Source organism: Undibacterium sp. WLX3042 (genome assembly GCF_049544825.1).
In the GTDB taxonomy this organism is placed as follows: Bacteria; Pseudomonadota; Gammaproteobacteria; order Burkholderiales; family Burkholderiaceae_D; genus Undibacterium.
The window spans coordinates 1844414-1902084 of the sequence record NZ_CP186698.1; the positions used below are offsets into that span (position 1 = coordinate 1844414).

Below are 57671 nucleotides of genomic sequence, written 5' to 3' on the forward strand. Positions count from 1 at the left end.
GTAACGGTGCGCAGCCATAGCAGATGCCAGAGCGGCGCGGTGATATCCAGCGTCATCCGCAGCAACAACATTCGACTTGTAATCCAGCACCCAGTATTTGCCTTGATGCTCAAACACCAGATCGGCGAAGCCCATCAGCAGACCATGCAAATCGCGTTCAGCCAGAGCATCGCGTGGCGTACCGTCGAGAAAAAATTCCTGGCATAAGCGATCTATCTGTTGCGCGTTTACGCGTTCACACGGAAACCAGAATTCCATTTCAGGCAGAAATGTTGACAGTTCCTGCAGACGTACATTCGCTGGCAACAAAGGCGTTGCAACGATGCGCTTCAGCCAGAGCAGAATATCGTCGAAATGATTATCCCAACCCGCGCGCTGACAACGCGCTGCCAGTCTGGCATCGAAAGTATCGGCCCCGGCGGACTCGAAGCCCTCACCTGCCATCCATTCGAGCTGTTCATGTAAAAACTGACCCGGCATCGCGCCGCGCGGAAAACGATGCCAAGCACTGTGACCAGCTACTGTCACCGGCGCACTGCCGTCGTCCTCCAGCAGCTTACTGTCCTGCACGCGGGTCATATTGCCGGTGGTTGCGATACTTCGCGTCAGCGAAGTGAAGCTGCCGACAGTCCAGTCGCGCTCAAACTCGTGTTTGTACTCGGGCATTTCCACCAGGCTTTGTTTTGTTTCTTGCTGCTCGTAGATATTAACGTCCGGCAACTCAGCAACGTCAATGATGGCAATATCGTTGCAATCATTGCTCATTTTTTGCAAAGCATCGTACAGGGCGTCAGCCTCCAGTGTCGTTTCGCCAGCCAGCAAATAACCGAACGCAGACTCGTGTATTTTGTTCTGATTCGAGGAAACACCCAGCCATAAGGCATGGACGGCGCGTGTGACCGCCACATAAAACAAACGAATATCTTCTTCTTTTCTGACGCGATCCACCGCATCCAACGCTTCCTGCGACAATGTAAAATCAATTTTCCGTACACCGGATTCATCGACATAATCAAAGAAACTGCGGTTCATCCGCGTTGTCACCCGGTTTGACACGGCGAACGGCAGATACACCAATGGATATTGCAGCCCCTTGGACTTATGTATCGTTATCACCTTGACCAGTTTCGCATCGCTTTCAAGTCGTAAGATATGTTCGTCGCTGAGCTGACTATCATCCGCCATTTGTTCCGCCAGCCAGCGTACCAGCGATTGCTCGCCATCGAGTTGCATGCTCGCCGTTTCCAATAATTCCGCCAGATGCAGGATATTCGTCAGGCTGCGCTCGCCGCCAACCGCGCTGAGTAATTTTGCCGGTAATTCCAGCATATGTATAAACCGCCGGATAGCAGCAAGAACACCCTGCCTTTGCCAGATCAGGTGCAACTCTTTTAATTGCGCGGTACAGTTTTCCCATGCTTCATCATCCGATGCCAGCGTGATCAGTTGCGGGATGCTGAGTTTCGCTGTTTTAGTAGCGAACGCGGCGCGACCAGCAGTATCATCCAGCGGATTCGCAAATGCATGCAGCCAGCGTAAGACATCGCTGGCCTCGTCGCTGTTGAGCACTGAATCTTTATCGGACAAATAGACACTGGCGACATGTCGCTTTTGCAGCGCGCTGCGGATCGCTTCGGCTTCAAATTTATCCCTGACCAGAATCGCGATATCCGCTGCCTGCAATCGCTGAAATCGCTGCACGTCTCCGGTGTACTGAAAACCAGTCTGCGCGCTATTCAGTTGCGTGACGATATGCTCAGCACAGTTTTCTGCAAAAAACGAAAGATACTCGTCTTTTTTCATGTCAGGATTTGCCGATGCCCACATATTCAGCGCACTGACTTCGCCTTCGGCATTAACAAATTTTTCTGCGCGACCATATGCCGTGACGGCTTCAAACGGCACAGGATCAGTTGCAGCACGCCGGAACCGGAAAGCACCGGCAGCAAATGCCGCATCTTCATTTTTTTCCGCGTGCAGAAACAAATGATTCACTGCACCAACCAGTGCATGCGTCGAGCGGAAGTTAGTGCCAAGCATATAGTGCCGGCCTGTGGTCGCTTCACGGGCGGCCAGGTAACTTTGTATATCAGCACCGCGAAAACCATAAATCGATTGCTTAGGGTCACCGATCAGAAACAAGCCCTGCGTCTGCGCATTCTCTTCAATACGATAAATTGCGTCAAAAATCGCATACTGATCCGGCGAAGTATCCTGAAACTCATCCACCATCGCCACCGGATATTGTTGACGGATACGCAGATTCAGCGCAGCCGCATTCGGCCCGCTAACGGCGGCACGCAGCCTTTGCAACATATCGTTGAAACCAAACTGGCGGCTGTTGCGTTTGAGTGCATCAGCGCGGGCAACGATCACAGAAACGGCATGGCGGTACAGCACGTGTTTGATCGGTTCTATCTCGCCCAGTTTTTCCGCGAGTGGCGCAATATCGTCGAAGACCTCAGGAATCTCCGGCTCGTATCCTTTATTGCATGCGCTCCGTAAGCCATCCGGTGTCAGCTTTTCCGCGGCCTTTTCAAAACCGTCCGGCCAGACCAGCGAAGGCGTCTGCGCCCAGACTTTGAGTGCAGTCAGCCATTTTTCCAGATTCGCAGGTTTTAATTTCGTTGCGCTGAATTGTTTGGGCGCGGCCTCTTTTTTTTTCGCGAACCATTGCGCCATCTGTTCAGCTTTATCCGCCCAGCCCGCTTTCAGCGCGATCAGAATTTTCTCCTGATCAGCCAATGTCTGTTCAATCAATGCAGACAAAGGCCGGGTCATACGTGGACCGAGCAAACCGGCAAATGGCACCAGTTTCAGCACCGCGGCTGATAGTGCATGCGCATCACTCCAGAATGAAGTGAGCAGCGAGAAACTATTACTATCGAGCGGATACACCTGCTGCCGCCAGTAATCGAGCGCCGCATTTTCCAGCAAAGAAGATTCGCTGGCGATCAGTTCTTCATCAAACAGACAACCGCTGTCAAATGCATGCTCTTTGAGCATGCGCTGACACCAGGCATCAATCGTGAAAATCGCCGCCTCATCCATCGCTTGCGCCGCCATACTGAGGCGATACGCCGCCTGCTGTTGTAACTCATGGGTAGGATAAGCCGACATCAGTTCGCGGATGAAATGATCATGTGCGGGAACATCGCCAGAACGGAAATAGTCCGCAGCTTCCGTCAATCGCTGACGTATGCGATCGGATAATTCTCTGGTTGCAGCACGTGTGAATGTCATCACCAGAATTTCTGATGGATGCAAAGCGCGCTGAAATGCATTTTCATCGCCGTGCCCGAGCACCAGTCGTAAGTACAGAGCAGCAATAGTCCAGGTTTTTCCCGTCCCGGCGCTCGCTTCAATCAGACGACTGCCATGCAGCGGAAAACTTATCGGATTGAGCAAGTGACTCATTGCGCATCCTCCGTTTCGGCGGCGGCATTCAGAGACGTAACCTGAATCTGACGCGCCCAAAGGAATAATGGCTCATAGAGCGTTCTGGCAACGTTCTCCCAATCGGGCTCTGCACGCAAGGCAGAAAAATCAGGCCACATTCTGGCCAGATAAGGGCTCTCTACTTCGCCGCTCATGTTATAGCCACCGTCATAAATTTGTTGTGGATTATCACCGGCAATCAGCGCCAGCGCGGTCTTGCAGGCGACTGGCAAAATACCATCCTGCCCCTCCCGCCATAACCCTAGCAAGGTTTCAAGCGTCGCCGTTGCCGCAACCTGTTCCAGAAGTGGCATGCACAGGCTGGCATCGCGCGCGACCAGGTAAAAAGTCACTGAGTAATTCTGACTCGCTGCAACTAATTGCCGTATCCAGATATCGATGACTTTATCCGCCCGCACTTCGTCTTTGGCATTACATACTTTACTGGCGCTCTGCATGATGGAAACGGTTTGCTCACCATCGGTACGCAGGTTTTCCAGCCAGTCTGAGAGCGTGATATTCTGAAACTGAAATTGCAGCGGCAGCTTCGCCGCAGGCTCGGGGAACTGGCCGCATAATGTCAGCCATGCCGTTTGCACCGGTATCATTTCCGCGACCAGCAAACGCTGCCATTTCTGTCCCATGAAACCGACTGGCAGCAACCCTTCGCGTGACAGCTGCGCCGCTTTTGCACTCAGTGTTGCTTCAAGGTCAGCGATACTACCCGGCATATCTCCGCTATTGATCAGCCTGTCATTCAGAAAATATTCTTGCAAAGCATCGAGACTGAACGGCTCTTCAGTACCGGTCATTTGTTCGTCATCAGCAAATTGCACTCCCAGGCGCTGCTGAAAAAAACTGGCGACAGGTTGTCTGACGAAACGACTCAGTTGATTCAGCTTCAGTGTCAGATTCACGCCGGCATCATCGTCCGCAAACGACGTTCTGTGTTCATCCGCAGCATGCTGTTCTTGCGCCTGTGTCTGCAGGTAGGCTGCGCCCCATTCCCTCGCATAAGTCAGCGGCCTTTGCGGCCCCTCAAAAAAATAGGCACGGCTGAATGCCTGCATCGGATACTCATGTGTGTGCTCCCGCAAATCAATATCCCAGCCTGCCTGCAGATAATCACGCAATTGCGAAACCAGCACCGACGGGGGTTGCGCGGAATTATCACGGATATTTTTTCCTGTCCAGCTGATGTACAGCCTGGATCGTGCCGCCAGAATCGCTTCCAGCATCAGATACCTGTCATCATCGCGCCGCGAACGGTCACCGGGGCGCGCCATTCCCGGCACCGCCAGCAAATCAAAATCGACCTGACTCGTCCTGCGCGGAAAATCGCCCTCGTTCATCCCGAGCAGACAAACCAGTTGAAATGGCATTGAGCGCATTGGCATGAAGGTACAGAAAGTCACACCGCCGGAAATAAAACGATGATTCAGCGTTGCCTCGTCTATCGATGCGAGCCAGGGCTCGCGAAAAACTGCCAGCGGAATCGCTTCGTCAAAACCTGCCTGTTCGCAGGCATTCAGATAATGATCGAGTGACTCATGCAGCCGTGCCAGCAACACTCTGTCATTCTCACCGGATGCAGCAAAGAATGTCGTCAACAGTTGCCGCGCCTGTTCTGCCCAGACCAGCGGCGTCTGCGGTAAGATCAGTCTGCACTGCCATTCGATCAGCGCCTCAACAAACTCTGCCAGACTTCCTGCCAGCGACGATGAGAGTCCACCAACTTCCGCATACGGCTCTATACCCTGATAGTGTTGCTGGGCGCCATTTGCATAGCCAAGTAACATGCGCCGGATGCCGAAAATCCAGGAATTCTGTTCACCAGTAGCCCCCAGCCCCAGACCATCTCTGTGCTGCTGATTCAGGCCCCAGCGGATTCCGGCACCATTGATCCAGGTTTTCAGCACAGGTAAATCGCCCTCATCCAGACCAAAGCGTGCCGCAATCGCGGGAACCTCCAGCAAATCCACCACCTCATTCTGCTGACAGCGCTGCTGCGGCAAGCGTAATAACCAGTCGAGCGCTACCATCACCGGATTCGTTTTACGATCTGATACATCGCCGATCTCATAGGGAATATAACGTTGATCCGTGCGCTTATATTGTCCGAATACCGCTCTGATTGAGGGCGTGAACTGGACGATATCCGGTACCATCACCACCACATCACGCGGACGAATTGTGTTGTCTGTCTTTGCAAAAATCCCTAACAAACGATCATGCAGAATCTCGACTTCCCTCTGAACACTGTGAGCCAGATGAAACTCTATGGACGTATCTGTCGCCGTCACCGGCAGACGGGGATGTTCGGCCAGCGGCAGCAAATCCCGTATCGCCGCCTGCACCTGCGCCAGCAAGGTATCGCCCGCATCGTCAGAAAATAAATCTATCTTCAAACCGCTAAAACCGGATCGCACCAGTTCAGCCTGATCAAATTCATCCAGCATACGGACGAAGTCGCGCCCCAGACGCCCCCACGCAGCCAGCAAAGGATGTGCGTGAGCATGCAGCGCCTCAATCGGAACCACGGATAAATCAGTTTGATTACGCAGTTGTTGGCGCTTGAACTGCGCTTTGAACAATTCACGCCCTTCGATGATATCGCCCCAGAAATACTGGCAGGGATTGGGTACGGCGAGTATGACTTGCGAGTGATGCGCCAGCGCAGATAAGGCTTCCAGTGTTTGCCGCGGCAACGCAGACACACCGAATAACACCACCCGGCGCGGTAATGGTGATGCTGGTACGGCACCGCCATTGGCCGCCTCAACAAAGCGCCGGTGCACATTCACGCGCCCCAGCAAACGCTCAGCCTCCGGCAAATCGGCAAGTATCGCTCGCCACAATTTAGCCTGCCAGCGTTGATCTGCGGGTAATGACATCAGTTCCCCGTTTGCCCGACGTAACTGATCATGTCCCTGACTCCAGTCCTGCAACCAATCCGTCCGGTACACCTGATATAAATCGATCAGATCTGCGAGCCGGGACACCAGTTGGTAACGCCGTTCGGCATCGCCATCGGCCAGAAATTGTTTTAGCGGAGAAAAATCACTATCCTGCAACAACGCGGGGATCAGGCGCATCAGCCGCCAGGTCAGCGGCATTTTATCGAGAGATGATGTCGATGGTATCTCGGCCTTTCCGAGCATGGAACGATAGATCGTCCACGAAAAACGCCCCGGCAATTCAATCCGGTTCGCAGCACTGATATCGAAATTTTCTGCCAGCGATATTTTCAGCCACTCAGCGACACCGTTTGACTGCACCAGAAAAATCTCTTTCTCCAGCGGAGACAAGGGATTGCGCCTTATCCATTCGAATACGGCCGAACTCAACTGCTCCAACTGATTACTGTGCAAAATAATCAGCCCTGGCTTGATCACTGAAGACATAAAAATAGACGAAAACTGTTAGGGAATAGCAGAAACAGGAATGTCCGGCTCAATTTTCTGCGGCATTAAAAACAGCAGATGTGAATCAACCGGACTAGCCTGCGCTGTCTGTTATTTTCACATAAGTTACTCAGAGAGATATTAAAAATTTAATGCGGGCACGCATGTCCAGCAGCGGATCAACGATCAGCAATATCAAGCTAAATAGCGCGCGGAACAAAGGCCTTAATGGAACAGTATGAATGCGAAATTACGAATACCCTGACGGCTCATCCGCATATCATTTGACACGCTGCTTACTGAGCTTACGTGCCAATGTGCGTCTGTGCATTCCCAGACGTCGTGCGGCTTCGGAGATATTGAACTCGGACTCCACCAACACTTCGTGTATGCGTTCCCATTCCAGTGTTTTAATCGAGGTCGGACGATTCGTCAGTTCCAGATCCGTGACACCGGCAACATGGCCGAAGGCTGCTTCGATATCATCGGTATTCGATGGCTTTGCCAGATACTGACAAGCGCCCAGTTTCACGGCTTCGACCGCAGTCGCAATGCTGGCAAAGCCGGTCAGCACCACAATCTGCATGGTCGGCACCCGCTGATGCAACATTTGCACACAGGCCAGCCCGGAAGCATTGCCATTTAATTTCAGATCCACCACTGCAAACTGCGGCGCATGGGACCTGAGTATTTCTTCTGCCGCTTCCAGACTCTCGGCATGCAACACGGTATAAGCGCGTCGCTCAAACGAACGACACAGAGTACGCGCGAATGCAGTATCGTCCTCGACAATCAGCAACAGACGACTTTCTGACATATTCAAACCTTTTTATAGCATTAACGCTGACAGTGGCAGCTCTATTTTGACAACGGCGCCACCCTCCTGCCGGTTACGGGCAATCACAGAGCCGCCTAATTTACGAACAACATTCACCACAAAGTAAATACCCAGACCGCTGCCCGGGCGCCCTTTGGTCGATTGATACGCCTGCCCCAGATTTTCCAGTATCGAGGGCAAAAATCCCGGACCGGTATCGGTCACGACGATGACCAGTATGTCCGCGTCTCTCGACACCGTCAGAGCAAGCCAGGCGGGTGACGCTTCAAGTGCATTATCTAACACATTGCATATCATCTGCTTGAGCGCAGAATCAAACACGACGGGAACGTCCTGTTGTATCTGATTTTCAAAGATGAATGTCTGTACCGGACGCGTCGCCCGGAAGTCTTCAACCAGTTGTTTAAGAAAGGTATTGATGGTTGTTTTGACCGAAGATTCGCCGCGCGCTTCTCCGGCGGATAATAAAATACTGCTGAGTGTCGTTTTGCAGCGTTGCAATTGTCTTTCCATTTCACTCAGGTCTTCGAGTAAATCAGGATTTTTACTGAATTCAGGCATCCTGCGCCAGTCACCGAGAATGACGGACATCGTTGCTAAAGGTGTCCCCAGTTCATGCGCCGCGCCGGAGGCAAGTAAGCCCATTTTCACTATGTGCTCTTCTTCTGTGGATCTCTGGCGGGCATCTGCCAGTTGTGCATCACGCACTTTTAAATTGCCACTGATGCGCGTCAGAAAAAATACCAGCAAACCCGCGTTCAGTAAGAAGCAAATGATCATGCCATCGATATACAGCTCAGGCATACCGCCGCTGTTATCTGCGGGTAAAAGCAAGGGATGAGAAAATTTCGACAAACCAAGCAGGCAACAGCCACTGATCACGACGATCGACCAGGTTGACCATACTTCCAGCAAAACAGCGCTGAGGATGACCTGCAACAGATATAAAAAAATAAAGGGATTGGCAGTGCCGCCGCTCAGATACAGTTGCGCCGTCAGGATAGCGACATCGACCAGCAGCGCGAAAAACAATGCCCGGTTGGACACCTTCGTTTCTTCGTGCCAGCGCAAATGGCTGGCAATATTAAACGCAATCAGTATCGCCAGCACAAACGCCATCGACAATACCGGCAAGCGTATGCCGAATCCGCCGACAACCAGCGCGATCGTTGCAATCTGACCAAAAACGGCAAGCCACCGCAGATGAATCAGTTGCAGCATATTTTTGTGGCCGGCCGAACTCTCGTATTCTTCGGCGATGCCGGCTACGATATCACGCTGATTTTCAGTCTTGCCGAACATCCTGATGTCTCCCATTTTCACTATGATGCTGCGTCCTACTCAGACGCCTGCGGTCTTCGCGGACAAGCAGATAGTATCCGCCCGCGACCATCAAAGCGAGAGCATACCAAGTAAGTGCATAAACCAAGTGATTGTTATGAAATGAGATAACGGTTAAACCGCCGACTGGCGCCTGCGCTTCATTTGACAGCAGGGATTTGTAGCCAGCATCCGGCTGGCTGTCGGCGGCATCGGCATCGATAAAATATGGAGCAACCGGCGACAGGCTGTGTTTTTTTGCGATAGCGGCAACATCACGTGAATACCAGCGGTCAGCGGCAGCATCGTTCTTACGTAAGAAGCCGCCACCGGGTTCAGGCATACGTAATAATCCGGTCACGCTCACCTCCTGCTTTGTTTGCAGTTGTGGTTGGGCTGCGGACGTTGTTTTATTTTGTGCAGGAACAAATCCTCTGTTGATCAACACAATACTGCCGTCGGATTGACGCAATGGTGTCAGCATCCAGTAACCGCTGCCCAGCACGGTCGATGCCTGCACATAACTGGTCTGCTCAGACAATAATTGCCCGCTGACCTGCACGTGCCGGTATTCATCATTCGCGACATTCACACCCGGCCAGAAACGTTGATCAGGCGCGGCGTTTGCCGGTGCATGCACACGTTGCTCGACGCGGGCGATCAGATCGATTTTCCATTGCAAGCGATAGATCTGCCATGTACCGAGAAAAGCAAAGCACAAAAAAACCACCCCCGCGCATATCGCCAGAACACGTCTTGCGAATAATGAACGGGGGGAGTCTGTTGCGACAACCGGGGGCTGCGCCCCGGTGTTCAGATCACTCATGGCATATTGCGCATGTTGTGCATTTCATTGGGATTCTCGGTATGTTTCAGTGATTCAGGCGTTGTTTCATGCTGCATGCCTGGCATCATATTGTTATTCAGATGATACATAACCCACAACGAGCCACTCATCAGAATCACTACCACCACACCGGTAAACACCAATGCCAGCATATTCCAGCCACCTTCCGAGCGGGCATTCATGTGCAGGAAATACACCATGTGTACCACAACCTGAACTGCGGCCAACGCCAACAGCACAAACCCCGTTGTCGCAGAATTGCTGAATACTTTACCCATCACCAGCCAGAACGGAATGACAGTCAGAATAACTGCCAGCACAAAACCGATGACATAAGTTTTCAGGCTGCCATGATCTGCGTGATCGTCATGAGCGTGATGTCCATGATGACCGTGCCCCGCATCATGCGTTGTATGTTCGTGATGTGCACTCATGGCAAAACTCCCATCAGGTAAACAAAGGTAAATACGCCGATCCAGATCACATCCAGGAAATGCCAGAACATGGACAGGCACATCAGGCGACGGTTATTTTCAGTCGTCAGACCATGACGTTTTAATTGGAACAGCAAAGTGACCAGCCAGACGATACCGAAAGTCACGTGCAGACCGTGCGTTGCGACCAGTGCAAAGAACGAAGTCAGAAAGCCACTGCGTTGAGGACCGGCACCCTCATGAATCAGGTGGATGAACTCATACAATTCAAGGCCGATAAAACAAGCGCCCAGCAAGCCAGTGACCACCAGCCAGATCAGCGTGTTGTTCAGACGTTTCTTCTGCGCTTCCAGCATCGCAAAACCATAGGTAATCGATGACAGCAACAGTAAAGACGTGTTGATCGCGACCAAGGGCAGATCAAACAATTCAGCACCCGTCGGACCGCCTGCGTAATTACGTCCAAGTACCGCGTAAGCGGCAAACAGACAAGCAAAAATCAGGCAATCGCTCATCAGATACAACCAGAAACCGAGCAGCGTGCCGTTTTCCGGATGATGTTCGAGAACGAAGTAGCGCGAACCAGAAGCCTGGCTCATCGCATCATGAGTAGAAATAGATTTATCAGACATGGCTAGCTAACAAACGTGTGCGTTCATTTTCGGTACGGACAACTTCGTCCGCAGGAATGTAGTAATCGCGGTTGTAATTAAAAGTATGGATGATGATGGCGGCCATCATGACGATAAAGCCCAGCCCTGCCAACAACCACATTTGCCAGATCAGCGCAAAGCCACATACCGCGCTGAGACCAGCGATGATGATGCCAGCGGCCGTATTTTTCGGCATGTGAATCGGCAGGAATCCGGAAGTCGGGCGAACATAGTTGTTCGCTTTCATATCAACCCAGGCATCACTGTCATGCACACGTGGCGTGAACGCGAAGTTATAAGCTGGCGGAGGCGATGATGTTGCCCATTCCAGAGTACGGCCACCCCATGGATCACCTGTGACATCGCGCAACTGCTCACGACGCAGATAGCTGACAACCATCTGGATAATGAAGCAGGCAATACCGATCGCAATCAGAACCGCGCCGAGGGCGGCAACCTGGAACCAGATCTGCAATGACGGATCTTCAAAATGACTCAGGCGACGTGTCACTCCCATCAGACCCAGTACGTACAGCGGCATAAACGCAAAGTAGAAACCGATAGTCCAGAACCAGAATGAGCATTTACCCCAGAAGCTGTCGAGTTTGTAGCCAAATGCTTTCGGGAACCAGTAGTTAATGCCCGCAAATGCACCGAATACAACACCACCGATAATCACATTATGGAAGTGAGCAATCAGGAACAGACTGTTGTGCAGAACAAAGTCAGCAGGTGGAACTGCGAGCAACACACCCGTCATACCACCAATCACAAATGTCACCATGAAGCCCATGGTCCACAACATCGGCACTTCAAAACGGATACGGCCACGGTACATCGTGAACAGCCAGTTAAACATCTTCGCACCGGTTGGAATCGAAATAATCATCGTGGTGATACCGAAGAACGAGTTAACACTCGCACCGGAACCCATCGTGAAGAAGTGATGTAACCAGACCAGGTAAGACAGGATCGTGATCACAACTGTCGCATAGACCATCGATGTATAACCGAACAGACGCTTGGAACAGAAAGTCGAAACAATCTCCGAGTAGATACCGAAGCAAGGCAGAATCAGGATATAGACTTCAGGATGACCCCAGATCCAGATCAGATTCACGTACATCATGGAATTGCCACCCATGTCGTTCGTGAAGAAGTTAGTGCCGAACACGCGATCCAGCGACAACATTGCCAGCACCGCAGTCAGCACTGGGAAAGCAGCAACGATCAGCACGTTGGTGCACAACGCAGTCCACGTAAACACTGGCATTTTCATCATCGTCATACCAGGAGCACGCATCTTGACGATAGTCACAATCAGGTTAACACCTGAAAGCAAGGTACCGACACCGGCAATCTGTAGCGACCAGATGTAGTAATCCACCCCGACATCCGGGCTGCCTAAAATACCCGACAGCGGCGGATATGCAAGCCAGCCGGTACGCGCAAACTCGCCGACGAATAAGGAAGCCATCACAAGTACCGCACCGAACGCCGTCATCCAGAAACTGAAGTTATTCAGGAACGGGAAAGCAACGTCACGTGCACCGATTTGCAGAGGCACGACATAATTCATCAGACCGGTAACGAAAGGCATTGCCACAAAGAAAATCATGATCACACCATGCGCAGTGAACACCTGGTCATAGTGATGCGGTGGCAGGAACCCGGCGGAATCACCGAACGCCATTGCCTGCTGCGCACGCATCATCAGCGCGTCAGCAAAACCACGCAACAGCATGATCAAACCGAGAACCATGTACATGATACCGATACGCTTGTGGTCGATACTTGTCAGCCAATCGCGCCACAAGGTTCCCCATACGCGGAAGTAAGTGAGTGCGGCCAGCAATGCCAGGCCTCCGACAGCAACCCCGGCAAACGTAGCAATAAGAATCGGCTCGTGCAGAGGAATCGCTTCCCAGCTGAGACGGCCGAATATCAGCTTAGTCAAATCAATTTGGTCTAACATCTTTATTTTCCAATAGTAACTGGTGGTGTTGTACACACTTCAGCATCCGTCCCGCGTGTAGCCTGCTGATTCTGAGCAAGCATAGAAACGACTTTTTCGTTCGCTTTTAATGCTGGTTTCACGTTGAGATCTGTCGACATCAGCTTATCCATGCAAACCTGATCAGCACTCACACAACGATTGACAATGGCATGGAACAAGTCGGCTTCAACAGTGCCAAAGCGGCGCACCGGATCTTTGATACTTGGCTTTTCAATCTCGAGATAAGCAGCACGATTGAGGTTCAGCTTTTCCGCTTTGGTAGTCTGCACCCACTGATTGAAATTTTCCTGCGTCATCCCATGGAATTTGAAACGCATGTCAGAAAAGCCGGCTCCGCTGTAGTTAGCAGAAAAGCCATCATATATACCGGCCTTGTTGATCACGGCGTTCAATTGCGTCTCCATACCAGGCATCGCATAGATCTGACCTGCCAGCGCTGGAACATAAAACGAATTCATGACGGTGGATGCGGTGATTTTGAAATGAACAGGCACATCGACTGGCGCAATCAATTCATTGACCGTTGCCACACCCTGCTCTGGATAAATAAACAACCATTTCCAGTCTAAAGCAACGACTTCCACAACCAGCGGTTTGACGTTGGCAGGAATCGGACGATTTTCATCTAATCGTGACAACTTTCGATATGGATCAAGAGTATGTGTAGAAATCCATGTCAACATTCCCAAAACGATGATAATTAACAGAGGAGCTCCCCAGATAATTAATTCGAGTTTGGTTGAATGATCCCACTCAGGATCGTACTTTGCACTGGTATTACTCTGTCTGTAGCGCCATGCAAAAAACAAGGTCAGGAAAATGACAGGAATAATGATGATTAACATCAGGAGAGTAGAAATGACAATCAGCTTGCTCTGCTGAGCGGCGATATCGCCTGAAGGATTTAACACAATAGTGTCACATCCAGCCAACAGTGCAACGCATAGGAGTATTAGTCCGCGCCGAGCTAGTAGGGAAATCATGCAGGAAAGTCCAGGTTAAAAGGATAAATCGTGGTAATGTACACGGACTGACTAGCATTAGCGATTGGACGTTTTGTCCCACCCTGCCATAGCTACATCGGGCAGGGCTTCAGGCGTCCGTCGATAAAAACACTACTAAGAGAGACGACTATGCCAAGTATCAGCCACAATGGTGAGCAACTCACCAGTATTTCTGTACGTTCTGACCTCCTCACAGCCCCCAGAAACAGTCACGCTGACCACACCTCGATTTCGCCGGGAGAAATCGCCATCGGTGTTGTTATCGGTCGGGCTTCTGAATATTTTGATTTTTTTGTCTACGCCATTGCATCTGTATTAGTATTTCCCTCGGTTTTCTTTCCATTTGAACAAAGACTGGAAGCAACGCTGTATTCATTTGTTATTTTTTCTTTTGCCTTCATCGCACGACCTATCGGTACGGTCGCTTTTATGGCAATTCAGCGCCATCTTGGGCGCGAAGCAAAACTCACAATTGCTTTAGTCTTGCTTGGCATCTCCACTGCCGGTATCGCCTTCCTACCTACGTTTTCGCATCTGGGCTACGCGTCGATCGTTATTCTTGCGTCGTTACGCATAGGCCAGGGGCTGGCGATGGGCGGCTCGTGGGATGGACTCCCCTCTCTACTGGCATTAAATGCCCCTCAACATAAGCGCGGCTGGTATGCGATGCTGGGGCAGCTCGGCGCCCCTGTCGGCTTCATGATTGCTGGCAGCCTCTTTGCTTATTTACTCTCCAGCTTGTCACCGGAAGATTTTCTCGACTGGGGCTGGCGCTATCCTTTCTATGTTGCCTTCGCGATTAATGTCGTCGCCCTGTTTGCCCGTCTGCGCCTGGTCTCTACCAACGAATATGCGCGCCTGCTGGATGAGCGCGAGCTTGAACCAACTAAAATCGCCGAAATGAGTGGCTCCCAGGGAAGAAACGTGCTGATAGGCGCCTTAGCCGCACTGGCCAGCTACGCTTTATTCCATCTGGTGACGGTATTCCCGCTTTCATGGCTGACGCTATACTCCACACGCTCACTGACGGACGTACTGTACATACAAGTAACTGGCGCAGGATTAATGAGCTTAGGCGTGATTGCCTCTGGCCTGATCGCTGATCGCTACGGTCGCCGCAATACACTGGGCACCTTCGCGCTATTCATTGCGATTCTGAGTGTATTTGTACCAAGTTTACTTGGCGGTGGGGAATCTGCCCAGAATACATTTATTCTGGTGGGATTTGCCTTGCTGGGTCTGTCTTACGGCCAGGCGGCAGGGGCTGTGACTGCCAATTTTTCAGCGAAATACCGTTATACCGGCGCAGCCTTGACGTCCGATCTTTCATGGCTGGTCGGTGCCGGTTTCGCGCCACTGGTTGCACTCGGATTGTCTGCACATTTCGGCCTCGCCTATGTCAGCCTCTATCTTCTCTCGGGTGCTGCATGTTCAATCGCAGCATTAAGCCTGAACCGGGCGCTGGAAATCAGGGATTGATTCCGCACCTCTTCTAAAAAAGCTCTGCATCAAGACAAACATCATTTGTTGCAGAGCTTTTTCATTTACGCATTCTGAAAGCACAACAAGTATCACGACACAACCCGAAATCACTCAGGTATTAATATCAATACTACCGTGAGGCGGTGCACTCGCCGTCGCATCTGTCACCATATCTGCATTCTTTGCCTGCCCGGATTTTTTGCTTTGTCGGGTTTCACTGGTACTTTGCTGACCGGCATCTTGCTTTAAATCCATCGCCACCGGCGGAATTTCATTACCGAAAACGACTTCATCTCTATCCTCCCGCCCCTGATCAGGCTTCTGGTGTTCGATGGCATCACTGACCTTATATGCCGCGACGGCCGCTGAGATTACAGGATTCACGCCAGCGGTCCAATTCACCCCAGATACAGCAACATCGTTTGCAACATTTGCAGCAGTTACAGCATCAGCAGTCGTTGTAGCGACAGCAGTTACTGGGACAGTTGCATCTGATAACGCCATGTCCGGACTAAGAGTATTCACAATGGCGGGATCATTCAGGCGATAAGCTGATGCGGCCGTCACAACAGACGCTTGCATCGTTAAAGGGTGAACAAGCGCCGCGCCGCTGGGCGCAGCAGGTGTCTGAGGCGCAACAACATCTGTCAGTTCTTGAGAAGATTTCACCGAATTCAGTAGCGTAGCCATTGACACCGATGACAAAGAATTCGCTGTTGTACCGGCAACTTCACTCCCGACAATAACCTTGTGCCCGGTCTGAATTACGTCGGCACCACTTTTTAGTAAGTCACTCTGAAAATCGGCTGATACTAGCGTATGTACTTGTGCCGCCGACGTTGCGGACTGATCAAAAGCAGTTATCGACGCCCCAGTACGCGGTTCAACAGCCGTCTTGTCGGGTACAGATTTTTGCTGTGTGACCGTTGTATTTGCAGATTTCAATGCAGCGGCATCATATACAGTTGATGAAGTAAGCGACGTATTCACAGTCTCAGAAGATGCGGATACCTGCTGAGCTGTCGCCATCGGGGGAGCATTGCTTTGCTCAGCCGCGCTCACTATCCCTGGCGCAGTATCCGTCTCACCGACAGCTACTGTTTTCTGAGTTTTCAGAATGGAGGGCGTCACAGATGTAATGCCAGAGGATAGCGCTGTCGTTGCCGTTGCGAAGATATCGGAGGATGAGACATTTCCAGCTGAATTACCCACGCCGCCGCTGACCTCCGCCGTCGTCAGATTCTGGTTCTGCGCAATAAGCGAAGTCTCTATCTGCGCCAGTGCCTGTAACGCTTGTGTCAGCAAGCTGGCAGTTGCAACAGGCGCATTCGTAAATGCTGTTTGCAACAGTGATGAATCCAGCGTGAACTGAATATTGTCAGTACCGGTAGATGTATCAAGTGTAATACCGATTTTTGCCAGACTTTGCAGTAAATTATTGCCGCTGTCCGCCAGCACGCCGCCCATGGCATCCAGCAGGCTGCTGTCGAGAAAACTTGTCAACGGATCCTGAAGACTGCTGATGTTACCGCTTTGAAAAGTATTGAATGCATTGACAAACGTCGTCGCCAGCGATGCGGTAGTCGCAAAACTCGTTGCCGCATCACCAATGGCGCTGCCACTACCGCTGGCCGCAATCGCTTTCATTTCCTGCTCAAGTAAAGCAAGGGTCATGGCTAATGTCTGACTCAGAGAAGATACATCAACCACGCTTGCTGTTGTATTGACTGAGCCTGCTATTACCGCAGCAGAAACCGTACTGACCGGCGATAAGGCAGAGAGTCTGAGCGGGGTTACTGCAGCAATTGCATCAGTAGAAATCACCATGATCAAGTCACTTTCTGAGAAGTTCCACCATCTCTTTAGTGTAGGACGAATGGAAAATACCGGTAGTTTTTTTCAAAAATGGATAAAGTACCGGATTCAAACAGATGCACTGGCAGACCTCAGCGATCTTGCCGCGCCTCTTCGTAACGCATAGGTCGTATCACTACAAAAACGACGATAGCAAGCAAGGAAAGTGCGGCCGCGAGTCCGAACACCAAGCCTGGGGCAATCATCCACAAAGCACCGGCAACCAGCGAAGCTGGCAGGTATAGCACACCGGTTACGAAGTTATACAAACCAACGGCGGTTGCCCTGCGCTCGGTCTCAATATCGGCAATGAAAGCCTTACTCTGCGATTCGTCTATCGCATAAAAAAATCCATAGACCGCGAATATCGCCACCATCTCCCATTGGCTGGCAGCAAAAATCAGCCAGACATTAATCAAGGCATAGGCCACATAACCAAGCACGATAATGCGTACCCGCCCGATCTGATCGCCAAGAAGACCAATCAACGGCGCCGCAAATACGCACACTGCGTTAAACAAGGCGTATAGCAATACGGTATGAGCAACGCTGAAGCCCAGCAAGTGCGCCTTCAACAAAATAAAGCCGAGACTGAAATACGCCAGGGCAAACACACCTGCAGGAATCAGGAATCGCTTGAATCCCGGACTAAGCTGTTTCCAGTTTTGCTTTATATTTTCCCGTTCATGCGCAACACCATGCTGCTCCGGAATACGGGTCAGTACCAGAACACTGATTACCGCCGGTATAAACGCAAGCAGGAACAAGGTTGCATATGCGCTACGCGACTCCCCAAGCCAGGAGAGCAATCCATACGCGGCCAGAGGCCCGAGTACTGCACCTGCCTTATCCAGCGCCTTGTGTACACCAAACGCATAACCGCGTGACTCGCTGATTGCAATCGAAGACAACCAGGCATCTCTCGGTGGTCCGCGAAACCCCTTACCAAGGCGCTCAATCACACGAAAAATGCTTAACCCGGTAACGGAGGTTGAAATCAGTAATATGAGTTTTGCGAGTGTGGAAAATCCATAACCAGCAGTTGCAAGCCACTTACGCCGCCCGCTGCGATCCGATAACCAGCCGGACAGATAATTCAGTGAAGATGCAGAGAAGTCGGCCATCCCCTCAATTAAACCCAGCAGTGCACTCGAAGCACCCGCCACGGTGGTGAAAAAAATCGCAAATACGGAAAAAATCATTTCCGAACTGAGATCGGTAAGGAAACTCACAAAACCAAGCTTGAGTATATCGGGGTGAAGTCGCCGTTTGTTTTCTGTGTCAGGTTGTGTCATCAAATTATTCTTCAGTTAAAAATATGCATCAATGTACGGCGTAAGTTCCGCATTTAAAAATGCTTTCAGGCACGACAAACAAACTCAACATTAATTACGGGCAACAAATCCATCTGGTGCTGAAACAAAACACTTAATCCAGAACTGGCGATAACACAGATTTTATTCCAGCGCACAAAACGACTGTCGTCGATACTACAAAAACAGGAATAAGTACCCTACACTTTGATGCAACACAAACCCCGCTGGGGTTCCGGGATTTCTTGACAGCCGTCAAGGAATTCAGATGGGTGGTGGCGTAACCTCTGTTACAATAATCCGGCTCAGATTCTTCATCAGTATTCCTCACTTAATAAAGGAAATAAAATGAAATCATCCCATCGCAACACTCTGGCACGACCAGCCCTCGCGCTGTTGGCCATCCTTCCTTTGAGTATCTCCCTCGCCTTCGCGCAGGATGACAAAACCCATAGTGCAGCAGATTTGAAGTATCAGGCCGGAGGCTCTCCTCTCGCCAGTGAGCCCATGCATCAGAACATCAATCCCAAAGCCCCGCCAATGACAAAAGCCGAATTCGAAGCGGGCAAGCAAATTTATTTCCAGCGCTGTGCCGGTTGCCACGGCGTATTACGTAAAGGCGCGACAGGTAAAGCACTAACGCCGGATATTACTCTGGATAAGGGCACAGATTATTTAAAAGTCTTCATCAATTATGGCTCACCAGCCGGTATGCCTAACTGGGGTACGTCTGGTGATCTGTCAGATAAAGAAGTCGATCTGATGGCGCGCTATATTCAGCAGGAGCCACCGGTTCCTCCTGAGTTCAGTCTGAAGGACATGGAAGCGACCTGGAAAGAAGTGATTCCGGTTGCCAAACGTCCGACGAAAAAAATGAATAACTACAATATCGCCAATATCTTCTCCACTACATTGCGCGATTCCGGTGAAGTAGCACTGATCGATGGCGACACCAAGAAAATCATTAACATCGTGAAAACCGGCTATGCCGTGCACATCTCACGCACGTCTGCATCGGGTCGTTATCTGTTCGTGATCGGACGTGATGCACGCATTAATCTGATCGACTTGTGGATGGAAAAACCAGATACCGTTGCTGAAATGAAGGTAGGCCTGGAAGCCCGCTCGGTAGAAACATCTAAATTTAAAGGTTACGAAGATAAATACGCAATCGCTGGCGACTACTGGCCACCTCAGTTCGTGATCATGGAAGGTGACACACTGAAACCGCTGAAAATTGTCTCTACACGCGGTATGACGGTTGACAATGAATACCATCCGGAACCGCGCGTTGCGTCGATTGTCGCTTCCCACTATCGCCCTGAATTCGTTGTCAGCGCCAAAGAAACCGGCAAAATCATGCTGGTGGACTACAAAGACATCAACAACCTGAAAACCACCACGCTGGACGCGGCTAAATTCCTGCATGACGGCGGACTGGATTCCACGGGTCGTTATTTCCTCGTTGCTGCCAACGCATCGAATAAGATTGCCGTGGTCGATACCAAAGAAGACAAAATGGCCGCGATCGTCAACGTTGGAAAAACACCGCATCCAGGTCGTGGCGCAAACTTCATACATCCTAAATTCGGCCCTGTATGGGCAACCAGCCATCTTGGTGATGAAACGATTTCCATGATCGGTACCGACCCGGTCAAACATAAAGCACAAGCATGGAAAGTGGTCGATAGCATCAAAGGTCAGGGCGGCGGTTCGCTGTTTATCAAAACCCATCCAAAATCCAGAAACCTGTGGGTGGACACGCCACTGAACCCTGACACCAAACTGAGCCAGTCTGTCGCAGTGTTCGATATTGATCACTTCGAAAAAGGCTACGTCACTTTACCGATTGCAGAATGGGCCGGTCTGGGTGAAGGCGCGAAACGTATCGTACAGCCTGAATATAACAAAGCTGGCGATGAAGTCTGGTTCTCGGTCTGGAGTGCAAAAGACAAAGAATCAGCCATCGTGGTCGTTGATGATAAAACACGCAAACTGAAAGCCGTGATTAAAGATCCGAAACTGATCACACCAACCGGTAAATTCAATATCAACAATACTCAGCACGACATTTATTAAGGAAAATAAGATGAAACATCAAGTCACCTTATCACTTCTCAGTGCACTGGGAATTGCTGCTCTCGCCTTCTCAGCGACCAGCTCTTACGCCGCCACCGGCGCTGAGCTTGCACAGAAAAATGGTTGCATGGCATGTCATGGTATTGACAAAAAAATCCTTGGTCCAGCTTTTAAAGATATCGCGCAAAAGTACAAAGGAAATGCCGATGCTGTCGCCAGCTTATCCAAAAAAATCAAAGACGGTGGCAGCGGTGTATGGGGAGCAATTCCGATGCCGCCGAACGGCCCTAAAGTCAACGATGCCGACATCAAAACCCTGACTGAGTATGTGCTGAGCACACATTAAACGGGATGCTGTCAGCGCTAAAAAGCCGGTTTAAAACCGGCTTTTTATTGTTGAAAATAGTTTATTTTATTTTCTTTCCCGGCACTGGGTTCATGAAATGGATTTTCCCTACCGTCTCTTTTTTTGAAATCAGATCTTCCAGACTGACATCATCCAGTACCGCAAGATAAGCGCTGGTAGCGCGGTTCAATACACCCTTCAAATTACAACCCATCGCGTAGACACAGGTATTACTGGTACTGTCAAAACACTCCGCCATAAAAAAATCGGTTTCCGTCGCCCGCACGACCTCACCGATATTGATCTCTGCCGGTTCTATATTCAGCTTCAGTCCGCCATTGCGCCCACGCACAGTTTCCACCATGTTGGACATCCCCAGCTGATGCACTACCTTCGTCAGATGATTTTTTGAAATCGAGTGCAATTCAGCGACCTCCTGAATCGTAACAAGCCGATCTCTATGTATCGCCAGATAAATCAGGGTGCGTAAAGTGTAATCAGTGTAAGCAGTTAATCTCATGACTTATGTATTCCGGAAAATGGGCGTGAAGTTGTCACTACATAGCAACTGACATCTTCCCTGCACAGTATATCCCCTTCGTCCACAAAGCAGATTCAGAAACAGATTCAGATCGCAGTTCAGGCACGGGGATAAAAATAAAACACAAAACATACATTTAATTTGCATCTTATTATACATGCATATAAAATGCATCTTATTGAAGCGGTAAATCATTTTTATTTCTCCCACTTCTTTAAGCAATGCACTTTTTTAACTCTACCAATAAGGAAACACGCCATGCACTCCACGCGTAAACTCTGGACCTGGCTAGCTGTGATCTGCGTCTTATCTTTTACCGTTCTCGGTTGGGTAGGTACAGAAATCTATCTCACAGCTCCACCTATCCCTAATCAGGTTGTCAGCACTCAAGGCAAGGTTTTATTCTCTGAAGGACAAGTCCAGCGAGGGCAGGAAGCATGGCTCGCCGCCGGTGGTCAGCAATTAGGTACTGTATGGGGACACGGCAGCTATGTCGCGCCAGACTGGTCAGCCGACTGGCTGCATCGCGAGTCGCTCGCCTTACTGGAAATCTGGGCACAGAAAGAAAACAAACTGTCCTTTGAACAGTTAAGCACACCGCGTCAGGGCGAACTTAAAGCGCGCCTGAAAGAGGAAATGCGCGGCAATACCTACGATCAGAAAAATGGTGTTATCACCCTCTCCCCTGAACGTGCCGCCGCAGTACAACTGGTCACGCAACATTACATCGCACTGTTTGGTAACGATCCATCTCTGGAAAAACTGCGCGAACAGTATGCGATGAATAAAGGTTCACTGCCGGATCAGACAGACTTACAAGCCTTGCCTGCGTTCTTTTTCTGGTCTTCGTGGGCAGCTGCGGCAGATCGTCCCGGCGAAGAAGGTCTGAGCTACACCAGCAACTGGCCGCATGAACCACTGGTTGAAAATACACCGACTGCCGGTGCCGGTATCTGGTCTATTGCCAGCGTGATTCTGATGATCGCTGCGATTGCCGGAATGATTTTCTACCATTCTGCAAGTAAAGAAGAAAGTGATCCTGTTCCACCGAAAACAGATCCCTTATTCGACATGAAGCCAACACCTTCGATGCTGGCGACAAAAAAATACTTTTTTGTTGTCATCGGTCTGATTCTGGCCCAAGTAGGTATGGGTGTGATCACCGCTCACTACGCCGTTGAGGGACATAGCTTCTTTGGTTTCCCATTAGCTGAGATTCTGCCGTTCACGGTCAGCCGCACGATACATACGCAATTTGCGGTGTTGTGGATCGCCACTGCATGGCTGGCAACCGGTCTGTACATAGCCCCCGCAATCTCTGGCTATGAACCTAAATTCCAGAAACTCGGCGTGAATGTCCTGTTTTATGCGTTGCTGTTCATTGTTGTCGGTTCGACCGCGATGGGATGGCTGGGCAGCCTGCAACATAAAGGCAATGAATTCGCATTCTGGATCGGTAATCAGGGTCTGGAATTCACCAGCATGGGACGCGTCTGGCAAATTCTGTTATTTATCGGCTTACTGTTCTGGGTGACTTTATTGGGTCGCGGATTATTACCTGCACTCAAAAAACCATCTGAAAGCCGCGGTCTGATTGCCATGGTATTCCTGGCTGCAATGTGTATCGGCGGTTTCTACGCGACATCGCTGACCTGGGGTCCGCATACACATTACTCCATGATCGAATACTGGCGCTGGTGGTTGGTCCATTTGTGGGTAGAAGGCTTCTTTGAAGTGTTCGCAACAGCTGTCATCGCCCTGCTCTTCACTCGCCTGGGTCTGATCCATGCAGCGACAGCAAACAGCGCGATTATCCTCGAAACGATCGTCTTCCTGTTCGGCGGCATTCTGGGTACCTTGCATCATCTGTATTTCACTGGCACACCGACTTTTGTGATCGCCATCGGTGCCATGTTCTCAGCACTGGAAGTGGTTCCTCTGGCGATGATAGGCGTGGAAGCGTATCGCAATTATCAACGCTCGAAAGCAGCAGCGTGGGTGCAGTCTTACAAATGGTCCATCCTGTGCTTCATCGCTGTCGGTTTCTGGAATACTGTCGGTGCGGGTTTGTTAGGTTTCTCCATCAATACCCCGATTGCTCTGTATTACATGCAAGGTCTGAACATGACAGCTGCACATGGACATGCTGCTTTGTTCGGTGTGTACGGCATGTTGGGCATAGGCTTGCTGCTGTTCTGCCTGCGTGGCTTGTCTTCACGCGCTGCATGGTCTGACAAATTGCTGCAAGCAATGTTCTGGATGCTCAATATCGGTCTCGCAATGATGGTGTTCATCTCATTGGTACCTGCCGGTATTTATCAAGCAGTCGCCAGCATCACGAAAGGGATGTGGTTTGCCCGTTCACCTGAAGTCATACACTCGCACCTGATGGAAACACTGGTCTGGCTGCGCGTACCTGGCGACGTCGTGTTCGCGATCGGTACCGTCTGTCTGGCCTTGTTTGCCTTCCGTTTGCTGATAGCAAAAAAGGCAGCGAACGTCAGCCTGAACAGCTCAATCCCTGCGAAAAAAACTAAACAAGCTTAATCACATCAGAGGCCGTCTGAGAAATATTTTCTGACGGCCTCTGCTTCACTATTCAATAGCATCACTAGTATCAACATCATCTATTAAGGAGTTTTACAATGTCCCACGATTGCTCTATGCCAGTTATCGCTGAAGGTATTTACTCATTTGATGCGCGTGGCATTGCCAAGCGTTTTCGTCATGCAGCGATCTTCGGTGCGCTGTCTGCTTTAGAACGTGGAGAAACCATGCGCTTCTGCAATGACCATAACCCCTTGCCTTTACTATCGCAGATAGAGCATCATTTCGGCTCCAGCGTCAAAATCAGCTATGTGTCGCAGGAACCGGGCGCAATTGTGATTGATTTTCTTATCTGTGATTAAGGAATAAATAATGGACTACCTGACAGTCAAGCACATTCATATCACCTGTGCGACCCTGAGCGGTAGTCTGTTTTTTTTGCGCGGTATCTGGATGTGGCAGGACTCGGCCATACTGCAAAAAAAATGGATCAGAATCGCCCCACATCTGATCGATACCTTACTGCTGGCGAGTGCGCTGACGATGGTGTTCTGGAGCAGACAATATCCGTTCGTTGAAGCCTGGCTGACGGCGAAAGTTCTGGCGCTGTTGCTTTACATAGGTTTAGGAACGGTTGCACTGAAGCGCGGTAAAACAAAAACTGTCAGAATCCGTACCTGGATCGCCGCCTTAGCGGTATTCTCTTATATCGTTGCAGTTGCACTGACGAAACAAGCTTTGCCACACTGGTAATTGATCGCCGTGTGCGCATCCACCAATCAGTTTTTGGGAGACCGACAATGGCACAAAAACACTTATCCTCCGGTGACAGCATTCATATTCTGTCTTCCGGCAATAGTGAAACCGTCCCCGCGCAAGCCCTATTCAAAGATAAGCACATGGAAGTCATGCGCTTATCTTTACCGGCAGCAAAGCATATCGCCACTCATCAGGTCGATGGTCCTATCACTATTTTTTGCATAGAAGGTCAGGTTGAAATACAGACCGACCATGCCAGAAAAATCTTACATACCGGCGACTTAATGTATCTGGCAGCATCCGCATCGCATGCGTTGACAGCGATTGATGATTCCTCATTATTGGTCACTATCGCACTGCAAGGTTCAGCGCATCAGGTGGACGCCTGACATAACGGCAATCGCCGGAAGCAAGAAAAAAGGAAATAAAAAAGCCCGGAATCATCCGGGCTTTTTTGTCAGAAAAAAATCAGATCAGCTTAGAATACGTCGCCGTCGTTACTTTCTTCAGATACTTATCGAACGTCATCGCCACCGCGCGGACAAACAAACGGCCTTTGGGTGTGACACGAAGCGCATCCGCATCAATCGTGATAAAGCCAACGTCCTCGTATTGACGTAATTGCGTAATTTCTTCAGCGAAGTAAGTCATGAAATCAATACCGTAAGCGGCGTTGATGTCTGCAACCGACAAAGGCATACTGCACATTAAAGTCATGATGACATCACGTCGTAATAAATCATCCTTATCTAAGGCGATTCCCTTCTCTACCGGCAATTTTCCTTCATCGAGCAACTGATAATACTCTTTGATCGTACGTACCGACTGACTGTACGAATCGCCGACTTTACCAATCGCAGAAACACCAAAGCCAATCAGATCGCATTCCGCACGGGTTGTGTAACCCTGAAAATTTCTGTGCAAAGACTGATCCTGACGCGCCTTATTCAACTCATCGTCAGGTCGGGAAAAGTGATCCAGACCGATGTAGATATAACCAGCATCCAGCAAGCGACGGGTGGACATCAGGAAAATCTGCAAGCGCTCTTCAGCCGATGGCAGATCTGCCTCGATAATCTGACGCTGCGCTTTGAAACGGCTAGGTAAATGCGCATAGTTGTACAGTGCAATGCGGTCTGGTGCTAATGCGATCAGGCTATCGAGCGTGCGGCCAAAGCTTTCAATATTCTGTTTAGGTAAGCCATAAATCAGATCGGCATTCACCGACTGAAAATGCGCTTTACGGCTTTCCTTGACTGCGGCTTCGACCATACTGAACGGCTGTATCCGGTTCACTGCCTGTTGTACAGCCGGGTCAAAATCCTGCACACCAAAACTATTGCGGTTGAACCCCAGCTCGGCCAACACCGCCAGCGTTTCCGGTTTCACTGTGCGCGGATCAATTTCCACGCCCAGTTCAGCGTCATCCGTAAAGGTGAAATGCTGACGTATCATCGCCATTAACTGACGCAGCTCATCAGAACTGAAAAACGTCGGTGTTCCGCCACCCAGATGCAGCTGCGCGGTCAGGCGATCAGGGCCGATCCGAGCTGCGACCATCGCCATTTCTTTTTCGAGATAACGTAAATATTCGGTGGTGCGACTGTGGTCTTTGGTAATGATCTTATTGCACGCACAGAAATAACACAGCGACTCACAAAACGGCAAATGCAGATACAAGGACAAAGGCGGATTATTCGTTCGTCCCGCTCTTTGTTCGAGATAAGTAATGTAACTTTGTTCGGTGAACCCGGTATTGAAGCGATCGGCCGTCGGATACGAGGTATAACGTGGCCCGGACTTGTCGAATTTCCGTATCAGCTCTTCAGACAGCTCAATATCGTCGATTGGTGTGGTCATTATGTTCTTTCGGTGCGTCTTGCATACAAGATCGCTATTGTATGCAAGCAAAGCCAGTCTATGTCGATTTACATCAATTTATTTAGCAGAATCTGCCGGGTTCAACAGTTAAAAATCGTAGGAAACAGACATATCATAATGGCGTCCCGGCTGGGTGTAGGCATCGATCACGGCTGAGTTTGCCGCAACACCCTGCACATCAGACCAGTTCCAGTATTTCTTATTTGTCAGATTACGTACTGCCGCATTGAGCCGCAGATTTTTCTGCAAACGCCATTGTCCCGATAGATCTAAGGTCATTGCTGAAGGAATGGTCAGCTGCGCCACCCGTGGCGGAGTCGCTGGTTTGGGTAAATACGGGCTATCCAGATCGGCCGCCATTTTTGCATCCTGATGCAAGGCTTGCAGCCGGACTTCCCAGGCGGGTTTGCTATAGCTGACGCCAATACTGATTTTCGCCGGATCGATCGCATTCAACGGTAAGCCGGTCGTATCATCGCTGCCATGCGTGACGCCATACGCAAATGGCATTGTCAGCTTACCACCGGCGATTTCACCCCACTGCACCTGCCCTTTAATTTCAAAACCGCTGATCGTCGCTTTATCGACATTGACTGTCTGGAAAATCGCCGGATCACCGATCACACCTTTACCGCCCAGCGGTTTTTTATCGACGATGAGGTTATCGTATTTTCCTCTGAACACAGCGATATCAAGGCTCAGTCTGTCGAGCATTGCACGTAAGCCGATTTCGATGTTATGGCTTTTTTCCGGTTTCAGATCGGGATTCGACAATAAAACAGCAGGGATTGTCGCACTATCGAACACGCCATTGATTTGTTGGGCATTCGGCGCACGGAAACCACTCGCATAGTTACCAAAGGCACTCCATTCTGGCGTCAAGCGGTACAGGAAACCCAGCTTAGGCGAGACCGCGGAACCGGAAAGTGATTTGGCGGGCGTTTTTGCCGGTGGTGCAAAACCAGCCTGACTGATCACATCCAGATCAAAATGATCAAAGCGCACACCGGGTGTGATAATCCATTTGCCGACAAATATTTCATCCTGCACAAAGACAGCGCGGCTGGAATCCCGGGTATCCGGAAAATATTTGCGTGGCACAAAATCCGCATTTCCCGGATCGATACCATCAAACATATTTTTGATATCGGCACGACTGTAATCGAAGCCATAACTCAGGCGCTGCGACCAGCCTGCGGCTATTCTGAATAATTTATCGGCCTGAATATGGAATTGCGCGCTGCGCTCACTGTAGCTGACATCGCGCACGCGGTCGGCCAGCGTATTTCTGTGCGTCACACCGAATTCGCGGGAACTGGCATCCTGAAAACTGAAAGCCGTCTGCACATGATCGACATACGCGTTATTGAGCGTATACCGGCTTTGCAAGCTCAGACGGTCGCGTGTCATATTACTCGTGGCATTTTCACCAGCGACCGCAGAGGCTGTCGTCAACGGCAGCTTTGCACGGCTTGAGAGCAATTCGTAGTCAGCATCTTTATTCACATGCTCGATGCTCACGGTGTGTTTCTGATCAGCTGTTGGCTGATACACCAGTTTCAGCAATACCGACTGTCCTTCATTCTTCTGTGGGTTCGGGGTGGTGCGATCCACATTCGCAACATCTTTGCTGCCCATATTCTGCATGCCACCGGCATGATTCACTGCGGCACTCACCAACCACGTCAGCTCAGGGTTGATGCGCCCGGCCAGACTGGCAGACAGCGTCCGCGAATGATCGTCACCGTTATACGACAGCGATACTTTGCCGCCAACATCTCTCTGCTGATCGCCGCGCCGCTGCAGGAAATCAGCCGGTTCCAGCGTGATGAAATTCACCAAACCGGCCAGGCCATCAGAACCATACAATACCGATGCCGGGCCGCGCACAATTTCCACCTGGCGGATCAGATCCAGCGATAAGGAATCCCTGCCAAATGCGTTGCTACCATTGATGTAGCTACGCGGCAGACGGACGCCGTCCACCAGCATCAGCACTCGATTTCCATCCTGCCCGCGGATATTGAAACCGGCATTTGTATCACGCCCGGTTGCATTGCCGACGCCAGTCACAGTAAATCTGGCGGGCGCGCGTTTAACGGAAATATTGGGTAAGTTTTTAACCAGATCATGAATATCGGCGACGTGCCCGCTTTCCATTTCCTGCCAACCAATGATGTCCATCGACAAAGGCAAATCTTCGACGAATTGCTCGTAACGGGCACCACTGATGACAACGATCTGCACCGGCACTGTCGCATTTGCCACTAAGGTCGCTGGTGTCAGCGGCGCCGTCTGCGCCTGCACATACGCTGTCATACCACTAGAAAAAAGACCGGCCAGCAGCAATCTGAGGGTGTGTTTTTTGATCCGGAAGCCATTTCCGGACAAGCGCGTTGCGTCTGATTTTTTCATGATGAATACCAGCAAAGGAGAATAGCTAGCAGTCTAAACTTCCATCAACACGGGTCAATACGCATTCCGGTCAGGCAACTAGGCATTCCGAACTAGACCGCGGCGACATACTGCAACATCGCGCCACAAAACCAAGCGACGGCATCACGGACGTTCAGCCACGTAGAGACAGGATTACCCTGGTTTTCCATCGGCCCGAGCTTTCAGATAGACCGGCAGCATCATGGCGATCCAGATCGTAATCAGTAACAACCAAACCGTGGCCGAGACAGTCAGTAAAGAAGGTATCACCAGCAAGCTGGCAACGATGCGCAGCATGGCAGCCAGATGCAGCCCGAGATACACCATCCACAAACTGTTCGACACCTGCAAAGGTCTGCCGCTGTGACCATAAGAAACACGGCTGACAAAAGCGACCAGCATGGTTCCCATGAACCCCAGCCCAAGTGCGTGTATGGATGCAGAACCAACTGCCACACCGAGCGCGCCCGCCGCCTGCAATCCAAACACCACCGCCAGCCAGGCAAATGACAAATGCAGCATTGCCAGCATACGGTTTTGCAGGCTGCGGAAAATTCCCCAGCGCCACGACGTCACAACAAAACTCAGGCTAAGCACGCTTGCGCTGAACGCTTCCAGATAACGCCAGCCGGTAATTCCTGCCAGCACCAGCAACCAGCATCCGCCCAGCCAGACACCGAGCAACCAGTATGGCCGCCATGCCACATAAGGCTTCAGCACATTGCTGCTGAAAAAGGGCAGCATTCTGTGACTCACCGTCAGAAAAACCGGTAGCAAAAATCCGAAAAAAGAAAATTCGCGGGCGAGCTGCCATGCGTCGGTGTCACCTGCACTCCAGAACGCTGCTGCCAGCAATGCCAGCATGCCGCTCAGCATCGCGATCAGGATAGAGACGGGATGTTTTTTATCGAGGGCCTTGCTGCGCCGGATCAAATCGCCCCAGCGCCAGGTCACAGCAAGCCATGCCGCCAGCATCAGTACAAACCCCGAAGTGCGTAAGGGATACCAGCCTAAGCCCGCCGCAACTAAAACGAGCAGCAAGCCGCAAAAATAGGTGCCACCGTGTAAAAGAAAATAATGATCCGCCGAATCTACCGACAACCAGCGCGGCCCGGCGGTAAAAGTGAAGCCAAGAATAAACAAGGGAAATATACCGAGCGGCATCACCAGTGCGTGCAAAGGAACCGCCATCGTCTGCGACACCACTTGCCGCCACCACCAGACAAACAGTATCAGCGCCGCCAGTGCGCCAAGAAAAAAATACAAACGGTGAGGAGCAATCGCAAGACGTTTCATGAGGGTTCACCATGAGTGAAAAAGACATCAACAATCATCACAGGCAAGTGGCGATCCTGCGGAGATAAAACGAAAAATCAGCCAAGACAGCAGCAAGTAGCTGATCTGAGGCAAAAATGCGGGGGAATATACTCCCCCCAGTATATTTTGAAGCCCTTATTTCATAAGGAGAATAAGATGTTTTTCTCAAAAATGAGGGGGAGTATGCATCTATACCACTTAATAAACGACTGAATAACACCCCACTATAACGCCCCACCGAATGACTTAGCGGCAATTCATCAACAACGGCTAGCAAGAAAGCTGCGCGCTTGCTAGTGCGAGCTGAGCTAATTCCTGTTCCACTATTTGCCACGCCAGCTGCATTTCATCCTCCGAGGCATCCGCATGAAAACGCTTGCGTACGCCTTCCTGATTCAGAATCAGATGGCGGTCGGCGTGCACACCTGCCTGCTGCAAACAGGCTTTCACACACGCCAGTGCACAACCATCCAGGGCCAGCACCGATCGCCCCGATTGCGCGAGCCGCACCAACGAAGCGACACCGCCACCAACCCCGGCGATGCACGACATCTGTGCCCGCCCTTCCCTGTCCAGCCGGACGGCACAGGTATTCGTAAGCTGCGCCACACTGGAACAGCCGGAGCAGGCATAGACCAAGGGCAGTGTTGCTGGCTCAGCAGACATCAGACGCTTTCGGGCTGTCGTAAAAAACGATCAGCAAACCGGCTCAGCCACGCCGGACGCTCGCTGGCATCAATCCAGTATTTCACGGCAACGCCTAATTCCGTATTGCCTTCGATGCGCAGACGGCGACGGAAAAACAGGGTATCAGCATCTTCCATGCCGGACGCCATCTGAAAAAAATCTGCCGAACTGGCCGACAGGCAGACATCTGCTTCGGCTTCCCTGGCGTTTTTATAGACCGGACGAAACTTGCCCTGATCACAGTAAAAACACAGCGACAAACCCAGATCCTCCACCTGAATCCGAAAGGTTTTGCCGTAAAGGGTATCGGGTGCCACCAGCAATTCCTTGCGGCGTGCGATTTCCAGCGCCAGCATCAGCGGCGCGGTTGCCAGCGGCGTCGGCATCCACTTACCCACTTGCTGAAACGGTGCGGGAAAACGAAATTGTGATAAGTCCATCATGCATACTTTCAGAAATAACGAAGCGCAACTTATTCCACCGTCAGCCATTGCATACCTGGCTTTGCCTGCCAGTAGCCATTGCTGCGTTGGGCATGTGGCGGCAAATACTGACTGCCGACTTGTGCCGCACTGAGAGACTGACGCGCGCGGTCAAACGCCGCGACCACTTCCGCCATGCCTTGCGACTGCGGTTGCAAACGCAAAATATCAACCTGCATAGACACTAATTCTGGTACCTGTGCTCCCAGATCAAGGCAAGTCGAACTCTGTGTCTGAATACCGTTAATCGTCAGAAAATCCTTACCATCGCGCGTGGCCAGCGGCAATCCATCAGGATATTGTTCGCAACGGAATTCACAACTGTCTTTACGCAAGCGATGATGGCGCGCAGTGAAACAGCGCGACGAAAACGCCAGCGCCTGCCGCCCCCAGACCTGCACTTCAGTTTCCATGCCAACCGGACGTTGCGCTTGTATCGCGGCCAGATCTTCGTGCCCGAGTTCTATCGGTGGCGTAAAGCGGCGAGCACCGAGTCCGGCTAGCCACTGCAAAGTGTCCGCGTGATACACATTCAGATGCGGCCCGGCAACAAAGGGTCTGCCCTGCATGGCACGTACCGCACTGAAATCATTTGCCTCAATCAGCAAACCCTGCTCTGAGGCTTTATCCACCAGCCTGTGCATATTACGACGATCGGCTTCACTGTCGATCAGGGTCAGGCTGGAAAGCACCACTTCTTTGCCTGCATTACGCAATTCTAAAGCGACGGCCAGCCAGTCATCGAGCTTCATCAGATGGCGGCGTGAGCAAGTGACCTCACCAAGATAAACGATATCGACCGGCCATTGCATCGCATCGACATAAAAACGCAGGGTCTCTTCTTTTGACCAGTAATAGGCAAGCGGAGCGAGTGAGATTTTTAATGCTGTCATGGTATGTTTTGCCTTATTTCCAGGGACGCTCAAACGCACCTTGCGTCACCTGTGCGCCTTCGGCGTGACGCGCCAGCATCGCCTGCCATTCAGGCCGGGCGGAATAACGTCCAGGATCGCGTTGCGCCGCATCGAGTGCTGCGCGCAAAGTGCCGACCACTTGCGTCACATAGCTGGGGCTGCGCTGGCGGCCTTCAATCTTGATCGCTGCCACGCCCATATTGATCAGTTGCGGTAACAGACCGATGGCATTCAGACTGGTCGGTTCTTCTAGCGCATAATCAATTTCACCTTCGACTTCGAACCTGCCCTTGCATAAAGTCGGATAACCAGCCGCTTCATCCGGCGCATAGCGATCAATCAGCGTGCCGCTCAGGCGAGCGTACATCGTGCGGTCTTTCTCTTCCCAGCTGACCGCATGGGCAGGCGAACATACACCTTTATTATTCGGTGAGTCGCCAGTCACATAACTGGATAAGAGGCAACGTCCTTCGGCCATGACACACAGGCTACCAAAACCAAAGACTTCAATTTCCACCGTGGTCTGACGAATGATTTTCTCAATCTCGGTCAGCGTCAGCACACGCGGCAACACCGCACGCTTGATCGCAAATTGTTCGCGCATGAGTTCAATCGCATCAAGCGTTGTCGCCGAGCCTTGCACCGACAAATGTAATCGCAGATCGGGATGACGATCGCGCGCATACGCCATCAGACCGGGATCAGCCAGGATGACTGCATCAGCCCCCATCTGCACCGCCGTATCAATCGCGGCGCGCCATTCAGCAACCGCGCGCGCCTGCGGATACGTATTAATCGCAAACAGAATTTGTCGTCCGCGGCTATGCGCGTAAGCAACACCCTGTCGGATGTCGCTGTCGCCGAAATTGAGCCCGCCAAAGTTACGGGCGTTGGTGGCGTTGCGTAAGCCGAGATATACCGCATTCGCTCCTTTGTCTATCGCTGCTTTCAGAGCAACCAGACTACCGGCAGGAGCAACCAGATCGATAGGATTCATGACACAAGATGGTAATAAAATTTATTTTTCCGGTCATTGTCCTGGGTCAATAAAATTTCAATCGGCATCCGGCGCCTGCCATCAGTCATCTGACTCTCTTGTATTAATGCAGGGTCACAACATTGTGCTGATAGGTTTTCAGCGCATCATGCGAACCGATATGAATCGTAGAACCACAGACACGGATTAATTGTTCGTCCATCAGCTGATGCAATACCCGTGACAAGGTTTCGGGCGATAAGTTGAGCAAAGACGCCAGCAAATGCTTCTTTAATTCCAGCCTGACTTCATTCGTGCTTTGCATCGCAGACGTTTGCAACAGATAGTCAATCACGCGTTGAGTCGCATTTTGCAAAGAATAGCGTTCCACATTCCGGATAAAACCCAGCAGACGGTAAGACAACCCTGCCATCATCTGGCGTGAAATCAGGGGCGAGCGATCCAACAAACGCAGAAGAGCCTGGCGCGGAATTTTCAGCAACAGAGTATTTTCCAGCGCCTCTGCATAGAATGGATACGGCTCATCCAGAAACATCATCGCCTCACCCAGACTCTGCCCGGGACGAATGAGTTCCAGCACTTTATCGTTGCCCTGCGAAGAAGGGATACTCAGCTTCACCAACCCGTACACGACAATGTAACAGGCATCGGCCTGATCACCCTTGCGGAACAGCATCGTGTTTTTTTCCAGCTCAGTCTTGACCACATCCCTTTGCAATGTGTGCAGATCCACGGCCGAAATATTCCGGAACAGGGCGTGATTTTCCAGCAAACCAAGCAAATTAATTTTCGTCATGTTATCTCTCATGTTATTTCTCCAGCTTCTTTGACAGAAATCAAGTGTAGAAGCAGAGAAAATTACTGACTATCCGCCGAGAGAACTAGAACTGAAAAGCAAACGGAGAGATCGCCTGAGCGAATGACGGAGACATGCCGCACAAATCAGTGAATGCGGCGATACCAGAGAAGACAAATACTGAGATACTCATGGCTGGCAGAACACAAAGATGCTGTCGTGCCGATATCCTGCCTGAGCAGCAGACACGACGAGTAAGGAAAATATAGTGGAAATGGCAGTCTTACGACTTATCCAGCCCGTGTTCAACAGCGTACACGGCAATTTGCACGCGGCTGCTGAGACTGAGTTTTTTCAGGATATTCTGCACATGAATTTTGACGGTACTTTCCGCCACATTCAGATTGCGGGCGATTTCCTTATTACTTTCGCCACGCGCGAGGCAGATCATCGTTTCGCGTTCGCGCGGCGTGAGCTTCTCGCGCTCCGGTGCGGTGCTGAGGTTGTTTCCGGTACGGAATTGCATCACCAGCTTAGCCGTCATGGATTCGGCGATCACCGGTTCACCAGCGGCGGCACGCCGGATCGCCTGAGTCAGATAATCTGCTTCGATATTTTTTAGCAAATAGCCACGCGCACCATTTTTCAGTGCTTTCGTAAGATCTTCGGCTTCCTCAGACACGGTCAGCATCAGCACGGCAGTATCCGGTAAATCCTCGACGATGAGCTGCATCGCTTCCAGCCCGGACAAACCCGCCATATTCAGATCCATCAACACCACATCGGGTCGCAATTGCTTGGCACGCTTTACCCCTTCCAGACCATCGGATGCTTCACCGACGATCTCAAATTCAGGATTACGCTGCAACAACAAGCGAATACCACTGCGAAAAAGCGTGTGATCATCCACCAGCAAAATCTTGATAGGCATATTTTTCAGGCTTTCATGTAAAGTGATCTGCTCAGTACTCAGGCAACCAGCCGCTCCTGACGCGGTAATTGCAAGGTGATCGTCGTTCCGGCACCGGGCTGACTATGAATATTGAAGCGGGCAGATAAACGTTCGGCCCGCTCCCGCATGATACGCAAGCCGACATGGGCATCGCCTTTTTCATGTACGCGCTCCAGATTAAATCCTGCACCATCATCAGCGACCGTCAGAGAAAAGTCGCGCTCATTCGCTACCAGCACTTTCACGCTGCTGGCCTGCGCATGCTTACGTACATTCGACAGCGCTTCCTGCAGGATAAACAATACTTGTAATTGCTGTTCCGGCGCCAACGGTGCACCACTGCCAGCGAAATAAATCTCGCCATGTACGCCGGTCTGACGCTGAAACTTATTGACGACATTGCGCATTTCCGATTCAAGATTGCTGTCTTGCAAGCGGGTACGGAAATTCAGCAACAACTCCCGCACGTCTTCATAACTTTCCTCAACACCGGCGCGCAACAGCGGCGCAATATCTTTGATTTCTTCGACATCATTGCGCCGCAACGAATCTTCCAGCATCTGTACCTGCAGATTTAAAAAATTCAGTCCTTGCGCGATGCTGTCATGTAAACCTTGCGCCAGCAGATTGCGTTCCTGCGAGACGGCAAATTCTTTTTCTCTGGCAATCAGGCGCTGGTTTTCTATCGCGGCCCCCAGATTTTTACCTAATGTTTCCAGTAATCGGCGCTCCTCGCCCGAGATGACCCGCTCTTTTGAAAAATGCAATGAGAAACTGCCTATCACCTGCTCCCGCGCAAGGATCTGAAATACTGCAAGGGAGACAAAGCCTTCCTCCTGGCAGCGATAGCGGCGCTGCTGATTCAGTTGACGGAAATCCCTGACCAGCACAATGCCGCTGTGAGTGGCTGACCCGCACAGACAGTCATTGGTTTTGATGCAGTGTTCCTGCTCTATCATTTGCTCCGAGATACCCTCATGTACAGTGATATGTAAATGGTCATTCTTATTGTCGAGAATACGCACGGTGCCGCCATCGGCATCAATCCTTTGCATAATCCTTCGCAAGAATCCGCGACACGATTCTTCAATGGAATTCGGTCTTGCCAGGAATCCGGCAGTTTCGTACAGCGTGCTGATCTCGTGATTTTGCGCCTGCAATTTCGCCGTCTTTTCAGAAACTCTGTCTTCCAGCGTGCGATGCACTGTTTGCACGCGATCAGCCATCTGGTTAAACGCCTGCGCCAGAACGCCAAATTCATCTTCAGTTTCTATCGGCAGGCGCACACTCAGATCATCTTTGGACATACGCGCAATACCCGCCTGCATGCGGGTCACAGGCCCGAATATCCACAGATATAAGAGATGAAGCAAGGCAACGCTGGCCGCCAGCGACATGAAAATCAGGGCAGTCTGACATAAGCGCAACCATGTTGTTTTTTCTGCCAGTTCAACTTCTACCAGCGACACCAACTGGTTAATGCTTTCCACAAAATCCGGCAGTTTCTGTACATATTCTGCCAGCACAGCCTGTTGTCGTACTGGATCTGTTTCCTGCATGACGTTCTGTGCGCCGACACGGATATGCTGCTGCCAATCTTTCTGCACCTCCCGCATCTGCTTACGGATACTGGCCGTGACCGGCAGGAATAAGGGACGTTTTGCGTCGCCCGCCTGCAAATCAGCAAGCGTACGGTCATATTCGGCCAGCGACTGCGCGACTCTACTTACAGCTTGTGGCTTCCCTATGCTCTGCTCCAGCTCGATCGCCAGCCGGTAAGAACGCATACGCAAGCTGCCTGCTTCATTAATTGCCGCACCACCGCCTTCCAGTTGCCAGGACAGCAGTACGGTGTAAGCAATTGCGGCCAGCGTCAGCGCCAGACCAACCAGCGTCGTCAGCAATATCCGGAATGTCAGTCTTTTGCCGATCGGCAGACTTTGCGATACATTCATCATCAGCACCTGGGGATAGGAGTTTCGTACAAAGCAAAGCCTTTCAGGCAAAACAAACAGCAGTTATCAGATGTTATGCACTGATATTCTGCTGTATTGGGTTCTGTTGCGTATCGGGGTGCGGAACACCCAACGGACACACCATAGGCAAGAAAGTATCAGAGCGCGGCGAATAAGCAAGCAAAGCACCGTTACTCATATCAAAATACCAGCCATGCAAGGCAATTTCACCACTCGCCTCCCGCTCTGCGATCCACGGGAAACTGCGTAAATTATTTAACGACATGATGATCGCACCCAGTTCACAGGCACGGTTTCGTTCAGACTCAGAAGACAAATTTAGTTGTTGCAATACCTGTTGTTTGACCGGTTCAACAATTTTCATCCACTGCCCGATAAAATCAATTTTACGGCTCGGCTGATACCCTTGCATCAGGGCGCGGATACCACCACATTTTTCGTGACCCATCACGATGATACGTTTGACATTCAGTGACTCGACCGCAAATTGTATCGCGGCGCTGACACCATGCTGATGCTCGGATTCGTTGCAAGGCGGTACCAGATTCGCCACATTTCTGACGACAAAAATATCACCGGGATCACAATCAAGTAATAAGGCAGGATCAACTCTGGAATCACAGCAACCAATCAGTAAGGTCGTCGGATTCTGACCATGATTCAGTTTTGCATATAAAGGATCGTCGCCGTTAAAGTATTTACTCTGGAATCGCTGAAAGCCCTCAATGAACTGGTGAATATTTCTTACTTCCATTCCTTACTCCATCTCTTTTAGCCGCCAGTTTGCGACATGAAGCGAATGATTTTATGCGGTTGTTCGATAAATTCATGTCGCTCAGGCTTCAATTCTATCGCAGTACGGATCGCAGCATCCAGTTCGCTGTCACTGATTCCCGCGCGCAGCAAGGGGCGCAGCTCAAACCGCTCTTCCTGCCCAAGGCACATGTAAAGCGTGCCATCAACAGATAAACGCACCCGGTTGCACGTAGCGCAAAAATGCTGACTGATAGGAGAAATGAAGCCGATGGTTCCCTTGCGATCGGCACTGCTCCAGTAACGTGCAGGGCCACCACCCAACTCGGTTGCCGCTGGCAATAAATTAAAGTGCTGAACCAACTGATCCCGTATCGGGCCAATGTCGAGATACTGACTATTGCGCCCGGTCGCGCCCATGGGCATTGCTTCGATCAGCCTAAGAATAAAACCTTCGTCAAAGCAAAACTGTGCCATGCGCAATATTTCATGGTCATTTACTCCGCGCATCACGACCATATTGAGTTTAATCGGATCAAATCCCGCCTGTTTTCCGGCCTGCAAGCCCGCCATGATGCTGGCAAAGCTGTCACGACCGGTAATTTGTTCCATACAGGCTTTATCGAGACTATCGAGACTGACATTGATACGATGCACGCCAGCTTCACGCAAGGTCTGTGCATGTTTATGCAGTTGCGTCGCATTCGTCGAAAGAGAAATATCGTCAAGGCCGGGAATTTCGGATAATTGCGACACCAGTCGCGGCAATCCACGGCGTAACAAAGGTTCGCCGCCAGTCAGCCGGACCCGGCCAACACCCATACGGGCAAAGGCCGCAACCACACGACTTATTTCATCAAAACGCAGCCAGTTTTCCGGTTCTTCAAATCCGGAAAAGCCCTTGGGCATGCAATAGCTGCAGCGTAAATCGCAACGATCAGTGACAGACAAGCGCAAATAATTGACACGACGCCCGAAACGATCGGTCAGCGTATTGGCGACATTAGCAGGAGTGGCGGGGGCAGGAGTTTCCATGTCTGCATTGTGGCTGCAGGTGCCCGCAGGCACAATTCGCCGCCAGACCAGAATGCGCTAGTTCTTTTGGGGGATATGCGGAATATGATTGACTTCCGGGCGCATAAGCACAGCATGCAATTCGCGACGATAACGAAACAAGGTCATCAGCATCAACGCGCCCAGCAAACCTTGCGAAGCGGCAAACACCAGGCCGGCAAAAGTTGTCAACGCCGTCGGTGCCAACGGCAACAGCAATAACAACAGCAACGCGAGTAAGACCAGACGTGCCTGCCATAACAAGCGCTGTGGCGGCAAAATCACCTGCATGGCGGGTACACGCCGCCCGGCAGGCATTTGTCGCCGCAGGTGCAAAAAAACAAGAAACGGAATAATTTTTCCCATCATCGCATTCACTGGCAACACGGCGCCACCAACCAGCACCAGCACACCTATCCACCAGGGAAATGCCTGCACAAGCCACGCTGGCAAGACTGCAAGAATGCTGTTGGCAGAGTCGCCAGCGTTGTACACTCCAGTCAGTAAAGATGCTGTCGCCCAACTCGCGGCCGACACCAGCCATAACTGCCATGCCGGATCAAATCTGCGCCGCGCCCGCCAGATAGCACGCAATGCGATACTGGCAAACATCAGCATGAAAATGCAGCCAGTAAGCAAGGACCACTGCCAGAAAAATACCGGCGTCGCCAACATTAAAGGTATCCACAAAGCTGTGGGAACAACCCGCTGCCAGCGCGCAGAAGGTCGCGCACTTTGCCAGAACATGGGAACTGTCGTCGAGCCAACGCCCAGCACCAGTGTCGCGATCAGACCGACCAGCCCCCAAGCAACATGCAAATTCAGCCAATGGAGAACATCAATACTCCACCAGCCTGCGAAATTAGCTGCCAGGGCAATGCCGATACCCACCACCATGGTGATGGCGGCTCCGGTCCAGCGCAAAGTACGGGTAGTTGCATCCACCACCTGAATACGCCACGCGGTCCGCAGCAAAGCGCACACCACCGCACCATATAAAAAAAAGGCAAGGCCTGCGGCCAACTTGAATCCGTCGGTATAGCCGTATAAAAATCCGCTGGACAAACCGGCCGCGATCAGCGCCGAACCCATCGCAACAAATGGAGAAATAAAACGCGCGGCAGCCACAGTTTGCCCGGCCACCACCGGCATCAGTTGAAATAAAGCGCCAATCATGACGGGCATTAACATGCCCAACACCAGACTATGAGTGACGGCCAGCGTTAGTGGTGCAAACCGGTCCGGCAAACCTGAAGCGGGGCCGAATGCGAGCAATAAGCCTGCAAGCAAGCCCAACCAGGGTGCCGGTAACAGACAACCGAAGATCGTCGCCGGCGATGGCGCCAGCTCGTAATTGAGAATATTGACACCTGACAAAACTGATCCTATCTTTAAAGAGAAACAGCAGTCAGCAAAGAAAGATCAGCCATATATCAGCGACACATCAGCCGCAAGAACAGGCGCCGCAACAAGGGCTACCCATGCCCAGTTTATCTTCCAGATCTGGAATACTTCCGCCACACATCGGGTACAAAATATTCTCTTCTTTTACATTGTGCTGCTGAATCAGCACGTTCAGCGTATCGATTGCTGCCAACGCGGCTTCGGGTTGATTTGCCTCGATCGCGGCATACACCTCATCGCGCAGATGACGTATCTCTGCATGCTCGCTACGCATAACGCTGGTCGGGCCATTCACCATGCCAGTTGCCTGCTCCAGCGCAGGAAAAAGTTTGCTTTCTTCCAGCGTGAAATGTCCGTCCAGCTGTTCGTTGAACAAACGGAAATTGCGTCCGGCTGAAGCCATATCACCTTTATGCAAAGCGGCCTCGCAACGGTTCAGTTGATCATCACATTCCTGATGCTGACGCACCAGTTCTTTCATTGCTTTAGACATGTTCTCACCTTAGTTGTGATCAGGAATGTGCAAACACATTCCTTCGTATTTTTTTGCAATCGCGGCTGGCTACATGCCCGACTGCTTTATTGCACCAGAGGGCTGTCAGCACCTTGCATATCGATACCGGAAATCTGTGCGCGCCCTACCAGTAATTGCAGATACTGGCGCAACGCATGGTCATGACTGGCCTGATGCATCGCGCTCGCAATATCTTTTTCTACCTTATCGAACGGCAACATCTGCCCTTCGACCTTACGCCCCACCTGTATGATATGCAGGCCAAAGCGGGTCTCGACCAGCTTAGGAATAATGCGACCTGCTTCGGCCGCAAACAATGCCTGCTCAAACTCCGGCACGGTTGCACCGCGAGCTATCTGCCCCAGACTGCCGCCAACTTCACCTGATGGACAATTGGAATTGGCCTTTGCACATTCGCCAAACTGCGCCGGATTTTCCAGCACATCCTCCAGTACCGCCGTAGCATGTTTGCGCAAAGCGTCCAGATCCACACCCGGTGTCACCTGAAACAGGATATGACTGGCTTCTGCCAGCTCCCCCACCCGGAAGTGGTCAGGGTGTGCCTGATACTGGCGCAGACACTCATCTCGTCCGGGGGTGGGCACGTTGACTTCCTGTTGCAACAAGGCATCAATCAGCGCTTCCTCATCGTCATTCTGCAAACCTGACTGCTGCGCCTCTTGCAGCAGGATGCGGCGCAGAACCAGTGCCGTCATCGCACTTTTTACCGGGTCAGCAGCATCCTGATGTTCAGGTAACTCCCGCTCCATGTCCGCATCGGTGAACTCATAACCATTGACTACGACAGGCATGTTAATCTCCGAATCAGCGTGGACGAACCAGCTGCCATGCGCGGCTGATATAGGTTACAGAAGCAAAACCGCTCCAGACGTGTACCAGACGGGTGAAAGGAAAAATCACAAACAAGCTCAGCCCCATGAACAAATGCAGCTTGAACAGTAAAGGCGCGGCAACGATAAATTCAGCAGCGTCCCCCTTGAAAGTCACGATGTGCTGTGCCCATGTCATCAGCAGCACCATCATGTGGCCGTCGCTGTGATTCGCTGATTCAAAAATCGTCGACAAGCCCAGGCCCAGCGTGACGAAAATCCATAGCAACAATACCTTGTCACCAGTTTTCGTCACAGCAGAAATCCTTGCATCAGAGAAACGACGATGCAACAAAATCAGCAAGCCGACCATACATAAGGTACCGAAAATACCACCAGCCACCATCGCAATCATCTGTTTAAAACTGTGCGTGACTCCCAGCGTGTCCCAGACAACAACGGGTGTCAGCAAACCAACCAGATGGCCGAAAAACAATCCGAGAATTCCAAGGTGGAACAAGATATTGCCGGTTCTCAGGTTGCCGGTATGCAGCATTTGCGACGAGTCGCTTTTCCAGGTGTATTGTTCCCGTTCAAAACGTGCCAGACTGCCGAACAGAAAAATAGCCAGCGCGATGTAGGGATAAATCCCGTAAATAAATTGATGTAGATAAGTCATGATGGTATCTCCTCATTGACAAGAAGTAGCGCCGTTCGCTTTGGGCTGCTTTGGATAAAAATTGACCGGATGCGTGCCTGACAGATTCGGTTTCAGCAAAGGTTCAACACCATCGGCACCAGGGCCGAACGTTTCCATTGCATCATCCATATCCCGTACTGGCGGTTCACCCTGCTCTTGCGGCACGACATCCGTAAACGATGTCAGCATCAAAAATGCGTTCGCATAAGGACTTTCACGACGCTGCAGACGAACACCAATGGCCGCAATCACGTGTATCGCTTCACCCAGAAGTTTTTCAGCCTCTTCATCACTGACCAGACTTAAAAATTCCAGGAACAAAGGAACATAATCCGGTAACTCACTTGCTTCCGGTTCAAATCCATGACGACGATATTCTTCAATCAGGTCCACCATGGCCTGACCACGATCACGACTCTCGCCGTGAATATGTTCAAACAGGTGCAAGGCCAATGAGGGGGTCCGGTCAAACGTGCCGACATAGTTTTCCTGCAGAGGAATCAATGCCGTCGTGCTCAGATAATCCAGCAAGGGTTCCAGCGATTCCAGGCTGTCCGGTTCATCAGCCAGCGCCTGCCGTATCTCAGGAACCGCCGCCTGTAATTCAGCCTGGGGATAACTCAGGAGTGCAGATAAAATACGATAAATTTGCATACAATTTCCTTTAGGGCAGATCAGGTGCGGCATGCGCACCTGAAACGGCTTTTATTCAACGCTGGACATTTTTTTGCGTGATTTCGGCATTTCGACAAAAATCACACTACCCTGTGGCTTCTTGCCGAACAAAGCACCATCGGAAACACCACCCGAGCAGCCGTTACCGAACGTAAATCCACAACTGCCTTTTTCATTGAAGCTGTCTTCGACCATTTCCTTGTGCGATGAAGGAATCACGAAACGATCTTCGTAGTTCGCAATCGCCATGGTCTGATACATGTCCTCCACCTGCGCTTCGGTCAAGCCGACCTGCGCCAACACTGCTGTATCTTTCTGGCCGTGCACAACTTCAGAACGTTTAAAGGCACGCATTGCCAGCATACGATCCAGGGCTCTCAAGACAGGCTCTTCTTTACCGGCTGTCAGCAAATTCGCCAGATAACGGACTGGAATACGCAGCGATTTCACATCAGGAATAATGCCGTTCATACCCATGTGCCCTGCTTCTGCTGCCTTTTGAATCGGTGACAGCGGCGGTACATACCAGACCATAGGCAATGTGCGGTATTCCGGATGCAGTGGGAAAGCAATCTTCCATTCCATCGCCATTTTGTAGACCGGCGATTTTTGTGCAGATTGAATCCAGCTCTCTGGAATACCATGCTTACGCGCTTCGGCAATGACTTCCGGATCATGCGGGTTCAGGAAGCAACCGAGTTGCGCCTCGTACAAATCTTTCTCATCCGCTACTGAAGCAGCTGCTTCTATCTTGTCAGCGTCATACAGCAAGACGCCGAGATAACGAATACGGCCTACGCAAGTTTCGGAACAGACTGTTGGCTGACCGGCTTCAATCCGTGGGTAGCAGAATGTGCATTTCTCCGCTTTACCGGAACTCCAGTTGTAGTAAATCTTTTTGTAAGGGCAACCGGAGATACACATACGCCAGCCGCGGCACTTGTCCTGATCAACCAGAACGATACCGTCATCTTCCCGTTTGTAAATCGAGCCGGATGGGCAAGATGCTACGCAAGCCGGATTCAGACAGTGTTCGCACAAACGTGGCAGGTACATCATGAAGGTTGATTCAAAGGTGCTGTACATTTCTTTTTGCACGCCTTCGAATAACTGATCACGACTACGCGAACTGAATTCACCGCCTAAATCGTCTTCCCAGTTCGGCCCCCAGACGATCTTGTCCATCTTTTTGCCAGTGATGACAGAAACAGGGCGTGCAGTCGGTGGTGTCTGTGACAATGGCGCATTTTGCAGGCGCTCATAATCGTAAGTGAACGGCTCGTAGTAATCGTCAATCTGCGGCAGATTCGGATTCGCAAAAATGTTTGCCAGGATACGCAACTTGCCGCCTTGTTTAGGCTCTAATTTGCCCGCGTCATTCCGATGCCAGCCGCCTTTCCATTTCGACTGATTTTCCCACTCTTTAGGGTAGCCAATACCAGGCTTGGTTTCGACGTTATTAAACCAGGCATACTCAACGCCGTCGCGACTGGTCCAGACATTTTTACAGGTCACGGAACAGGTGTGGCAGCCGATACATTTATCCAGGTTCAGCACCATGCCAACTTGTGCGCGAATTTTCATGATGCAGACTCCTCTTCCAATTTACCCTCTAACCAATCTACTTTTCTCATCTTACGCAGAACCACAAATTCATCGCGGTTACTGCCGACTGTGCCGTAATAGTTGAAGCCATATGCCAGTTGAGCATAGCCACCAATCATGTGGGTAGGTTTCAAGACCGCACGTGTCACTGAGTTATGAATACCGCCGCGCATACCGGACAATTCAGCACCCGGTGTGTTCACGATTTTTTCCTGAGCGTGATACATCAGACACATGCCTTTTGGCACACGCTGACTGACCACCACACGCGCCGTCAACGTACCGTTACTGTTGAATACCTCAACCCAGTCGTTATCCACCAGACCTGCTTCTTTTGCCTCGATCTCAGAGACCCAGACGTGCGGGCCGCCGCGACTCAAGGTCAGCATGCGCAGGTTGTCAGAATACGTAGAGTGGATACCCCATTTCTGATGCGGTGTAATCCAGTTCAGAACAATCTCTTTCTCACCGTTCGGATGTTTATTCAACATCGGCGCAACCGTCTTGGTATCGATCGCTGGTTTGTACACACAGAGCCCCTCACCGAAGTCCAGCATCCAGCGGTGATCCTGGTAGAACTGCTGGCGACCGGTCAGTGTGCGCCATGGGATCAGTTCATGCACGTTGGTATAACCGGCGTTGTAGCTGACTTCTTCCGATTCCAGACCAGACCAGGTCGGTGCCGAAATAATCTTACGTGGCTGTGCCTGTACGTCGCGGAAGCGGATCTTGTCATGCTCACGGCCAACCGCCAGATGCGTATGATCGCGACCAGTGATTTTCGATAAAGCATCCCATGCTTTGACGGAGACATGACCATTGGTTTCCGGTGCGAATGTCAAAATCATTTCGCAGGCGTCAATCGCTGTATCCAGGCGTGGACGTCCTTTCGATACACCTTCTTCAGTCACCACTTTGGTGATGCCGCCGATTTCATGGACTTCGTGTTCGGTGTTCCAGTTAATCCCTTTACCACCATTGCCGAGTTTGTCTAACAAAGGTCCGATCGAAGTGAACTTTTTGTAGATTTCTTTGTAGTTACGTTCAACGACCACAAAGCTAGGCGCAGTCTTGCCAGGAATCAGGTCGCACTCGCCTTTTTTCCAGTCTTTTGGCTCAAACGCCTGACCAAGTTCACCCGGTGTATCGTGCATCAAAGGTTGCAAGACGATGTCTTTGCGTGTCCCCAGATAGTCACCACCGATTTCAGTGAATTTCTTAGCGATACCTTTGTAAATTTCCCAGTCGGTTTTACTTTCCCACAAAGGTTGCACGGCTTCACTCAACGGATGAATGAAAGGATGCATATCGGAGGTATTCAGATCGTCTTTTTCATACCATGTTGCTGTCGGCAACACGATATCGCCGTACAGACAGGTTGTACTCATACGGAAATCCAGCACAGTCAGCAAATCCAGCTTGCCTTCGGCAGCTTTTTCACGATACTTAACCTCAGATGGCTTGACCGCTCCATCCGGATCATCAAACAGCGCATTCTGTGTACCAAGTAAATACTTCAGGAAATACTCATGGCCTTTACCTGAACTACCGAGAATATTCGAGCGCCATACAAACATATTGCGCGGGAAGTTTTTAGGATTATCCGGATCATCGCAACTCATGTTCACGTGACCAGATTTCAGGCTTTGTTTCAGGTATTCCGCTGGCTCCAGGCCTGCAGCTAAGGCCGCGTCACATACGTCCAGCGGATTGGTTTCCAACTGAGGAACCGATGGCAGCCAACCGAGACGTTCTGACTTCGCATTCATATCGATCATGCTCATGTGGCTGACTTTGGATTTGTCTGCCGTTGGTGCAAGAATCTCATCGATATGCAATTTCTCATGACGCCACTGACTGGTGTGCGCATAGAAGAAACTGGTGCCGTTCATCTGACGTGGGGGACGTGTCCAGTCAGACGCGAAGGCCAGAGGTGCCCAACCGAATTGTGGACGGAGTTTTTCCTGGCCCACATAATGCGCCCAGCCACCACCAGATTGACCGACGCAACCACACATCATCAGCATATTAATGATGCCGCGATAAATCATATCGTTGTGGTACCAGTGATTCAAAGCTGCACCAACGATGACCATGCTCTTACCATGCGTTTCGTGGGCGTTTTGTGCGAATTCACGTGCGACCTGAATGACCAGTTCACGTTTAACGCTGGTGTGTTTCTCCTGCCATGCCGGTGTGTAAGGTACGTCGTCATCGTAAGAATGAGCAACCGCGCCGCCCAGCCCCTGATCCACACCGTAGTTAGCCATCGAGAGGTCATACACAGTGGCAACCAGGATTTCTGTACCGTCAGCTAAGGTCACTTTGCGTGCGGGCACATTGCGCAAGACCATATCGTTGGCATCTGCACCGCCGAAGTAGTTAAAGCCTACGCTCACTACTTGATCATGCTTAGCAACCAGACTCAATTGTGGATCGATCTCACGACCTGAGCCGCCATCTTTTGGTTCCAGATTCCAGCGACCGACTTTTTCGCCATCATTGACTTTACCTTCGCCCCAGCGATAACCGATAGAACCGTTTGGTGAAACGATATCGCCAGTTTTCTCATCAATCGCCAGTGTTTTCCAATCGCCATTATTTTCTTCGTTCAATCCACCTGGCAATTGCGATGCGCGCAACATTTGATCTGGTACGAAGCAACCATTACGCTCAACCAGACGTACCAACATAGGCATGTCGGTATATTGTTTGACATAGCTGCGGAAATAATCAGACTTGCCGCCAAGGTGGAACTCTTTCAGGATCACATGACCCATCGCCATTGCCAGCGCTGCATCCGTACCCTGTTTAGGTGCCATCCAGATATCACCAAATTTCACCATCTCACCGAAATCGGAAGACACAGCAACGGTCTTCGTACCTTTGTAACGCACTTCTGTGTAAAAGTGGGCATCTGGTGTACGTGTTTGCGGTACGTTAGAACCCCAGACCATCAGGTAAGTGGAGTTATACCAATCGGCAGATTCTGGTACGTCAGTCTGTTCACCCCATACTTGCGGACTTGCTGGCGGCAAATCGCAGTACCAGTCGTAGAAAGACAAGCATGCGCCACCAATCAAAGACAGGTAGCGCGCACCAGCGGCGTAAGAAACCATGGACATCGCTGGAATCGGAGAAAAACCGACGACGCGATCAGGGCCGAATTTTTTGACAGTGAACGCATTCGCGGCTGCAATGATTTCCTGCGCGGTATCCCAGTCAGCGCGTACAAAGCCGCCAAGACCGCGAACCGATTTATAACGTTGCGCTTTGACCGGATCCTGACTGATCGATTCCCATGCCTGCACGGGCCCCATGGTCTTGCGTGCTTCTTGCCACATTTCCATCAGACGACCGCGGATCATCGGATATTTAACACGCTGGGCGGAATAGACATACCAGCTGTAAGAGGCACCGCGAGGGCAACCGCGTGGCTCGTGATTCGGTAAATCAGGACGGGTACGCGGATAGTCTGTCTGCTGGGTTTCCCATGTAATCAAGCCATTCTTAACATATACCTTCCAGGAACAGGAACCAGTACAGTTCACACCATGGGTGGAACGCACAATCTTATCGTGCTGCCAGCGGCTGCGGTAAGCGTTTTCCCACTTACGATCCTCTTCAACTACAGCACCATGACCATCGGAGAAGGTGGACTTCACCCGCGACATGAACTTCAATCTATCCAGAAAATGACTCATCGTAACTCTCCATATCAGGTGGGCGATGTACCCACAAGTTTCTTTACTTGCATACTGAGAGTGTAGGGATTCAGCGCTGCCGCGCCCATTCTTCGGTGCGGTGTGTCAGCCCAAGCATTGGCACTAGGCTGGCTAGTCCTTTAGAACTAGTCGTTTTTCAGGAAAAATGATTTGCATCAACAGCGCGAAAAAGACATCAGATTCAGCCAATAAAAAAGCCTCTGATCGTTATCAGAGGCTTAATCTTTCAGGCCAATGCCTGAGCAAAAAACTACACCTGCATCAACATGGCATCTCTGCACCCTTGCGCGAGTAGTACCACCAGGTTACCGCCATACATGTGACATAGAATCCGATGAAAACATACAAAGCCATATCAGGTGCTCCCGTCATCTTGATGGAAGTACCAAAGCCCTGAGGAATAAAGAAGCCACCATACGCACCGATCGCACCGGAAAAACCCAGCACAGCAGCAGATTCTTTGGCCGCATCCAGACGTGCCTGCTTCAGCAGCGCTTCGCCCTTACCGGCAACAGCACGTTCTCTCTCGGTCTGAAAAATAATGGGAATCATACAGAATGTAGAACCATTACCAAGTCCGGTGAGAATAAACATCAGAATAAACGAGCCCAAAAATATCATGAACTGATGTGAATGCAAGGCTGGCAAAATACCTATGACAATTGTCAGCGCCATCACTGCGAACACCCAGAACGTCAAACGGGCGCCACCGATTTTATCTGAAATCATACCGCCGACAGGACGTGCCAACGCACCAGCCAATGGCCCTAGGAACGCGAATTTGGCCACATCAATTTCAGGGAACTGCGCTTTGATCAGCATCGCAAAGCCTGCGGAGAAGCCGATGAAAGAACCGAACGTACCGATGTAGAGGAAACACATCAGCCAGTTGTGTTTGCGCTTGAAAATCACCGCCTGATCTGCAAATGAGGCTTTCGCAGAGGCAATATCATTCATCCCGAACCAGGCAGCGATAGTCGCTGCAACAATCAGGGGAACCCAGACGAATCCGGCATTTCCCAGCCAATACATTTTATCGACACCGGTTTTGGCATTGTGGAATAAAAATCCGTCACCCGAAATGGCAGCACCAAACATCGCGGATGAAATCACCAACGGTGTCAAAAACTGCACCACAGACACGCCCAGATTACCGATACCAGCATTCATGCCGGTCGCATAACCTTTGCGTGATTTTGGGAAAAAGAAACTGATATTCGCCATACTGGAACTGAAATTGCCCCCACCCAATCCACACAACAAAGCCAACACCAGCAACGTTGAATAATTGGTAGTCGGATCTTGCAACGCAAAACCCATACCGATGGCGGGGATCAACAGACTTGCAGTCGAGATCGCCGTCCATTTGCGACCACCAAACACCGGCACCAGGAATGAATAGAATATCCGCAAAGTCGCGCCGGATAAGGCTGGTAGCGCCGTCAAAAAGAATAACTGATCTTTCGTGAATTTAAATCCTGCCTTGTCCAGATTCGCCGCCACGACGCTCCACAACATCCAGACTGAGAATGCCAGCATCAGACTAGGAATCGAAATCCACAGATTCCGGTTCGCAATTGCACTACCTTCTTTTTGCCAGAAGTCCGGATTTTCCGGTTCCCAGCGTTTTAAAACATGGCTCATTATCTGCTCCTGATTATTCAAAAAACGTTCATTACATTGAGGTGTAGGTACACCGGAATTTATGCAGGTAACGATGCCTGCGCCGCCAGCATGCCTTCACGGCGGAACTGGAAGTGCATCCAGACCAGAGAAACACAGACGGTGCCGTACAACAGCATGAAACACGAGCTGCGGATACCGGTCACATCAACGATCGCGCCAAACATGATAGGCAAAATAAATCCACCCAGGCCACCAGCCAGACCAACCACACCCGATACCGCACCGATGTTGCTGCTGTAATCGTCTGAAATAAACTTGAATACCGATGCTTTACCTACCGCCATCGCGATGCCGACCACAAATAAAATCATGGTGAACAGCACTGGAGTCAGTCCGATATGAAATGTCTGCATACCATTGACTGTTTTGATCGTGAAATCAGTCTGTGGGTAAGACAACAAAAAGAACGCGACCCAGCAAACCCACATTACCCACCAGGTGACTTTGTAAGCGCCGTATTTATCTGAGAGCCAGCCACCGAAAGCGCGCAACACACCGCCAGGCAAAGAGAAACAGGCGGCCAGCAAAGCGGCACTCTTGATATCAAAACCGTATTCGGTGACGTAATATTTGACCATCCACAAACTCAGACCAACGTAGCCGCCGAACACCACCGAGTAATACTGGCAATAACGCCAGACTTTGGGATCTTTCAGCATTTTCAGTTGCGCCATAAAGCTGACACTGGATTTCACGTTATGGCTGGGATTCGTTGCAGAAAAAACCCAGAAAATCAGTGCCGCTGCCAGCATCATGCCTGCGTAAACTTTCGGAACCAGAGTCCAGCCAGCGGCGGCAATCAGAACAGGAGCGATAAATTTATTGACGGCTGCACCAGAATTACCGGCACCAAATATCCCCATTGCCAGGCCCTGGCGATCTTTTTTAAACCAGCGTGCAACATACGGTGTGCCAACCGAAAATGATCCGCCAGCCAGACCGACAAACAATCCCAGAACAAGAAAATGCCAGTACGCGGTCGCATAACTGATCAGGTAAATCGGAATGACTGTTGACAACATAAGGGCAAACAACACGATACGACCACCAAAACGATCAGTCCAGATACCCAACGGCACCCGTATCAATGATCCGGTCAGAACTGGCATTGCAGTTAATAAGCCAAATTCGGTTTCATTTAAATGCAGCGCATTTTTGATCGGAATACCGATCACACCAAACATCATCCAGATCGTAAAACACACAGTAAACGCCAACGTACTGGAAGCCAGTACTGAATAGGCTTTGCCTTCATTCGCCATGACAGCTCCTTTTGCTTTTTTAGGTGATATAAGCTTAAGGAGCGTGGGGTTATTTAGAAATTCCCCTGACGGTAGTCAATCTGACTGCAAAAGGATGGGGTCACTGGCTGAAAGAACTAGACCGGCCTAGGTCGTATCGTCAGTTCCAATGCACGAGATAAGGCATCACGAAAGTAAATAAACGGACACTCACTTGAACGCGTCCCACAACAAATCATTGATAAGTGGCAAACAAAAATCGCTCAAGAAAACAAGCTGACGGAAAATTTTTTTTTCGTTGACAAATAGAAAAACGGCTTACAAAGAAAACTCTGTAAGCCGTTGATTTCATTAAATTCTGTGGGGTGGACGATGGGGCTCGAACCCACGACAACAGGAATCACAATCCTGGACTCTACCAACTGAGCTACGACCACCACTGAATTTCACCTGAATTTTACCCCAAGTGAGCTACGCATTATATAAGGATTTCGCCCCCATAGCAATACTTTCTCAAGCAATCAGGTCATTAAACTGAGGAATGCATTCATCGTGCAGTCGCGTTGATGCGAGACTTTGGACCAGCTCAGTGCACTCCTCTCTTGTATTTGCTTATTCAGATGGAGAGATGACTGGTGGCGGTTGATCACTTGCGTCGATAAAAAGCGATGCAGCAAATGCCGCTGGTCCTGATGCAATGCTTCATAAAATGCCAGGCACAAATCACGCATACGGATATTTTCAGTCGTACCGGACTGCTCTTCCTGCTCAAGCTGGGAAAACAGCTCAGGTAAAGCAAAGCTGTCTTTCTGCATTGATTCCCGCTGCGCTGATTGCCATTGTTCACGTCGCACTTCGCGTTGACGTAAGATGTGGCTCAAGGTGCCGACAGTTTCATGCCAGAATGCGCTTTGCTTTGGTGTCAGCGCCAGTAGGTGATGCACATCATCCGCCCGTGACAGCAAATGTTCTATACGGATTCGATCGAAAGGAACACGGCTGAGGATCGCACTGTCTGATATGGCAACAGCCATATCAATGGCGAGTGCGTTTCTTTTAGTGAAGGAAATTCGTCGCATAAAATCTGTCTAGTCAGAATGAGTCTGAATAAAAAATGCCTACGTAATTCCTACGTAGGCATGAACTCACAATCCAGTGAGAAGAGGAGCGTGCGTTGAAACAGTTAACAATATAACTGCACCACCCCGCATCACCGGAAGCTATTACAAATTTTTACTCGCCATAGAAAAGCGTCACAATTTGGGTCATGAAACTTACATTTTGTGTTCCATCGTTGTCAGACTTTTGACGGTCGCTTTCACATCCACAGTTTCCTGTTTTTTATTTTCATCTTCGAAAATTAATTTCAGTGTCACGGCATCACCGGCTTTTGCCTGCGCTTTCAAGTCCATCAGCATGACATGATAACCACCAGGTTTGAGCTCGACATTTTTTCCGGCCGGCACATCCAGTTGAGGAATCGCACGCATTTTCATAACGTTATTGTCCATCTTCATTTCATGCACTTCCACCAGACCGGCTGCCGCCGACTGCACTTCGATCAGGCGTACATTTTTTGTACTTTGAATCTGCATAAATGCACCAGTCGCTTTTTGCTGTGGCACGGTAGCTCTGACCCACGCATCCTTCACCACAATTTCAGCTTGTGCGGCCAAAGTAAAGGTGGCGATGGAAGCAGCGATGATGGATTTGATAAACATGTTCATAAGGCCCTCTGATTATTGAGAAGATACTTCGAGACTGCGATCATACGCAGTCACTGTTTGCATGCGTTCAAAAGCTTCAAGCAATATGTCAGGATTACCGGAAGCCAGCTTTTTACTATCGGACAAAGTTTGCCGGAAAGCACGGGCACCAACCAGCCCCATCATCAATCCCAGCATGTGGCGTATCACGCTATTGAGGCGCAAACCCTTGCCTCCATTACCATACAATTCTAACTGACGATGAATATACGGAATCATCGCATGCAGAATTTCTTCACGGGTTTTGACCGGGGTCATGTCATCGTAAAAGAGCGCATCAAAGTCCGCCATAAAATAAGGATTGTGATATGCCTCACGCCCTATCATCACGCCATCGACATGCTGTAAATGCTGCTGCATTTCCGCCGTCGTTTTAATGCCGCCATTCAGAATAATTTCCAGCTCAGGAAACTCTCGCTTCAAGCGGTAGGCGTAATCATATTTCAGCGGCGGAATCTCACGGTTTTCGCGCGGCGACAAGCCTTTCAGGATTGCAGTTCGCGCATGCACGATAAAGGTTTTGCAACCTGCATCAGCGACCTGCCCGACAAAGTCACGCATAAATTCATACGAATCGACATCATTAATACCGATGCGATGCTTGACCGTGACATCAATGGAGACCGCATCTTTCATCGCCTTCACGCAATCCGCCACCAGTTGCGGCTCTGCCATCAGGCAAGCGCCGAAAGCGCCTTTCTGCACGCGCTCAGACGGGCAACCGCAATTCAGATTAATTTCATCATATCCCCACTCTTCGCCCAGTTTGGCGCAATGTGCGAGATCAGCAGGCTCGCTACCGCCGAGCTGCAACGCGACAGGATGTTCGCCGGGATTAAATTCCAGATGACGTTGCAGATCACCATGAAACAGCGATCCGGTCGTCACCATCTCGGTGTACAGCCAGGTATGGCGGGTGATATGGCGATGAAACTGACGGCAATGGCGGTCACTCCAATCGAGCATCGGGGCCACGGAGACGCGGCGGGGAGGCAAAACTTGAGTAGTCACAATAAATACAATACAGCGTTAAGCAAACCGCTATTGTACCTCGCTACCTTGCTGACTCACTGCCACGTTGCGCTGGTCAGCAGGCGGCTCACCAGCGCGCGCACGAAGATATCAAACGTTTTCCTTCAGCAAGCGTAGTAATGCAGCCGTATCGAGCCGTGCCGCAACGTCGCCCTCGTCCAGCAGACTGTCTGCCAGATCTCGTTTTTCCGCATGCAAGGCGATGATTTTTTCTTCTATCGTGTTTTGCGTCACCAGTCGATAAATCGTGACCGGCCTTTGCTGCCCCATGCGATGAGCGCGATCAGAGGCCTGATCTTCGACCGCCGGATTCCACCACGGGTCGAGATGAATGACATAATCGGCGGCGGTTAGATTCAGTCCTGTGCCGCCCGCCTTCAGGCTGATCAGGAACACATCACCATCACCGGCCTGAAATGCGTCAACGCGTTTTTTGCGTTCGGTTGCAGAGGTACTTCCATCGAGGTACTGATAACGGATACCTTTCCTATCAAGGCTGTCGCGTACGATCGCCAGATGATCGACAAACTGACTGAACACCAGTGCTTTATGGCGGTTGTCCAGCAATTCATCGATGGTGTCTTCAAACACCGCCAGCTTACTGCCGCTGATTGTGGAATTTTTTAATACCAGTTGCGGGTGGCAGCAAAAACGGCGCAGTTTGGTAATCTCTGCCAGCACTTTCAGCGATTGCCCTTCTTCCGCACTGAGCGAGGCAATTTTATCCATCGCTTCCTGCCGCAAAGCTTCGTACAGATGGCGTTCTTCATCACTCAGCTCAACTTGCAAGGTAATCTCGGTACGCGGTGGTAACTCTGTCAGCACCTGGGTTTTGGTACGCCGCAAAATAAACGGCTGTATCAGCTTTTTCAGATGCTGACGTGCGGGCTTATCACCACGTTCAATCGGCGTACTGAATTTATCGGTAAAACGTTCTCTGGAGCCAAGCAGGCCGGGATTAATAAAGCGAAACAGATTCCACAATTCACCCAGATGATTTTCTACCGGCGTGCCGCTGGCGATCATCTTAAAATCTGCCGTTAATGCCATCGCCGCCTGACTACGCTTGGTTGCGGCATTCTTGATGACTTGCGCTTCATCCAGCGCCACGCTGTGCCAGTGTTGCGCAGCGAAAGCCCCGGCATCCGACTGCAACATGCCATAACTGGCAATGACCAGATCGAAAGGTCCGAGATCCGCCAGTGAACGATGACTATGATACGCACGCACTTTCAGCGTCGGCGCAAAGCGCATGACTTCTGCCTGCCAGTTCATTGCGACCGAAATCGGCGCCACCACCAGCGCAGGTCCGCCCGGCGCTCTGTCCAGTAACAAGGCCAGCGTCTGCACAGTTTTCCCCAAGCCCATGTCATCCGCCAGACAAGCACCGACACCCCAGTGCGCCAACCTCGCGAGCCACTGATAACCGGCCAGCTGATAATCACGTAATTCCGCCTGCAGCGTAGAAGGAACCTGCGGGTAAAAGTCGGCCAGCGCATCGAGTTTATTCACTTGCTCACGCCAGGCTGCATCGGCTTCTATTTCGCCGGCTTCCGCAGCCAGTTCTGCCAGCGCAGGTGCCGCCAGCGCATTCAGGCGTATGCCATCGGCACCTGCTTCGCCTAATGCGCGCAGCTCATCGAGCCGCTTGCGAAAACTGTCGGTCAGCGCCAGATAATCATTCTCACCTAATTGCAGGAAACGTCCGCGAGCTGATCCTGCCATTTGCAGCAGTTCACGCAGCGCCAACACCCGCCCGTCATCCAGCGATAACTCGCCGCCAGCAACAAACCACTCGCCCTGCTTTTTAATCGTCAGGCGTAAATTCTGCAGCGAACGACTGCCTCTCAACCGGAAACGTTCGCCCTCAGGCCACACCAGTTGCAGGCGCTCCGCAGGCACGGCGCGTAATTGCTCCAGCAATTCCAGACATTGTTCAGGATGCTGCAACTGCCATTCCTGTCCGCTCTCTTCGGCATGGGCAAGTGCGGGGCAGGCATCGAGCACGAATTGCATCAGAGCTTTTTCCTGTTGCAGATCGCGACTCGCCTGCACCGGCACGCCCGCCTGCTCCCCAAGCACATTGACCGCGCCTTTCCCCGGCTGAAACCAGCCACCATCCGCCAGAGGCCGCATCAGCAATTGCACGCGCAAGCCTTCCTGCAAGGGCAGTAAATGCGCAAACATGGTCTGGTCTGCGGCCAGCGTGGTGATATGCGCAGCCAGCTCCGGTAAATCAGAATGAATTGCCAGATGCGGCGCAATCGCGGCAATCACATCGACTAACTGCGCCTTGGCTGTTACTGGCACCGTCAGGCCGCGGCCAAGGATGCCAGTAATCTGTTTGATTTCCGGGCTGGAGGTGTACACGGCCAGACGGGTCGGCGTTTCTTTTTTCCAGACTACGCTTGCATCAGCGCTGATGAATGGTTCCAGTTGCAAGCTGATCTGATCGCCATTCTCTTTCAACTGCAACGCGATATCACCTTTAACGACATCAATGCGGACATCCGGCGCATCCGACCAGTACACCGCAGGGTGTGTAACCAGAAACGGCAGCGCTTTATCGATATTGATTTCAAATTCACTGCCACCGTAATAACTGTCAGACGCGCGACGTATGCAGGCAGCAATCTGTTTATCCTGCTCAGTCAGATAGGGGAAAGCATCCAGCTCCTGCGCCAGACGTCGCAATGCAACCGGGCGCCCTTTACTCCAGACACCTTTGCTACTGCGCTTCTGCTCACGCGGCTCAATTTTCAGCTCCTGAAAATGAAATTCCAGTAACCAGGCAAGCCGCATTTCTTCCTCTTTTTTTGCTGCAACCGCCGCACTGGCAGGCTTGAGTTGTGACAGTGCATTCAGCGCCCGCTTCCATCCTTCTTCGCGCTGCAAAGCGAGCAACAAGGGCTGGATATTCTTCTGGCGATGCCATTCGGGGAATTGCGGCACTTGTTTAAACTGATGCACCAGCAAGACATCGAGCTCCGCCGCTACCCACTGATAGCCGAAGCGAACCATGGTCTCACGCATTTCCAGCAGCTTTGCGTGCAAGCGCGGATGAGGTGGTGCGTCTTGCCAGTACGCACAGATTACCTCAAACAAGGCGTCGATATCATGTGCAGTACGAACATTAAAATGCGATACCGGTAACACGACGCCTTGCGCCATGTGATTCGTCAGCGGCTGCAAAACATAGTAGCTGAACGCATGTCGCTGTTTCACACCCTCATCCACCTGCGCTTTCGCTAATTGCAAACTACCGGTGTCATTCTTTGCCAGCATAGCGACCGTACTCAACAAACCAAGTAAATCGGGAATAAAAATTTTCCGCTTACCACTGCTGGCTTTTTGCATCTGCGCATAGGTTTGC

44 protein-coding genes and 1 tRNA gene (2 of these 45 running past the window's edge) are annotated in these 57671 nt (G+C 51.0%); 7 read left to right on the forward strand and 38 right to left on the reverse strand.

What is annotated here, in order from left to right; translation table 11 throughout:
- From recB to cyoA, 9 genes are all read right to left on the reverse strand, one after another.
- A protein-coding gene (gene recB / locus ACPAOP_RS08360) for an exodeoxyribonuclease V subunit beta (protein WP_423709928.1) crosses the window boundary here: on the reverse strand, positions 1-3417 show its 5' portion. 258 nt of this gene lie to the left of the window's left edge; only the first 3417 of its 3675 coding nucleotides appear in the window; it begins with the start codon at positions 3415-3417; its stop codon lies beyond the left edge, outside the window.
- Positions 3414-6842, reverse strand: coding sequence for an exodeoxyribonuclease V subunit gamma (gene recC, locus ACPAOP_RS08365; RefSeq protein ID WP_423709929.1), 3429 nt, complete (start codon positions 6840-6842; stop codon positions 3414-3416). The genes recB and recC overlap by 4 nt, the downstream gene beginning before the upstream one ends.
- A gap of 280 nt (positions 6843-7122) precedes the next feature.
- Positions 7123-7659 carry a response regulator transcription factor gene (locus tag ACPAOP_RS08370; RefSeq protein ID WP_423679793.1) on the reverse strand — a complete coding sequence of 179 codons (537 nt, stop codon included), beginning with the start codon at positions 7657-7659 and terminating at the stop codon, positions 7123-7125.
- A gap of 12 nt (positions 7660-7671) precedes the next feature.
- A complete protein-coding gene (locus ACPAOP_RS08375; RefSeq protein ID WP_423679792.1) occupies positions 7672-8982 on the reverse strand; it encodes an ATP-binding protein in 1311 nt (436 codons plus the stop codon).
- Entirely contained in the window at positions 8966-9826 is an 861-nt protein-coding gene (locus tag ACPAOP_RS08380; RefSeq protein ID WP_423709930.1) for an SURF1 family protein, read from the reverse strand. The genes ACPAOP_RS08375 and ACPAOP_RS08380 overlap by 17 nt, the downstream gene beginning before the upstream one ends.
- Complete coding sequence (cyoD, locus tag ACPAOP_RS08385; RefSeq protein WP_423709931.1) at positions 9823-10281, reverse strand: cytochrome o ubiquinol oxidase subunit IV; 459 nt, start codon at positions 10279-10281, stop codon at positions 9823-9825. The genes ACPAOP_RS08380 and cyoD overlap by 4 nt, the downstream gene beginning before the upstream one ends.
- Positions 10278-10913, reverse strand: coding sequence for a cytochrome o ubiquinol oxidase subunit III (gene cyoC, locus ACPAOP_RS08390; protein WP_186885748.1), 636 nt, complete (start codon positions 10911-10913; stop codon positions 10278-10280). The genes cyoD and cyoC overlap by 4 nt, the downstream gene beginning before the upstream one ends.
- On the reverse strand, positions 10906-12909 hold the full coding sequence (cyoB, locus tag ACPAOP_RS08395; RefSeq protein WP_423709932.1) for a cytochrome o ubiquinol oxidase subunit I: 2004 nt from the start codon (positions 12907-12909) through the stop codon (positions 10906-10908). The genes cyoC and cyoB overlap by 8 nt, the downstream gene beginning before the upstream one ends.
- Positions 12910-12911: 2 nt before the next feature.
- Positions 12912-13934: a ubiquinol oxidase subunit II gene (gene cyoA, locus ACPAOP_RS08400; RefSeq protein WP_423709933.1), complete on the reverse strand. Its 1023-nt coding sequence runs from the start codon at positions 13932-13934 to the stop codon at positions 12912-12914.
- Between the two features lie 150 nt (positions 13935-14084).
- On the opposite strand from cyoA, the gene ACPAOP_RS08405 reads away from it, so the two are divergent.
- Positions 14085-15434 (forward strand): MFS transporter, encoded by a 1350-nt coding sequence (locus ACPAOP_RS08405; protein ID WP_423709934.1) that lies wholly within the window; start codon positions 14085-14087, stop codon positions 15432-15434.
- A 114-nt stretch (positions 15435-15548) separates the two neighbouring features.
- Here ACPAOP_RS08405 and ACPAOP_RS08410 read toward each other — a convergent pair whose 3' ends face one another.
- On the reverse strand, positions 15549-17264 hold the full coding sequence (locus ACPAOP_RS08410) for a hypothetical protein (protein WP_423709935.1): 1716 nt from the start codon (positions 17262-17264) through the stop codon (positions 15549-15551).
- A 119-nt stretch (positions 17265-17383) separates the two neighbouring features.
- A complete protein-coding gene (locus ACPAOP_RS08415; RefSeq protein WP_423679784.1) occupies positions 17384-18586 on the reverse strand; it encodes an MFS transporter in 1203 nt (400 codons plus the stop codon).
- Positions 18587-19111: 525 nt separating this feature from the next.
- Between ACPAOP_RS08415 and ACPAOP_RS08420 the strand changes: the two genes are divergently transcribed.
- Both ACPAOP_RS08420 and ACPAOP_RS08425 read left to right on the forward strand, forming a co-directional pair.
- Entirely contained in the window at positions 19112-20683 is a 1572-nt protein-coding gene (locus ACPAOP_RS08420; protein WP_423709997.1) for a cytochrome D1 domain-containing protein, read from the forward strand.
- A 10-nt stretch (positions 20684-20693) separates the two neighbouring features.
- The gene (locus ACPAOP_RS08425) at positions 20694-21029 is read left to right on the forward strand and encodes a c-type cytochrome (RefSeq protein ID WP_423709936.1); all 336 of its coding nucleotides are present in this window, start codon (positions 20694-20696) and stop codon (positions 21027-21029) included.
- Between the two features lie 61 nt (positions 21030-21090).
- Here ACPAOP_RS08425 and ACPAOP_RS08430 read toward each other — a convergent pair whose 3' ends face one another.
- Entirely contained in the window at positions 21091-21549 is a 459-nt protein-coding gene (locus tag ACPAOP_RS08430) for an RrF2 family transcriptional regulator (RefSeq protein WP_423709937.1), read from the reverse strand.
- Positions 21550-21828: 279 nt separating this feature from the next.
- On the opposite strand from ACPAOP_RS08430, the gene ACPAOP_RS08435 reads away from it, so the two are divergent.
- From ACPAOP_RS08435 to ACPAOP_RS08450, 4 genes are all read left to right on the forward strand, one after another.
- Positions 21829-24117: a nitric-oxide reductase large subunit gene (locus ACPAOP_RS08435; protein ID WP_423709938.1), complete on the forward strand. Its 2289-nt coding sequence runs from the start codon at positions 21829-21831 to the stop codon at positions 24115-24117.
- A 98-nt stretch (positions 24118-24215) separates the two neighbouring features.
- A complete protein-coding gene (locus ACPAOP_RS08440; RefSeq protein ID WP_186885738.1) occupies positions 24216-24479 on the forward strand; it encodes a DUF2249 domain-containing protein in 264 nt (87 codons plus the stop codon).
- Positions 24480-24489: 10 nt separating this feature from the next.
- On the forward strand, positions 24490-24870 hold the full coding sequence (locus ACPAOP_RS08445) for a SirB2 family protein (protein WP_423709939.1): 381 nt from the start codon (positions 24490-24492) through the stop codon (positions 24868-24870).
- 47 nt (positions 24871-24917) lie between these two features.
- Positions 24918-25265, forward strand: coding sequence for a cupin domain-containing protein (locus tag ACPAOP_RS08450; protein ID WP_423709940.1), 348 nt, complete (start codon positions 24918-24920; stop codon positions 25263-25265).
- A 79-nt stretch (positions 25266-25344) separates the two neighbouring features.
- On the opposite strand, the gene hemN is transcribed toward ACPAOP_RS08450, so the two are convergent.
- The 26 genes from hemN to ACPAOP_RS08580 form a co-directional block, all read right to left on the reverse strand.
- Positions 25345-26736, reverse strand: a complete 1392-nt coding sequence (gene hemN, locus ACPAOP_RS08455) for an oxygen-independent coproporphyrinogen III oxidase (RefSeq protein ID WP_186885735.1) — start codon at positions 26734-26736, stop codon at positions 25345-25347.
- A 108-nt stretch (positions 26737-26844) separates the two neighbouring features.
- The gene (locus ACPAOP_RS08460) at positions 26845-29172 is read right to left on the reverse strand and encodes a TonB-dependent hemoglobin/transferrin/lactoferrin family receptor (protein WP_423709941.1); all 2328 of its coding nucleotides are present in this window, start codon (positions 29170-29172) and stop codon (positions 26845-26847) included.
- A gap of 174 nt (positions 29173-29346) precedes the next feature.
- Positions 29347-30489, reverse strand: coding sequence for an NnrS family protein (locus ACPAOP_RS08465; protein WP_423709942.1), 1143 nt, complete (start codon positions 30487-30489; stop codon positions 29347-29349).
- A 291-nt stretch (positions 30490-30780) separates the two neighbouring features.
- Entirely contained in the window at positions 30781-31176 is a 396-nt protein-coding gene (locus ACPAOP_RS08470; RefSeq protein ID WP_423709943.1) for a putative zinc-binding protein, read from the reverse strand.
- A complete protein-coding gene (ubiT, locus tag ACPAOP_RS08475) occupies positions 31176-31637 on the reverse strand; it encodes a ubiquinone anaerobic biosynthesis accessory factor UbiT (protein WP_423709944.1) in 462 nt (153 codons plus the stop codon). Before ubiT ends, ACPAOP_RS08470 begins: the two co-directional genes overlap by 1 nt.
- Before the next feature lie 32 nt (positions 31638-31669).
- On the reverse strand, positions 31670-32572 hold the full coding sequence (gene ubiV / locus ACPAOP_RS08480; protein WP_423709945.1) for a ubiquinone anaerobic biosynthesis protein UbiV: 903 nt from the start codon (positions 32570-32572) through the stop codon (positions 31670-31672).
- A gap of 13 nt (positions 32573-32585) precedes the next feature.
- Positions 32586-33590 (reverse strand): ubiquinone anaerobic biosynthesis protein UbiU, encoded by a 1005-nt coding sequence (ubiU, locus tag ACPAOP_RS08485; RefSeq protein WP_186898202.1) that lies wholly within the window; start codon positions 33588-33590, stop codon positions 32586-32588.
- 103 nt (positions 33591-33693) lie between these two features.
- Complete coding sequence (locus ACPAOP_RS08490) at positions 33694-34386, reverse strand: Crp/Fnr family transcriptional regulator (protein WP_423679771.1); 693 nt, start codon at positions 34384-34386, stop codon at positions 33694-33696.
- A gap of 283 nt (positions 34387-34669) precedes the next feature.
- Complete coding sequence (locus ACPAOP_RS08495) at positions 34670-35317, reverse strand: response regulator (RefSeq protein WP_423679770.1); 648 nt, start codon at positions 35315-35317, stop codon at positions 34670-34672.
- A gap of 38 nt (positions 35318-35355) precedes the next feature.
- Positions 35356-37293, reverse strand: a complete 1938-nt coding sequence (locus tag ACPAOP_RS08500; protein ID WP_423709946.1) for a type IV pili methyl-accepting chemotaxis transducer N-terminal domain-containing protein — start codon at positions 37291-37293, stop codon at positions 35356-35358.
- A 73-nt stretch (positions 37294-37366) separates the two neighbouring features.
- A complete protein-coding gene (locus ACPAOP_RS08505) occupies positions 37367-38068 on the reverse strand; it encodes a carbonic anhydrase (RefSeq protein WP_423679768.1) in 702 nt (233 codons plus the stop codon).
- Positions 38069-38085: 17 nt separating this feature from the next.
- Positions 38086-39102 carry a GTP 3',8-cyclase MoaA gene (moaA, locus tag ACPAOP_RS08510; protein ID WP_423709947.1) on the reverse strand — a complete coding sequence of 339 codons (1017 nt, stop codon included), beginning with the start codon at positions 39100-39102 and terminating at the stop codon, positions 38086-38088.
- A 57-nt stretch (positions 39103-39159) separates the two neighbouring features.
- A complete protein-coding gene (locus tag ACPAOP_RS08515; protein ID WP_423709948.1) occupies positions 39160-40497 on the reverse strand; it encodes a hypothetical protein in 1338 nt (445 codons plus the stop codon).
- A 67-nt stretch (positions 40498-40564) separates the two neighbouring features.
- Entirely contained in the window at positions 40565-41017 is a 453-nt protein-coding gene (locus tag ACPAOP_RS08520; protein WP_423709949.1) for a hemerythrin domain-containing protein, read from the reverse strand.
- Positions 41018-41103: 86 nt separating this feature from the next.
- Complete coding sequence (locus ACPAOP_RS08525) at positions 41104-41850, reverse strand: peptidylprolyl isomerase (protein WP_423709950.1); 747 nt, start codon at positions 41848-41850, stop codon at positions 41104-41106.
- Positions 41851-41863: 13 nt separating this feature from the next.
- Positions 41864-42547, reverse strand: coding sequence for a respiratory nitrate reductase subunit gamma (gene narI / locus ACPAOP_RS08530; RefSeq protein ID WP_423679763.1), 684 nt, complete (start codon positions 42545-42547; stop codon positions 41864-41866).
- A 12-nt stretch (positions 42548-42559) separates the two neighbouring features.
- Positions 42560-43222 carry a nitrate reductase molybdenum cofactor assembly chaperone gene (narJ, locus tag ACPAOP_RS08535; protein ID WP_423709951.1) on the reverse strand — a complete coding sequence of 221 codons (663 nt, stop codon included), beginning with the start codon at positions 43220-43222 and terminating at the stop codon, positions 42560-42562.
- Between the two features lie 51 nt (positions 43223-43273).
- On the reverse strand, positions 43274-44827 hold the full coding sequence (gene narH / locus ACPAOP_RS08540; protein WP_423709952.1) for a nitrate reductase subunit beta: 1554 nt from the start codon (positions 44825-44827) through the stop codon (positions 43274-43276).
- Positions 44824-48552 (reverse strand): nitrate reductase subunit alpha, encoded by a 3729-nt coding sequence (locus tag ACPAOP_RS08545; RefSeq protein ID WP_423709953.1) that lies wholly within the window; start codon positions 48550-48552, stop codon positions 44824-44826. Before ACPAOP_RS08545 ends, narH begins: the two co-directional genes overlap by 4 nt.
- A gap of 282 nt (positions 48553-48834) precedes the next feature.
- Positions 48835-50217, reverse strand: a complete 1383-nt coding sequence (locus tag ACPAOP_RS08550) for a NarK family nitrate/nitrite MFS transporter (RefSeq protein WP_423709954.1) — start codon at positions 50215-50217, stop codon at positions 48835-48837.
- 59 nt (positions 50218-50276) lie between these two features.
- The gene (locus ACPAOP_RS08555; protein WP_423679757.1) at positions 50277-51521 is read right to left on the reverse strand and encodes an MFS transporter; all 1245 of its coding nucleotides are present in this window, start codon (positions 51519-51521) and stop codon (positions 50277-50279) included.
- A gap of 340 nt (positions 51522-51861) precedes the next feature.
- Positions 51862-51937, reverse strand: a tRNA-His gene (locus tag ACPAOP_RS08560).
- A gap of 84 nt (positions 51938-52021) precedes the next feature.
- On the reverse strand, positions 52022-52579 hold the full coding sequence (locus ACPAOP_RS08565) for a hypothetical protein (RefSeq protein ID WP_423679693.1): 558 nt from the start codon (positions 52577-52579) through the stop codon (positions 52022-52024).
- 195 nt (positions 52580-52774) lie between these two features.
- Positions 52775-53227, reverse strand: a complete 453-nt coding sequence (locus ACPAOP_RS08570) for a copper chaperone PCu(A)C (protein ID WP_423709955.1) — start codon at positions 53225-53227, stop codon at positions 52775-52777.
- Positions 53228-53239: 12 nt separating this feature from the next.
- Entirely contained in the window at positions 53240-54277 is a 1038-nt protein-coding gene (dusA, locus tag ACPAOP_RS08575) for a tRNA dihydrouridine(20/20a) synthase DusA (RefSeq protein ID WP_423679695.1), read from the reverse strand.
- Between the two features lie 111 nt (positions 54278-54388).
- On the reverse strand, positions 54389-57671 hold the 3' portion of the coding sequence (locus ACPAOP_RS08580) for a DEAD/DEAH box helicase (protein WP_423709956.1). It continues 797 nt past the right edge of the window; only the last 3283 of its 4080 coding nucleotides appear in the window; the start codon falls outside the window, past its right edge; the stop codon is at positions 54389-54391.

What these genes read in the sequence shown, in the direction of transcription:
- ACPAOP_RS08520 (WP_423709949.1), bottom strand. Translation starts at nt 41,017, where the DNA reads ATGTCTAAAGCAATGAAAGAACTGGTGCGTCAGCATCAGGAATGTGAT.
- ACPAOP_RS08525 (WP_423709950.1), bottom strand. Translation starts at nt 41,850, where the DNA reads ATGCCTGTCGTAGTCAATGGTTATGAGTTCACCGATGCGGACATGGAG.
- ACPAOP_RS08555 (WP_423679757.1), bottom strand. Translation starts at nt 51,521, where the DNA reads ATGGCGAATGAAGGCAAAGCCTATTCAGTACTGGCTTCCAGTACGTTG.
- ACPAOP_RS08460 (WP_423709941.1), bottom strand. Translation starts at nt 29,172, where the DNA reads ATGAAAAAATCAGACGCAACGCGCTTGTCCGGAAATGGCTTCCGGATC.
- ACPAOP_RS08490 (WP_423679771.1), bottom strand. Translation starts at nt 34,386, where the DNA reads ATGACGAAAATTAATTTGCTTGGTTTGCTGGAAAATCACGCCCTGTTC.
- ACPAOP_RS08425 (WP_423709936.1), top strand. Translation starts at nt 20,694, where the DNA reads ATGAAACATCAAGTCACCTTATCACTTCTCAGTGCACTGGGAATTGCT.
- ACPAOP_RS08565 (WP_423679693.1), bottom strand. Translation starts at nt 52,579, where the DNA reads ATGCGACGAATTTCCTTCACTAAAAGAAACGCACTCGCCATTGATATG.
- ubiT (WP_423709944.1), bottom strand. Translation starts at nt 31,637, where the DNA reads ATGGACTTATCACAATTTCGTTTTCCCGCACCGTTTCAGCAAGTGGGT.
- ubiU (WP_186898202.1), bottom strand. Translation starts at nt 33,590, where the DNA reads ATGAATCCTATCGATCTGGTTGCTCCTGCCGGTAGTCTGGTTGCTCTG.
- ACPAOP_RS08445 (WP_423709939.1), top strand. Translation starts at nt 24,490, where the DNA reads ATGGACTACCTGACAGTCAAGCACATTCATATCACCTGTGCGACCCTG.
- ACPAOP_RS08415 (WP_423679784.1), bottom strand. Translation starts at nt 18,586, where the DNA reads ATGACACAACCTGACACAGAAAACAAACGGCGACTTCACCCCGATATA.
- ACPAOP_RS08410 (WP_423709935.1), bottom strand. Translation starts at nt 17,264, where the DNA reads ATGGTGATTTCTACTGATGCAATTGCTGCAGTAACCCCGCTCAGACTC.
- ACPAOP_RS08430 (WP_423709937.1), bottom strand. Translation starts at nt 21,549, where the DNA reads ATGAGATTAACTGCTTACACTGATTACACTTTACGCACCCTGATTTAT.
- ACPAOP_RS08440 (WP_186885738.1), top strand. Translation starts at nt 24,216, where the DNA reads ATGTCCCACGATTGCTCTATGCCAGTTATCGCTGAAGGTATTTACTCA.
- hemN (WP_186885735.1), bottom strand. Translation starts at nt 26,736, where the DNA reads ATGACCACACCAATCGACGATATTGAGCTGTCTGAAGAGCTGATACGG.
- ACPAOP_RS08435 (WP_423709938.1), top strand. Translation starts at nt 21,829, where the DNA reads ATGCACTCCACGCGTAAACTCTGGACCTGGCTAGCTGTGATCTGCGTC.
- cyoC (WP_186885748.1), bottom strand. Translation starts at nt 10,913, where the DNA reads ATGTCTGATAAATCTATTTCTACTCATGATGCGATGAGCCAGGCTTCT.
- ACPAOP_RS08370 (WP_423679793.1), bottom strand. Translation starts at nt 7,659, where the DNA reads ATGTCAGAAAGTCGTCTGTTGCTGATTGTCGAGGACGATACTGCATTC.
- ubiV (WP_423709945.1), bottom strand. Translation starts at nt 32,572, where the DNA reads ATGACAGCATTAAAAATCTCACTCGCTCCGCTTGCCTATTACTGGTCA.
- ACPAOP_RS08505 (WP_423679768.1), bottom strand. Translation starts at nt 38,068, where the DNA reads ATGGAAGTAAGAAATATTCACCAGTTCATTGAGGGCTTTCAGCGATTC.
- cyoB (WP_423709932.1), bottom strand. Translation starts at nt 12,909, where the DNA reads ATGTTAGACCAAATTGATTTGACTAAGCTGATATTCGGCCGTCTCAGC.
- cyoA (WP_423709933.1), bottom strand. Translation starts at nt 13,934, where the DNA reads ATGATTTCCCTACTAGCTCGGCGCGGACTAATACTCCTATGCGTTGCA.
- ACPAOP_RS08500 (WP_423709946.1), bottom strand. Translation starts at nt 37,293, where the DNA reads ATGAATGTATCGCAAAGTCTGCCGATCGGCAAAAGACTGACATTCCGG.
- narJ (WP_423709951.1), bottom strand. Translation starts at nt 43,222, where the DNA reads ATGCAAATTTATCGTATTTTATCTGCACTCCTGAGTTATCCCCAGGCT.
- narH (WP_423709952.1), bottom strand. Translation starts at nt 44,827, where the DNA reads ATGAAAATTCGCGCACAAGTTGGCATGGTGCTGAACCTGGATAAATGT.
- ACPAOP_RS08545 (WP_423709953.1), bottom strand. Translation starts at nt 48,552, where the DNA reads ATGAGTCATTTTCTGGATAGATTGAAGTTCATGTCGCGGGTGAAGTCC.
- cyoD (WP_423709931.1), bottom strand. Translation starts at nt 10,281, where the DNA reads ATGAGTGCACATCACGAACATACAACGCATGATGCGGGGCACGGTCAT.
- ACPAOP_RS08405 (WP_423709934.1), top strand. Translation starts at nt 14,085, where the DNA reads ATGCCAAGTATCAGCCACAATGGTGAGCAACTCACCAGTATTTCTGTA.
- ACPAOP_RS08570 (WP_423709955.1), bottom strand. Translation starts at nt 53,227, where the DNA reads ATGAACATGTTTATCAAATCCATCATCGCTGCTTCCATCGCCACCTTT.
- ACPAOP_RS08450 (WP_423709940.1), top strand. Translation starts at nt 24,918, where the DNA reads ATGGCACAAAAACACTTATCCTCCGGTGACAGCATTCATATTCTGTCT.
- ACPAOP_RS08420 (WP_423709997.1), top strand. Translation starts at nt 19,112, where the DNA reads ATGCATCAGAACATCAATCCCAAAGCCCCGCCAATGACAAAAGCCGAA.
- moaA (WP_423709947.1), bottom strand. Translation starts at nt 39,102, where the DNA reads ATGGAAACTCCTGCCCCCGCCACTCCTGCTAATGTCGCCAATACGCTG.
- narI (WP_423679763.1), bottom strand. Translation starts at nt 42,547, where the DNA reads ATGACTTATCTACATCAATTTATTTACGGGATTTATCCCTACATCGCG.
- ACPAOP_RS08465 (WP_423709942.1), bottom strand. Translation starts at nt 30,489, where the DNA reads ATGAAACGTCTTGCGATTGCTCCTCACCGTTTGTATTTTTTTCTTGGC.
- ACPAOP_RS08380 (WP_423709930.1), bottom strand. Translation starts at nt 9,826, where the DNA reads ATGAGTGATCTGAACACCGGGGCGCAGCCCCCGGTTGTCGCAACAGAC.
- ACPAOP_RS08470 (WP_423709943.1), bottom strand. Translation starts at nt 31,176, where the DNA reads ATGTCTGCTGAGCCAGCAACACTGCCCTTGGTCTATGCCTGCTCCGGC.
- ACPAOP_RS08375 (WP_423679792.1), bottom strand. Translation starts at nt 8,982, where the DNA reads ATGTTCGGCAAGACTGAAAATCAGCGTGATATCGTAGCCGGCATCGCC.
- ACPAOP_RS08495 (WP_423679770.1), bottom strand. Translation starts at nt 35,317, where the DNA reads ATGCCTATCAAGATTTTGCTGGTGGATGATCACACGCTTTTTCGCAGT.
- ACPAOP_RS08550 (WP_423709954.1), bottom strand. Translation starts at nt 50,217, where the DNA reads ATGAGCCATGTTTTAAAACGCTGGGAACCGGAAAATCCGGACTTCTGG.
- recC (WP_423709929.1), bottom strand. Translation starts at nt 6,842, where the DNA reads ATGTCTTCAGTGATCAAGCCAGGGCTGATTATTTTGCACAGTAATCAG.